Origin of the sequence: Thiohalocapsa halophila (genome assembly GCF_016583825.1) — a bacterium.
Taxonomy (GTDB): domain Bacteria; phylum Pseudomonadota; class Gammaproteobacteria; order Chromatiales; family Chromatiaceae; genus Thiohalocapsa; species Thiohalocapsa halophila.
The window spans coordinates 1-57,272 of the sequence record NZ_NRRV01000016.1; the positions used below are offsets into that span (position 1 = coordinate 1).

Annotated in this window: 50 protein-coding genes and 1 tRNA gene; 31 read left to right on the forward strand and 20 right to left on the reverse strand. The window is 69.0% G+C overall.

Going from position 1 to position 57,272, the window contains the following annotated elements; all coding sequences use genetic code 11:
* Positions 1-73: 73 nt before the first annotated feature.
* From CKO31_RS08585 to CKO31_RS08595, 3 genes are all read left to right on the forward strand, one after another.
* Complete coding sequence (locus CKO31_RS08585) at positions 74-1,492, forward strand: PhoH family protein (RefSeq protein WP_200235950.1); 1,419 nt, start codon at positions 74-76, stop codon at positions 1,490-1,492.
* Between the two features lie 127 nt (positions 1,493-1,619).
* Complete coding sequence (locus tag CKO31_RS08590) at positions 1,620-2,039, forward strand: DsrE family protein (protein WP_242475245.1); 420 nt, start codon at positions 1,620-1,622, stop codon at positions 2,037-2,039.
* Positions 2,040-2,191: 152 nt separating this feature from the next.
* Positions 2,192-3,508, forward strand: a complete 1,317-nt coding sequence (locus CKO31_RS08595) for an MFS transporter (protein WP_200235952.1) — start codon at positions 2,192-2,194, stop codon at positions 3,506-3,508.
* Here the strand turns inward: CKO31_RS08595 and CKO31_RS08600 are convergent.
* The 9 genes from CKO31_RS08600 to CKO31_RS08640 form a co-directional block, all read right to left on the reverse strand.
* On the reverse strand, positions 3,505-4,998 hold the full coding sequence (locus tag CKO31_RS08600) for a sigma-54-dependent transcriptional regulator (protein ID WP_200235954.1): 1,494 nt from the start codon (positions 4,996-4,998) through the stop codon (positions 3,505-3,507). The two genes, CKO31_RS08595 and CKO31_RS08600, sit on opposite strands and share 4 nt — an antisense overlap.
* 48 nt (positions 4,999-5,046) lie before the next feature.
* Positions 5,047-5,595, reverse strand: coding sequence for a [NiFe]-hydrogenase assembly chaperone HybE (gene hybE / locus CKO31_RS08605; RefSeq protein WP_200235956.1), 549 nt, complete (start codon positions 5,593-5,595; stop codon positions 5,047-5,049).
* The gene (locus tag CKO31_RS08610) at positions 5,582-5,764 is read right to left on the reverse strand and encodes a rubredoxin (protein ID WP_200235958.1); all 183 of its coding nucleotides are present in this window, start codon (positions 5,762-5,764) and stop codon (positions 5,582-5,584) included. Before CKO31_RS08610 ends, hybE begins: the two co-directional genes overlap by 14 nt.
* Entirely contained in the window at positions 5,761-6,747 is a 987-nt protein-coding gene (locus tag CKO31_RS08615) for a hydrogenase expression/formation protein (protein ID WP_200235960.1), read from the reverse strand. Before CKO31_RS08615 ends, CKO31_RS08610 begins: the two co-directional genes overlap by 4 nt.
* Positions 6,747-7,193, reverse strand: a complete 447-nt coding sequence (locus CKO31_RS08620; RefSeq protein WP_200235962.1) for a thioredoxin domain-containing protein — start codon at positions 7,191-7,193, stop codon at positions 6,747-6,749. The genes CKO31_RS08615 and CKO31_RS08620 overlap by 1 nt, the downstream gene beginning before the upstream one ends.
* 38 nt (positions 7,194-7,231) lie before the next feature.
* On the reverse strand, positions 7,232-7,909 hold the full coding sequence (locus CKO31_RS08625) for a HyaD/HybD family hydrogenase maturation endopeptidase (RefSeq protein WP_200236084.1): 678 nt from the start codon (positions 7,907-7,909) through the stop codon (positions 7,232-7,234).
* A gap of 47 nt (positions 7,910-7,956) precedes the next feature.
* Positions 7,957-8,685 (reverse strand): Ni/Fe-hydrogenase, b-type cytochrome subunit, encoded by a 729-nt coding sequence (cybH, locus tag CKO31_RS08630; RefSeq protein ID WP_200235963.1) that lies wholly within the window; start codon positions 8,683-8,685, stop codon positions 7,957-7,959.
* A 275-nt stretch (positions 8,686-8,960) separates the two neighbouring features.
* The gene (locus CKO31_RS08635; RefSeq protein WP_200235965.1) at positions 8,961-10,754 is read right to left on the reverse strand and encodes a nickel-dependent hydrogenase large subunit; all 1,794 of its coding nucleotides are present in this window, start codon (positions 10,752-10,754) and stop codon (positions 8,961-8,963) included.
* Positions 10,751-11,866, reverse strand: a complete 1,116-nt coding sequence (locus CKO31_RS08640; protein ID WP_200235966.1) for a hydrogenase small subunit — start codon at positions 11,864-11,866, stop codon at positions 10,751-10,753. Before CKO31_RS08640 ends, CKO31_RS08635 begins: the two co-directional genes overlap by 4 nt.
* 331 nt (positions 11,867-12,197) lie before the next feature.
* Between CKO31_RS08640 and CKO31_RS08645 the strand changes: the two genes are divergently transcribed.
* The 7 genes from CKO31_RS08645 (at position 12,198) to CKO31_RS08670 (ending at position 21,202) form a co-directional block, all read left to right on the forward strand.
* Positions 12,198-12,668: a DUF2919 family protein gene (locus CKO31_RS08645; RefSeq protein ID WP_200235969.1), complete on the forward strand. Its 471-nt coding sequence runs from the start codon at positions 12,198-12,200 to the stop codon at positions 12,666-12,668.
* A gap of 473 nt (positions 12,669-13,141) precedes the next feature.
* Entirely contained in the window at positions 13,142-14,683 is a 1,542-nt protein-coding gene (locus tag CKO31_RS08650; RefSeq protein ID WP_200235970.1) for a multiheme c-type cytochrome, read from the forward strand.
* A gap of 120 nt (positions 14,684-14,803) precedes the next feature.
* Positions 14,804-15,262, forward strand: a complete 459-nt coding sequence (locus CKO31_RS08655) for a tetratricopeptide repeat protein (RefSeq protein ID WP_200235972.1) — start codon at positions 14,804-14,806, stop codon at positions 15,260-15,262.
* 246 nt (positions 15,263-15,508) lie between these two features.
* The gene (locus tag CKO31_RS08660) at positions 15,509-17,479 is read left to right on the forward strand and encodes an AMP-dependent synthetase/ligase (protein ID WP_322789116.1); all 1,971 of its coding nucleotides are present in this window, start codon (positions 15,509-15,511) and stop codon (positions 17,477-17,479) included.
* Positions 17,479-17,778, forward strand: a complete 300-nt coding sequence (locus tag CKO31_RS26770) for an acyl carrier protein (RefSeq protein WP_242475246.1) — start codon at positions 17,479-17,481, stop codon at positions 17,776-17,778. Before CKO31_RS08660 ends, CKO31_RS26770 begins: the two co-directional genes overlap by 1 nt.
* 23 nt (positions 17,779-17,801) lie before the next feature.
* Entirely contained in the window at positions 17,802-20,135 is a 2,334-nt protein-coding gene (locus CKO31_RS08665) for an AMP-binding protein (RefSeq protein ID WP_242475247.1), read from the forward strand.
* 671 nt (positions 20,136-20,806) lie between these two features.
* Complete coding sequence (locus tag CKO31_RS08670; RefSeq protein ID WP_200235974.1) at positions 20,807-21,202, forward strand: hypothetical protein; 396 nt, start codon at positions 20,807-20,809, stop codon at positions 21,200-21,202.
* A gap of 189 nt (positions 21,203-21,391) precedes the next feature.
* On the opposite strand, the gene narL is transcribed toward CKO31_RS08670, so the two are convergent.
* Together narL and CKO31_RS08680 are read right to left on the reverse strand one after the other, a co-directional pair.
* Positions 21,392-22,057 carry a two-component system response regulator NarL gene (narL, locus tag CKO31_RS08675; protein ID WP_200235976.1) on the reverse strand — a complete coding sequence of 222 codons (666 nt, stop codon included), beginning with the start codon at positions 22,055-22,057 and terminating at the stop codon, positions 21,392-21,394.
* A complete protein-coding gene (locus CKO31_RS08680; protein ID WP_200235978.1) occupies positions 22,054-24,132 on the reverse strand; it encodes a type IV pili methyl-accepting chemotaxis transducer N-terminal domain-containing protein in 2,079 nt (692 codons plus the stop codon). Before CKO31_RS08680 ends, narL begins: the two co-directional genes overlap by 4 nt.
* A gap of 352 nt (positions 24,133-24,484) precedes the next feature.
* On the opposite strand from CKO31_RS08680, the gene CKO31_RS08685 reads away from it, so the two are divergent.
* The 9 genes from CKO31_RS08685 to CKO31_RS08725 all read left to right on the forward strand — a co-directional run bounded on the left by CKO31_RS08685 (position 24,485) and on the right by CKO31_RS08725 (position 33,555).
* Positions 24,485-25,234, forward strand: a complete 750-nt coding sequence (locus CKO31_RS08685) for a Crp/Fnr family transcriptional regulator (protein WP_200235980.1) — start codon at positions 24,485-24,487, stop codon at positions 25,232-25,234.
* A 173-nt stretch (positions 25,235-25,407) separates the two neighbouring features.
* Complete coding sequence (locus tag CKO31_RS08690) at positions 25,408-25,659, forward strand: chaperone NapD (RefSeq protein ID WP_200235982.1); 252 nt, start codon at positions 25,408-25,410, stop codon at positions 25,657-25,659.
* Between the two features lie 72 nt (positions 25,660-25,731).
* Positions 25,732-28,320, forward strand: coding sequence for a nitrate reductase catalytic subunit NapA (gene napA, locus CKO31_RS08695; RefSeq protein ID WP_322789117.1), 2,589 nt, complete (start codon positions 25,732-25,734; stop codon positions 28,318-28,320).
* 230 nt (positions 28,321-28,550) lie between these two features.
* A complete protein-coding gene (gene napG, locus CKO31_RS08700) occupies positions 28,551-29,372 on the forward strand; it encodes a ferredoxin-type protein NapG (protein WP_242475249.1) in 822 nt (273 codons plus the stop codon).
* A gap of 188 nt (positions 29,373-29,560) precedes the next feature.
* On the forward strand, positions 29,561-30,475 hold the full coding sequence (napH, locus tag CKO31_RS08705; RefSeq protein WP_200235986.1) for a quinol dehydrogenase ferredoxin subunit NapH: 915 nt from the start codon (positions 29,561-29,563) through the stop codon (positions 30,473-30,475).
* A 164-nt stretch (positions 30,476-30,639) separates the two neighbouring features.
* On the forward strand, positions 30,640-31,065 hold the full coding sequence (locus tag CKO31_RS08710; protein ID WP_200235988.1) for a nitrate reductase cytochrome c-type subunit: 426 nt from the start codon (positions 30,640-30,642) through the stop codon (positions 31,063-31,065).
* A gap of 147 nt (positions 31,066-31,212) precedes the next feature.
* Positions 31,213-31,878: a NapC/NirT family cytochrome c gene (locus CKO31_RS08715; RefSeq protein ID WP_200235990.1), complete on the forward strand. Its 666-nt coding sequence runs from the start codon at positions 31,213-31,215 to the stop codon at positions 31,876-31,878.
* Between the two features lie 305 nt (positions 31,879-32,183).
* Positions 32,184-33,185, forward strand: coding sequence for a GTP 3',8-cyclase MoaA (gene moaA / locus CKO31_RS08720; RefSeq protein ID WP_200235991.1), 1,002 nt, complete (start codon positions 32,184-32,186; stop codon positions 33,183-33,185).
* Positions 33,186-33,288: 103 nt separating this feature from the next.
* A complete protein-coding gene (locus tag CKO31_RS08725) occupies positions 33,289-33,555 on the forward strand; it encodes a CCDC90 family protein (protein ID WP_200235993.1) in 267 nt (88 codons plus the stop codon).
* Between the two features lie 40 nt (positions 33,556-33,595).
* Here the strand turns inward: CKO31_RS08725 and CKO31_RS08730 are convergent, their stop codons facing one another.
* The 5 genes from CKO31_RS08730 to hcp form a co-directional block, all read right to left on the reverse strand.
* The gene (locus tag CKO31_RS08730) at positions 33,596-34,144 is read right to left on the reverse strand and encodes a Uma2 family endonuclease (RefSeq protein ID WP_200235995.1); all 549 of its coding nucleotides are present in this window, start codon (positions 34,142-34,144) and stop codon (positions 33,596-33,598) included.
* A gap of 209 nt (positions 34,145-34,353) precedes the next feature.
* A complete protein-coding gene (locus tag CKO31_RS08735) occupies positions 34,354-35,040 on the reverse strand; it encodes a Crp/Fnr family transcriptional regulator (RefSeq protein ID WP_200235997.1) in 687 nt (228 codons plus the stop codon).
* Positions 35,037-35,690, reverse strand: coding sequence for a hypothetical protein (locus CKO31_RS08740; protein WP_200235999.1), 654 nt, complete (start codon positions 35,688-35,690; stop codon positions 35,037-35,039). The genes CKO31_RS08735 and CKO31_RS08740 overlap by 4 nt, the downstream gene beginning before the upstream one ends.
* Positions 35,687-37,357, reverse strand: coding sequence for a methyltransferase domain-containing protein (locus CKO31_RS08745; protein ID WP_200236001.1), 1,671 nt, complete (start codon positions 37,355-37,357; stop codon positions 35,687-35,689). Before CKO31_RS08745 ends, CKO31_RS08740 begins: the two co-directional genes overlap by 4 nt.
* 68 nt (positions 37,358-37,425) lie before the next feature.
* On the reverse strand, positions 37,426-38,718 hold the full coding sequence (gene hcp / locus CKO31_RS08750) for a hydroxylamine reductase (protein WP_200236003.1): 1,293 nt from the start codon (positions 38,716-38,718) through the stop codon (positions 37,426-37,428).
* A 291-nt stretch (positions 38,719-39,009) separates the two neighbouring features.
* Here hcp and CKO31_RS08755 point away from each other — a divergent pair, with 291 nt between their 5' ends.
* From CKO31_RS08755 to CKO31_RS08770, 4 genes are all read left to right on the forward strand, one after another.
* Entirely contained in the window at positions 39,010-39,660 is a 651-nt protein-coding gene (locus CKO31_RS08755; protein ID WP_200236005.1) for a c-type cytochrome, read from the forward strand.
* A 26-nt stretch (positions 39,661-39,686) separates the two neighbouring features.
* Positions 39,687-41,072, forward strand: coding sequence for an NAD(P)/FAD-dependent oxidoreductase (locus CKO31_RS08760; RefSeq protein ID WP_200236007.1), 1,386 nt, complete (start codon positions 39,687-39,689; stop codon positions 41,070-41,072).
* Complete coding sequence (locus CKO31_RS08765; protein WP_200236009.1) at positions 41,072-42,025, forward strand: HPP family protein; 954 nt, start codon at positions 41,072-41,074, stop codon at positions 42,023-42,025. Before CKO31_RS08760 ends, CKO31_RS08765 begins: the two co-directional genes overlap by 1 nt.
* 95 nt (positions 42,026-42,120) lie before the next feature.
* A complete protein-coding gene (locus CKO31_RS08770) occupies positions 42,121-43,563 on the forward strand; it encodes a 2Fe-2S iron-sulfur cluster-binding protein (protein WP_200236011.1) in 1,443 nt (480 codons plus the stop codon).
* Between the two features lie 196 nt (positions 43,564-43,759).
* On the opposite strand, the gene CKO31_RS08775 is transcribed toward CKO31_RS08770, so the two are convergent.
* A complete protein-coding gene (locus tag CKO31_RS08775) occupies positions 43,760-43,945 on the reverse strand; it encodes a hypothetical protein (RefSeq protein ID WP_200236013.1) in 186 nt (61 codons plus the stop codon).
* A 392-nt stretch (positions 43,946-44,337) separates the two neighbouring features.
* Between CKO31_RS08775 and CKO31_RS08780 the strand changes: the two genes are divergently transcribed.
* Together CKO31_RS08780 and CKO31_RS08785 are read left to right on the forward strand one after the other, a co-directional pair.
* A complete protein-coding gene (locus tag CKO31_RS08780; RefSeq protein ID WP_200236014.1) occupies positions 44,338-45,864 on the forward strand; it encodes an FAD-binding domain-containing protein in 1,527 nt (508 codons plus the stop codon).
* A 145-nt stretch (positions 45,865-46,009) separates the two neighbouring features.
* Positions 46,010-46,372 (forward strand): SpoIIAA family protein, encoded by a 363-nt coding sequence (locus CKO31_RS08785; protein ID WP_200236019.1) that lies wholly within the window; start codon positions 46,010-46,012, stop codon positions 46,370-46,372.
* 26 nt (positions 46,373-46,398) lie between these two features.
* Here the strand turns inward: CKO31_RS08785 and CKO31_RS08790 are convergent, their stop codons facing one another.
* Positions 46,399-47,280, reverse strand: a complete 882-nt coding sequence (locus CKO31_RS08790; protein ID WP_200236021.1) for an SDR family NAD(P)-dependent oxidoreductase — start codon at positions 47,278-47,280, stop codon at positions 46,399-46,401.
* A gap of 212 nt (positions 47,281-47,492) precedes the next feature.
* Here CKO31_RS08790 and CKO31_RS08795 point away from each other — a divergent pair, with 212 nt between their 5' ends.
* Positions 47,493-48,803 (forward strand): coiled-coil domain-containing protein, encoded by a 1,311-nt coding sequence (locus CKO31_RS08795; protein WP_200236023.1) that lies wholly within the window; start codon positions 47,493-47,495, stop codon positions 48,801-48,803.
* Between the two features lie 118 nt (positions 48,804-48,921).
* On the opposite strand, the gene CKO31_RS08800 is transcribed toward CKO31_RS08795, so the two are convergent.
* Entirely contained in the window at positions 48,922-49,632 is a 711-nt protein-coding gene (locus CKO31_RS08800; RefSeq protein WP_200236025.1) for a hypothetical protein, read from the reverse strand.
* 170 nt (positions 49,633-49,802) lie between these two features.
* On the opposite strand from CKO31_RS08800, the gene CKO31_RS08805 reads away from it, so the two are divergent.
* Positions 49,803-49,887: transfer RNA gene (locus CKO31_RS08805), tRNA-Leu, on the forward strand.
* Between the two features lie 162 nt (positions 49,888-50,049).
* Here CKO31_RS08805 and CKO31_RS08810 read toward each other — a convergent pair.
* Entirely contained in the window at positions 50,050-50,274 is a 225-nt protein-coding gene (locus CKO31_RS08810; RefSeq protein ID WP_200236027.1) for a DUF2061 domain-containing protein, read from the reverse strand.
* A gap of 298 nt (positions 50,275-50,572) precedes the next feature.
* Between CKO31_RS08810 and CKO31_RS08815 the strand changes: the two genes are divergently transcribed.
* The 4 genes from CKO31_RS08815 (at position 50,573) to CKO31_RS08830 (ending at position 57,074) form a co-directional block, all read left to right on the forward strand.
* The gene (locus CKO31_RS08815) at positions 50,573-51,040 is read left to right on the forward strand and encodes a (2Fe-2S)-binding protein (RefSeq protein WP_200236029.1); all 468 of its coding nucleotides are present in this window, start codon (positions 50,573-50,575) and stop codon (positions 51,038-51,040) included.
* A gap of 30 nt (positions 51,041-51,070) precedes the next feature.
* Positions 51,071-53,287 (forward strand): xanthine dehydrogenase family protein molybdopterin-binding subunit, encoded by a 2,217-nt coding sequence (locus tag CKO31_RS08820; RefSeq protein ID WP_200236031.1) that lies wholly within the window; start codon positions 51,071-51,073, stop codon positions 53,285-53,287.
* Positions 53,288-53,575: 288 nt separating this feature from the next.
* Positions 53,576-55,756: a tRNA(Met) cytidine acetyltransferase TmcA gene (locus tag CKO31_RS08825; protein WP_498370612.1), complete on the forward strand. Its 2,181-nt coding sequence runs from the start codon at positions 53,576-53,578 to the stop codon at positions 55,754-55,756.
* 103 nt (positions 55,757-55,859) lie between these two features.
* Positions 55,860-57,074: a class I SAM-dependent rRNA methyltransferase gene (locus CKO31_RS08830; RefSeq protein WP_200236035.1), complete on the forward strand. Its 1,215-nt coding sequence runs from the start codon at positions 55,860-55,862 to the stop codon at positions 57,072-57,074.
* Positions 57,075-57,272: the final 198 nt, after the last annotated feature.

Below are 57,272 nucleotides of genomic sequence, written 5' to 3' on the forward strand. Positions count from 1 at the left end.
CTCCCCACCGAGGCCGGCGCCGCAATGGTGCCGGCCCCCGCAACCCGCCGCAGCCACGGTGCCGCCGCCGCTCATGATCAAGCGCGAGAACGACAAGCCCTGTCTCTTCGTCCTGGACACCAACGTGCTGATGCACGACCCGACCTCGATCTTCCGCTTCAAGGAGCACGACATCTTCCTCCCCATGGTGGTGCTCGAGGAGTTGGACGCAGCGAAGAAGGGCGTCTCCGAGGTCGCCCGCAACGTACGTCAAGTGAGCCGCTTCCTGGACCAGCTGATGCAGGACGCGGACAAGGCCGAGATCGACGCCGGCCTGCCGATCCAGCCCTTCGGCGATTACGGCACCGGCTTCACGGAGCCGCCGGCGGGGCGGCTCTTCTTCCAGACCGAGCCCCTTTCCGAGCATGTCGACACGGTGCTGCCTGGCACCACCGCCGACAACGAGATCCTGGCCACCGCCCTGTCGCTGCAGGCGCGTCGCGCCGAGCACACCGTCGTCATCGTCTCCAAGGACATCAACCTGCGCATCAAGGCGGCGGTGCTGGGGCTGCCGGCTGAGGACTACTCCAACGACCGGGTGCTGGACGACGTCGACCTGCTGTATACGGGCATGGCAGCACTGTCGGACGACTTCTGGGAGCACCATGCCAAGGAAGTCGATGCCTGGCAGGAAGCGGGGCGCACCTACTACCGGGTCAAAGGCCCGGACGTGGCCGAGTGGTACGTCAGCCAATGCCTGTACATGGAGCAGGACGAGAGCTTCGAGGCCATGGTGCGCGAGCGCCGCGGCGAGACCGAGGCCATCATCGAGCTGGTGGACGACTACCGTGTGCAGCGCCACAACGTCTGGGGCATCTCGGCACGCAATCGCGAGCAGAACTTCGCACTCAACATGCTCATGGACCCAGAGCTCGACTTCGTCACCCTGCTCGGCACCGCCGGCACCGGCAAGACCCTGCTGGCGCTCGCCGCCGGCTTGGCGCAGGTGCTGGATCGCAACATCTACCGCGAGATCATCATGACCCGGGTGACGGTGCCCGTAGGCGAGGACATCGGTTTTTTGCCCGGCACCGAGGAAGAGAAGATGACCCCCTGGATGGGCGCGCTGATGGACAACATGGAGGTGCTGACCCAAACCGAAGGCGGCGACTGGGGCCGCGCGGCCACCAATGACCTGCTGCGCTCGCGGGTGCGCATCCAGTCGCTCAACTTCATGCGCGGGCGCACCTTCCTGCACAAGTACATCATCCTGGACGAGGCGCAGAATCTGACCGCCAAGCAGATGAAGACGCTCATCACCCGCGCCGGCCCGGGGACCAAGATCGTCTGCCTCGGCAACATCGCCCAAATCGATACGCCCTACCTCACCGAAACCACGTCCGGGCTCACCTACGTGGTGGACCGCTTCAAGGACTGGCAGCACAGCGGCCACATTACGCTGGTCCGCGGCGAGCGCTCGCGACTCGCGGATTTCGCCTCGGACAGTCTCTGAGCCCGCGGATGCTGCGCTTGCGCACGGCAAGCCCCATAATCCACGACCAGGGCCGCGGCACCGCCGCCGCGGGCACCCTCCGGACCCTGCGGGTCCGGGTCACCACCAACACTCGAGGATGATGCACATGCGCATTCTGCTGCTCAGCCTGCTGCTGGCCTTTACCCTAGGACCGGTCGCCGCCCTGGCCGGCGACAAGCCCAAGGTCGTCTACCACGTCGCCGACGAGGACAAAGTCAGCTTCGCGCTCAACAACATCAAGAACCACCTCGCTGGCGTCGGCGGCGGCGACAACATCGAGATCGTCCTGGTCTCCCACGGCCCGGCGGTGAAGCGCTTCAACGACATCGAGGCCGTGGATCGGGTGCGCAACGGCATCGCCGAGCTGCAGGAGCAGGGTGTCACTTTCGAGGCCTGCGCCAACACCTTGGAAGCCCTGGGCTTGGCCCCGGATGAGCTGCTGCCCGGCTTCAAGATCGCCGAGGAAGGCGGCGTCACCCGCATCACCGAGCTCCAGGGCCAAGGCTACGCCTATATTCGCCCCTGACGACGCAAGCGCCCGGGCCGCAAGCGCCGGCACAAGCTGCCCCATCCAGCGCGGTCGACCAGCTCGCTGCAAGGCGGTCCGCGCCAACCTTTCGGCTCCCCGGGCTCGGCATGCGCCGCAGCCACGTCATCCGCCCCACAGCAAGGTCACCCATGCACGATGCGACCCAGTACAGAATCGGCCCTGTCGTGCTCGCGGCCGGTGTCAGCCGGCGCAACGGCTACACCTTTCTGTTGTCGGCCTTCCTGTCCATCGGCCTGATGACCTTCATCACCGCTGGTCAGACATACATCCTCAACGCCCATCTGGGCGTCGCCGAGTCGGTCCAGGGCACCATCACCGGTGACTTGGTCCTGTTGACGGAGATCATCACGCTGCTGCTGTTCATACCGGCCGGCGTCCTGATCGACCGCATCAGCCGCCGCGGCGTGTTCGCCGTCGGCTTTCTGATGCTCGGCGCGACCTACCTGGTCTATCCGCTGGCCCCATCCGTGGAATGGCTGTTCGCCTTTCGCGTGATCTATGCCCTCGGCGTGGTCGCGGTCGCTGGCGCCTTGTCAACGGTATTGGTGGACTACCCCATCGAGCGCTGCCGCGGCAAGCTGGTGGCCATGGTCGGCGTGCTGAGCGGCCTCGGCGTGGTGGTGATGAACCAAGGCTTCGGCTCCCTGCCGGAGGCCCTAACCATGCAGGGCGTGGAGCCCGTGGATGCCGGCCGACTGACCCACTTTGCGGTGGCCGGCCTCTGCGTGCTGGGGGCGCTGGCGGTCCGCGTCGGGCTTCGGGCCGGGGTACCAGTGCATCGCGAGGAGCGCCCGACGGTTCGAACCCTGTTCCTCAGCGGCTTTGCGCAGGCCCGTAACCCGCGCGTGCTGCTCGCCTATGCTGCGGCATTCGTCGCCCGCGGCGACCAATCCATCAACGCCGCCTTCCTGATCCTCTGGGGCACGCTGGCCGGGCGCGCCGCCGGCATGAGCAACGCGGAGGCGGTGATGAACGGCACCTTCATCTTCGTCATCGCGCAGATCGCGGCGCTGCTCTGGGCACCGGTGATGGGGCCGATCCTCGATCGCATGGACCGCGTAACCGGACTCGCCATCTGCATGGTGCTGGCGGCCGTCGGCAACCTTGCCCTGATGCTGCTCGAGGATCCCTATGGCGACTATCGGCTGGTCTTCTTCATCCTGCAGGGCATCGGCCAGATCAGCGTATTCCTGGCCGCGCAGTCGCTGATTGGCCAGGAGGCGCCTGAAAATCAACGCGGCTCCGTGCTCGGCGCCTTCAACATTTCCGGCGCCGTCGGCATCCTGCTCATTACCGCAGTGGGCGGGCGATTGTTTGACGCCGTCGACCCGCGTGCGCCCTTCGTCGTGGTGGGCGGCATCAACATCCTGCTCTTCTTCGCGAGCCTCTACGTGCGCCTGCGGGCCGCACCCAGGCCGATAGCAGCGGCGGCACCGGCCGGCTAGCTGTCGCCGCTGACGGGCGGCTTGGCGACGTCACCGTCGGCGAGGTCCAGCCCGTAGCGCGCCAGCTTGTTGCGCAACCCGACGCGGGAGAGCCCCAGCTCCGTTGCCGCACGGCTCTTGTTCCAGCCGCAGCGAGTCAGCGTCTCGGACAGAATCCCCGCCTCCAGCGCTTCCACACGCTCTTTCAAGGTCGCATCGCCGGCGGGCAGCGCATCCGCCACCGAGGCCCGCGCCAGCACCCGCGCACTCAACAACTGCGGGCCGAGCTCCGGGCCGCCGTCGCTCAGCACCACCATGCGCTGAAGCTCGCTGCGCAGCTCGCGGACGTTGCCAGGCCAGTGGTAGCGGTTGAGCAGGGCCAGGGCCTCCGTCGACAGCCGCTGCAGCGGCGTGCCGAAGGCGCGGGCGGCCTCGCGCAGCAGGCGCTCGCAGATGGGTCCTAAATCCCCGGGACGGCGGCGCAGCGGCGGCAGGTGCAGGGTCACGCCAGCCAAGCGATAATAAAGATCGTGGCGGAAGCTGCCGGCGAGCATGGCCGCTTCCAGGTCTTTGTTGGTGGCGGCGACCACGCGCACGTCCACCCGCTTGCGCTGCTCGCTGCCGATGGGCCGGATCTCGCCCTCCTGCAGCACCCGCAGCAGCTTCACCTGGAAGGCCGCCGAGACATCGCCGATCTCGTCCAGGAAGACCGTGCCGCCGTCGGCCTGCTCGAACAGCCCGACGTGGTCGGCGATGGCACCGGTGAAGGCGCCCTTGCGGTGGCCGAACAGCTCGCTCTCCAGGAGCTGATCCGGCAGCGCCCCGCAGTTTTCGGCGACAAAGGGCTGGAGTGCGCGCAGGCTGCTCTCGTGCAGGGCGCGGGCGAATAGCTCCTTGCCGGTGCCGGACTCGCCGGTGAGCAGCACCGGGATGTCATAGGGTGCGATGCGCGCCAGCTGATCGCAGATGGGCTCCAGCGGGCTGTCCGGCCCGCGCACGACGGCATCCAGACACCAGTTGCGCTGGCGCCGATCCCAGGGGTCCGGCGTCAGATCGCCTGTATGCACCGCGCCGGGATGGCGCTGGGCGAGCACACGCGCGTGCTCGCGGCGCAGACGCGAGAACCGGCAGGCGTTGGTGACCGTCAGCAGCAGGTTGTCCGGGTGGAAGGGCCGAGGCAGGTACTGAAAGAGGCCGGCGCGGCCGATGCCGGCGGCGACGGCGTCCACGTCGGCGTTGGGCGTCACCAGGACCCGCAGCAGGTCCGGCCAGCGCTCGCGCACCGCGGCCAGCAGCTCCAGACCGCTGCGGTCCGGCAGGCGCTGCTCGGCCACTACCACCTGCACCCCGCCGGCGGCGAGCATATCCTCGGCCGCGGCGGCGCTGGCGGCGCGGCGCAGCGGGAAATGGCGCTCCAGCGGGGTGGTCAGCGATGCAGTGGCGGCCGTGTGCGGCTCCACCACCAGCACGGTGGAGGGGGTCTCGGTGAGGGGTGTCGGCGCGGCAGGCATGATCAAAGAGACCACACCGCCTGTGGTGGGTTCAAGCGCAACAGTGCCTCAGCGCCGCCGAAAGGTCCCGCGCAGGAGATCGCGCCGGCTCATGCCGCCATCGCGCTGGACCTCCGCAGCGGCGCTGCCCGCCCCCGGGCTCGGTGCGGCGCCGGGCGCGGAGGGCTCGAAGAGCTCGGTCATGACCTCCAGCCCCGTGGCCTCCGCGGCCGCTTGATCGGCGAAGGCGTGCATCGGCGAAAACAGCGAGCAGGTAGCCATGGCGCCGACACCGTCAACGTCGGAGGCGGTGAGCTCGAAGCGCCCGGCCGGGAAGTCCAGCAGTCGGGTGGTGCCCCCGGCGTCCTGGGCCAGCGCCGAGCCCGCCGCAGGCACCAGCACCAGGTTCATGCACCAGGGCGTCACCAGCACGCCGAGCCAATGCCCCTGCCACCGGCGCCCGCCCACCACGGCCACCTCCAGATCCGGATGCAGGATGGGCAGGCCCGCCATGCGCTCGCGGTGGATGCGCCGGAAGGCCTCGGCGAGCCGCTCTGCGGTGTGCGCGGCGTCCCCGCCCGGCGTCGCGTCCCGGGCTGCCGGCTCAGTCGAGGACAAGAAACAGCTCCTTGGCCGCGTCGCATTGCGGGCAGCGCCAGTCCGCCGGCAGGTCGCTGAAGGGCGTGCCCGGCGGCACTTGGCCCAGCTCGTCGCCCTCGGCGGGGTCGTAGACGTGCCAGCAGATGCGGCACTCCAGGCGCGTGCCGGCAGTCACGTCCTCATTCATGCCGCCGCCTCCGTCAGGGCCGTCAGGATCTCGCGCAGGCGCTCGGCGCTGTCGTCGAGGTCTTCCTGGGCGGCGAGCACCGCCGCGGGCACAGGCGTGACTTCCAGGGTATTGAGGATCAGCTTGTCGTCGCTGTTGAAATACTGCACCCACCAGACGTCGCGCAGTCCGGTGGCCGTGACCCGGCAGTTGCCGTAGCCGCGGGAGAGCATGCTCACCGGGCCGCGGCCGAGGCTGTCGCCGAGGCACTCGAGGTCCTGCTCGCTCTGGGGCAGCAGGGTGAGATTAACCACATGGGCCGGCAGCCGGGGCGCGGGACCATCGAAGCCAGGCGTGCCGTCGGTCGCCGCCGAGCCGTCCGCAGGCTCGCCGAGACCGGCGCGCAGCTCCACCTGCTCCAGCAGCTCCGCCAAGACGCCGGGGGCGTTCATCACTCCCGCCGGCAGTGGCTCCGGCAGGCTCACGTCGTCCGCAGCGGCGGCGAACGCGTGTGCACTCACGAAGCCCGGCACGGCGGCGACCTCCAGCACGTCGCGCCAACGGCCGCCGGTGGCATCAGGGGCGCCGCGCACCCGCCAGACACCGGCGAGTCGGGTCTCCTGCGCCTCCATGTCAGCGGCGGCGTCGAGTCCGGGTGTGGTGGCGTCCGCAGCCCGGCGGCGGATGCTCACCTCGCCCTCGCCGAGGCTGTCCGTCACCAGCTGCAGATCCAGCGGCGGCAGTGCGCTCAGGTCGATCACCTGCGGCAGCGCGCCGACCCGATAATGGGTCAGGTGCAGCTGCAGGGTGCGCAGGGCGCCCAGGCCGGCGGCGCAGGCGGCGGCGTCCTCCGGCTCCGGCAGCATTGGCTGGCGGTAGGTGTGCATGGCGCCCGGCATGCTGAGGTATTGGAGCTCGGCGCCGTCGGCCTCCTCGGGCTGGCTGCCGGGCCCCACGCCGCCGGCGAGGATGGGTCTCGCGAGCAGGTCGTCCGGCCCGGCCATCAGCGGCAGCCTCCGCCCGGATGTACACCGCTCGTCTCCTCGGCGGCCACAGGGATGCCCACGCCGGGGGCTCGGCTCCGCGCCGCGGCCAGCAGGACATCCAGCTCCCGCAGATAGTCGTCCCAGTCGCGCATACGCTCGATGCTGCCGACATAGGCGTCGCCGCGCAACAGCACCAGCGCCGGCCAGCGCTGGCAGCCGAAGCGCGCATGCACCGCGCGCTCGGCCTCGGGTGCCACCAGGGCCGCGTGCAGTCGCCCCGGAAACGCCCGCAGCAGCTCCGGCAGCACCACGGCGACATCCAGCGCCTCCGGCACCTTCACTGGGTCACCGGCCAGGAACAGCAGGTTGTGCCGGCCGGGCCGCAGGAAGAAGTCCAAATCGTCGGCCTGCAACAGCGGCAGGCGGTGGATCTCGATGAGGGCGGCGATGGGGGGTGCAGTCATGGCGTCGGAACCTCCGTAATGGGCACGGCGATGTACATTCAGCAGCCCTCCCCGCGCCGACCCATGCGGCTCAGCACGCGGGCGTCGCCGCTGCGGCAGGCGCGCTCGGGCGGCGGCCGGCCGGCCTCGTAGGCGCCGAGATCGAGGGCCGGGTGCGGCTGGTGGTCCGCGTCCGTCGCGCTGGGGGCACCGGCGGCGGCTGCCGGCTCGGCCGACGCCACGGGCGCGATGCCCAAGCCGCCGAGATACTCGAGCGCTAGGGCGATGGCGGGCGCTATCTGTGCCTTCACACAGGGCCGGAGGCTGCCGCCGAAGTCCTCCAGGGCCTGCGGCTGCACGCCCACCAGCAGCAGGTGCGCCGGGCTGCCGCCGAGGAGGTCCGCCAGCGCCAGCACCTCCTGGAAGCCCGTCTGGTGCAGGCTCATCTTCTTGGCGCCGAGGAAGCTCGGCACGGCGTCGCCCTCCACCCGTTTCAGGGTGCCGGGCGGCAGGCCGTAGTCGACGGCGTCGAAGACCACCAGCACGTCGGCCGCGCGCACCTGATCCACCAGGTACAGGCCCTGGGTACCGCCGTCGAGCAGCGTCACGTTGTCGGCAAAGCGATGGCGTGCCGCCATGGCCTCCACACAGCGCACGCCGAAGCCCTCATCGGCCCAGAGAATGTTGCCGATCCCCAGGACCAGCACCCGCAGCTCGGCATCCTGCACGGCTCCCATCGTGGCGGCCTCCTCGCCCCTAGCCCCTAGCGCCTCGCCCCGCTCTTTCATGGCCGGTCGTCCTTGAACATGCGCCAACCGCTGATCATGGTGCTGATCAGGCTCTGGCGGGACATGACATCCTCGCGGATGGCCGTATACACATGCAGCATCACAAAGACGACGATGACCCACATGCCCCAGTGGTGCCAGATGCGCACGTCCTGGCTCTGCCCCACCAGCGGAATCAACCAGCCGAACCATTGATCCTGCCAGCTGCCGAGACCGGTCTGCTCGGCATAGAGCGCGAAGCCCGTCACCATCATGACGAGACCGCCGACGGTGATGATGACCACCATGAACAGGTGCGCCAGCGGGTTGTGGCCATAGTACTTGCGCGGCTCGCGCTCCTTGAAGGCGTACCAGCGCACCTCGTGCCACAGCTCTTCCCAGAAGCCCTTGCGCCAGAACGGCAGCGTGAAGAGCTGCTTCGCATAGCTGTTGCCGGCGATGGCCCAGTAGATCCGGAAGATGAAGGCTACGGCGAAGACATAGGCCGCCGCGAAATGGAAGAAGCGGATGTAGCCCATCACGAAGTGATCGCTCGCCTCCCCGGGCAGGCTCGGCAGCGGATTCGCGATAAGCCAGCCGGTGATGGCGAGGATGGTAATGGACAGGGCATTGACCCAGTGCCAGACACGCAGCGGCGCCTGATAGACATAGACCGCAGTGCGCCGCCGCACCGGGATATCCCGGCGGCGCTTTTCGCGGAGGAGGTCTTCGGTGGTGGTACTCATGAGTTGTCGGTTTTCGCATTCATCGGCGTTGGAGCGACCGGAAGTAGAGACTGGTTAGGCATGCTTTCTTGAAAAGTGCGAAGTGCGCGGTGCGCAGTGCGGTGGAGCGCGACGCCAGGCGCGATATGCCAAGTGCCGCCGCGCGCGGGGGCGCTTCAAGGTGCGGGATGCATACGAGCAGTGCGCATCCGCACTTCGCACCCTCTTCCCGCACCGCGCACTGCGCACCCTCCTCCCGCACTGCGCACTTCCCCACCCGCACTGCGCACCTTCCCCTACCTCACCTTCACCCGCGCCATCTCCCCCCCATCCGGCCCCATCACATGCGTCGAGCAGGCGAGACAGGGATCGAAGCTGTGCAGGGTGCGCAGGATCTCCAGCGGCTCGTCGGCCTTGGCCACAGGCGTGTTCATCAGCGCCGCCTCGAAGGCGCCGATGTTGCCGGCCGGGTCCCTTGGGGACCCGTTCCAGGTGGTGGGCACCACGGCCTGATAGTTCTCGATCTTGCCCTTCTCGATGACGATCCAATGCCCCAGCGCACCGCGGGGCGCCTCGCAAAAGCCGACGCCCTTGGCGCGCTTGGGCCAGGTGCGCGGCTCCCATTTGTCGATGTTGGCGGTGGCCGTGTCGCCGGCCTTGATTCTCGCGACCAGCTTGTCCTGGAAGTAGCGCATCTTGTGCGCGGCCCAGCTCGCCTCGAGCCCGCGGGCGGCGGTGCGCCCGAGGGTCGAGAAGAGCGCCTCGACGGGCAGGTCTAGGTCCTTGAGCAGCTTGTCCACCGGCTCCTTGAACTCCGGATTGCCTTGGGCATAGCCGATGATGTAGCGGGCCAGCGGACCGACCTCCATGGCATGGCCCCGCCAGCGCGGCGCCTTGATCCAAGAGTACTTGGCCGCCTCGTCCAGGGCCTCGATGTGGGTGGAGCTGCCCTTGGCGTTCGGTCCGAGGACGTAGTTTGGTTCCGTGACGCCGTCCCAAGGGTGCAGGCCCTTGGACTCGTCCTTGTAGCGGAACCAGGCGTGGTCGACGAATTCCTGAATCTCCTCGGGGTCGCGCAGGTCCACGTCGTGGATGGTGGTCAGGTCGCCGTTGACGATGGCGCCCCGCGGCAGCAGCAGATTGTCCGCGGCATTGTCGTTGGCGTGGTCCGGGATGTCGCCGTAGGACAGCACCGACTGACCGCTCAAGCCCCCGCCGTAGGTCCAGTCCTTGTAGAAGGCGGCAATGGTGAGGAGGTCGGGGATGTAGACTCGGTCGATGAAATCGATGGTGCGGTCGATGATGGAGCTGACCAGATTCAGGCGCTCCATGTTCACGGCGCCCACCGCCCCGACACCGTCGACGTTGATGGCACAGGGCATGCCGCCCACGAGCCAGTTCGGGTGCGGGTTCTTGCCGCCGTAGACGGTGTGGATCTTGACGATCTCCTTCTGGAAGTCCAGTGCCTCCAGGTAATGCGCCACCGCCATCAGGTTGGCCTCCGGCGGCAGCTTGTAGGCCGGGTTGCCCCAGTAGCCGTTCATAAAAGGCCCGAGCTGGCCAGACTCCACGAAGCGCTTGATGCGGGTTTGGATGTCCCGGAAATACCCCGGGGACGACATGGGCCAGCTACTGATGGACTGCGCCAGCGTCGAGGTGATCTTGGGGTCCGCCTTGAGCGAGGCGATCACGTCCACCCAGTCCAGGGCGTGCAAGTGGTAGAAGTGCACCAGGTGGTCGTGCGCCTGCAGCGTGAGCTGCATGATGTTGCGGATGGAATTGGCGTTCTCCGGGATCTCGATACCCACCGCGTCCTCCACCGCGCGCACGCTGGCCAGCGCATGGGTGCCGGTGCAAACACCGCAGATCCGCTCGGTAAAGGCCCAGGCATCGCGCGGGTCGCGGCCGTGCAGGATCACCTCCAGCCCGCGCCACATGGTGCCGGTGGATACCGCATTGCGGATGACATTGTTGTCGTCCAGATTCACCTCGCAGCGCATGTGCCCCTCGATGCGGGTGACGGGGTCGACGACGACGCGCTTACCACCGTTGTCGAGCTGAAAGCCGTTGGGGGTCGTGGACACGGTCATTGCTGCTCACCTGCGCTGTCATGGGCCTCGGCGGACTCGGGCCGCTTCTGCTTGATCTTGTGCACCGCGCTGTAGGCGGCATGGGCGCCGATGGCGGCGCCGACGGCGCCGACCGCGGCGAGCCCGACCTTGTCGGCATTCGCCTCGACGCCGAACACGTGCGTGTCCGTGGTGTGCTGGTAGAAGCTGCCCTTGTCCCAGAAGCCGTCCTCGGAGCAGCCGATGCAGCCGTGGCCGGACTGGATCGGAAAGGAGACCCCGTTGTTCCAGCGCACCGTGGAGCAGGCGTTGTAGGTGGTCGGGCCCTTGCAGCCGACCTTGTAGAGGCAGTAGCCCTTGCGCGCGGCCTCGTCGTCCCAGGACTCCACGAACTGGCCGGCATCGAAGTGCGGCCGGCGGTAACACTTGTCGTGGATGCGCTGGCCGTAGAACATGGTCGGGCGGCCCTGGCGGTCCAGCTCCGGGATGCGCTCGAAGGTGAGCATGTAGGTCAGCACGCCGGTCATCACCTCGGCGATGGGCGGGCAGCCCGGCACCTTGATGATGGGCTTGTCGTGGATGACCTGGTGGATGGGCGTCGCGCGGGTGGGATTGGGCCGCGCCGCCTGCACGCAGCCCCAGGAGGCACAGCTGCCCCAGGAGATGATGGCCTTGCAGTCCTTGGCCACCTCCCGCAGCTGATCGACGAAGGGCCGGCCGCCGATGATGCAGCTCATGCCCTCCTGGTTGAGCGGCGGGTTGCCCTCCACCGCCAGGATATAGTTGCCCTTGTACTTGTGCGTGATCTCTTCCAGGATCGCCTCCGCCTGATGGCCGGCGGAGGCCATGATCAGGTCGTCGTAGTCCAGCGAGATCATGGACAGCACCACGTCCGACACCAACGGGTGGGCGCTGCGGATGAAGGACTCGGAGCAGCAGGTGCACTCCAGTCCATGCAGCCAGAGCACCGGCGTGCGCGGCTTGGTCTCCATGGCATGGGCAATCTTGCCGGCAAAGCTCGGCGCGAGCCCCAGCGCCGTCGCCGTCAGCGAGCAGAATTTGACAAAGCTGCGCCGGGAGATGCCTTGGCGGCGCATGACATCGTAGAAGGTCTCGGGTGTGGATCTGGGCATGGGTCTGGTGATCCCCGGTTGGCGGTCATGCGCACCGGCGCCCGCCCGACAGCCCGGCGACGGGATGGATGCGCGCATTGTTGTTCCGCCAAGTGCAGCACAGACCGGGCCAGGTTTTGCATCATGAGCCTGACCAACGCCTTAGGATTGCATTGTTGCGCTGCATCAATCTCAGGGTGCAAAGTGCCTTTGCAGTGCCCACCGGATATCGGAAAGACAATGCCCACCCGCAAAGCCCGCAATGGGCACCAGCCAATCCTTGCCCCAACTAGGGAAACGCCGGCGGGAGCACCCGCGGGCGCAACCGCCGTCGGATAGGCCGTAACCAGCCGTGCAGCTCCGTCACGACCCAAGCCGCTACGACGAGCACCTGACCCTGAAGGTGCCGCTCGCGCTCTGGCTGGTGCTCGCCTTCCTGCTCCGGCACATCCTGTTGCTCGGCATCACCTTCATGCCCACCACCGGCGAAGAGATCACGGCCCTGCGAGACCTGATCCGCCCCGCCTACCTCGCCGCCGACCTGCTGGCACTCCCCGTCGCCGTCGCCGCCGCCCGCCGCCGGCCTCGGGCGCCGGAGTGGATGCGCCGGCTCTGGCCCCACGGCCGAGCGCTGCTGACGGCATCCGCCCTGCTCTACTTGACGCTGCTGGCGACACAGGTGGCCACATCCGGCCGGTCGCTGATCAACGCCGTGGACGAGGCGGTACTGATCTCGGCGCTGCTCAATGTCGCGGTCGTCACCTACCTGTGGCGCTCGGTGCTGGTGCGGGACGTGTTTCGAGAGTTTCCGGCGCGGGCCTAACGGTGCTGGACAGATGCGCGAGGTACCTGGGGCGCCGATGCCCTCGTGAACCCGGTGCTGGACCCGGTCTCCGGCCAGCTCGAGCTCAAGCTTACGGGCCTCTTCCAGCAGCCGCAGCTCGACGCCGCATCGTCCAGCAGCGCGTGCTGAGCCGGCTCCTCACCGCCAACCGCCGCGCGGAATGAGCGTTGCCCCAATTTCGTATACCGTCACCGTATCTCGGCGCTCCTGGGGGGCGCTGCATCGGCCGCCGACTTCAGCGACGGCGGTTCCCGCCGGATTATTGATACTTGTCAATGCGTGGTGCGTTTAGGGGCACCGCGGTGGCGGTCTTGAGGCGGCTCAAGGTTGACGGGCTGTCCCCGTTCGAGACTCGCAGGCCCCGATGGGACGGCCAGCGCCGGCGGCGCTACCGGCCGGCCGCCTGCCGCCCATTGCAGGGGTCAGTGTCACCAACGTCCGAGGATAGCGAGATGAAGAATTCCAGCCGCGGTGCGCTTGCGCTGCCGCCCCCGGTCCTGCGCAAGACCCTGCACGCACTCCGCACGCTGCCGGTGCTGGCGCTGCTGCTCCTGTTCGCCGCCCAGGTGCATGCGGTGCGCCCGGCGGGCCAGCCCGGCGTGGACTGGGGCGACCCGAAAGGCCAGGAGTGCGTCGACTGCCACATGAGCGAGAACCCGGGCCTGTACTGGGAGTGGAACCACAGCCAGCACGGCCAGAACGGCGTCACCTGTCTGGACTGCCACGAGGCGAAGGAAGGCGAGATCGACGCTTGGCGCCACGAGGACACCTATGTGTCCATCGTCGTCACGCCCAAGGACTGCTCCAAGTGCCACGAGAAGGAGTTCGAGGAGATGGACGGCTCCCACCACGCCAAGGGCGGGCAGATCTTGGGATCGCTGGACAACCTGCTGGGCGAGGTGGTCGGCGGCCCGGCGGCGGTCAACGCCGGCTGCAAGCAGTGCCACGGCAGCAAGCTGGAATTCGTCACCGAGGGCAGCCGCAGGGACAAGGGCCGCCCCAAGCCCGGCACTTGGCCGAATACGGGCATCGGGCGCATCAACCCGGACGGGTCCTTGGGCTCCTGCACGGCCTGCCACGGGCGCCATCGCTTCAGCAAGGCCCAGGCGCGCACGCCGGACACCTGCGGCAAGTGCCACGTCGGCCCGGACCATCCGCAGATCGAGGTCTACAACGAGTCCAAGCACGGCATCATTTACCGCGCCAAGGTGGACGAGATGAACATGGAGTCGGACAAGTGGGTCGCCGGGATCGACTACACCGCCGCCCCCACCTGCGCCACCTGCCACATGAGCGCCGCCCCCAACGAGTCCAGCACACACAACGTCGGCGAGCGGATTTCGTGGACGCTCAGGCCGCCCATTTCCACCAAGATCAACCTGGTCAAGCTCGAAGACGGCAACGAGTTCGACGTGCCGGAAGGCGAGGAGATCCCGGCCGTCGGCGACGAGGCTCGCGGCTCCACGGTGGTCGAAGTGCTCACCTGGGAGGACCGCCGCAAGAAGATGGAGGACGTCTGCTACGCCTGCCACGAGCAGAGCGTCATCGACGGCCACTACAAGCAGTTCGACGACGTGGTGGTGCTCTACAACGAGAAGTTCGCCAAGCCCATCGCGGCCATCATGGGCAAGCTCAAGGACGGCGGCTACATCACCAGCTCGCCCTTCGACGACAAGATCGAGTGGACCTGGTGGGAGATCTGGCACCACGAGGGCCGGCGTGCCCGCCACGGCGCCAGCATGAGCGGCCCGGACTACACCTGGTGGCACGGCATCTACGACGTCGCCAAGCACACCTATTTCAAGTGGATCCCGGAGCTGAAGGAGACCGTCATGAAGAAGGACGGCAACGAGGAATATGCCGTCGCCCTGCTCGAGGAGCACTTCAAGCCCATCGAAGGCCACGATTGGTACTTCAGCGGCATGGGCAAGGAGCAGATCGAGAAGGTGCGCGCGGCCTTCGAGAAGCGCTATGGTGAAGGGGCGCTGAAGTAGGGGGTGCACGTGGGAGCGGCGTCCTCGCCGCGACGGGCAGTTGCCAGCGCCCTGGAAGTCTTCGCGGCAGGGATGCCGCTCCCACGGGCAAGCCCCAATCCTCGCCATCCGGAGGACAAGATGCTAAGTACACTGAGAATCGTCACGGCCCTCACCGTCGCCTTGCTCACGGCGGCCTTGGCCGCAGAGGCCGAGGCCGCCACCACAGCCGAGCTCATCAGCCGCGGTGAGAGCCAGCTCGCCGAGCAGGATGTCGACGCCGCCATCGCCACACTGCATCAGGCCGTCGCGGCCGACCCGAGCTCCACCGTCGCCCATACCCGCCTCGGCGGCGCCTATCTGCTGGGTCAGCGCTATACCGAAGCCATCGACCAATTCCAGCAGGCCATCGCCATCGACGACGAGAACGCCGCCGCCTTCATCGGCATCGGCATGGCCTACCTGCACGGCGGCCAGAGCGGTCCGGCCAAGGCCGCCTTCGCCGAAGCCAAGCGTCTAAACCCAGCCAAGGCGCAGGAGCTGGACGCCCTGATGCGCCGCATCGAGCAGACCGGCGCGCCCGCCAATCCCCATCATTGACCGCCCGACGACCGGTCCGTCCCCGCGGACTGCGCCCGCCGCCACCGGCTCGCCCCGAGACCGCGGCCGACCGACCATTCCGCCGCTCACAGTGACCGCGCGTCGAGCGCCGGCTGCGACCCGCTCGGCAAGACCCGCCGCCGGCCCGTCGCCGCCGGGCCGCGTCCTATACTCCAATCAGGTGTGAATCCTGCCGCGCAGCTCGGGTGGCCCGCCCGATCCGCGGCGCGGCACGCGGAGGTCGCGGTGAAGACGACGGTCCTGGAAGTCCGGTTCGGTGCAGCGGACGACGCCCCGGCGGTCGGGGATGCGGGTGCGGCCGCCGCGCTTCGGCCGGCGACGACGAGCCCACCCCACCGGCCCATCCCGGCGGATACCGCGCGCACCCTCGCCGGCCTCTTCGCGCAGCGCGTCGACCGCACCCCCAACGCCACGGCCTATCGCGAGTTTGCAGATGGTGCCTGGCGCGATCACAGTTGGGCGGCCATGGCGCGGGCGGTGTCGCGCTGGCGCACCGGCCTTGCCGGCGAGCATCTGGCGCCCGGAGAGCGCGTCGCCCTGAGCATCCCGAACGGCGTCGACTGGGTGTGCTTCGATCAGGCGGCGCTGGCGCTGGGGCTGGTGACCGTCCCCCTCTACACCACCGACAGCCCGGGCAATATGGCGCACATCCTCGCCGACTCCGGCGCGCGGCTGCTGTTGCTTGACCGCGACGAGCAATGGACGGCCCTGCTGGAGCACGGCACCCCGCTGCCGGCGCTGAAGCGCGTGTTGTGCCGCCAACGCGCGGGGTCCTGCCAGGAGCCTCGCTTGCAGGCCGTCCATGACTGGCTGCCGGAGCGCTCCGACGGCGACGCGGCACCCTATGCCGCCACCGCCGTGGACGCCGCCGACGGCCCGCCCGACCATGCCGACGCGGACCCCGACGCCACGGCCACGCTGGTCTACACCTCCGGCACCACGGGTCCGCCCAAGGGCGTGATGCTTTCGCACCGCAACATCCTCACCAATGCCGAGGCCGTCCTCCAGCGCATCCCCGCGCGGCCGACGGATGTCTTTTTGTCCTTCCTACCCCTGGCCCATGCCTTCGAGCGGACCGTGGGCTACTACCTGCCCATGATGTCCGGCTGCGCCGTGGCCTATGCCCGCTCCATCGAGCAGTTGCGCGAGGACCTGCTCAGCGTGCAGCCGACCGTGCTGCTCTCGGTGCCGCGGGTGTACGACAAGATCTACCTCGCCATCCAGGACAAGCTCGGTCGCTTCGGCATCAAGCGCCTGCTCTTCGACGCTACCGTGGCGCTTGGCTGGCGGCGCTTCCAGGCGGCGCAGGGCCGCCGGCGGCCCCCGGGTCCGCTCGGGCGGCTGCTCTGGGCGCTCCTGCGTCCGCTGGTGGCGGCGCCGGTATTGAACCGCCTCGGCGGGCGCCTGCGGGTGGCCGTGAGCGGCGGTGCGCCCCTGTCCGCGACCGTGGCCAGGTTCTTCGTCGGCCTCGGCCTGCCGCTCACCGAGGGCTACGGCCTCACGGAGGCGGGCCCCGTGGTGACCAACGTGGAGCTGGAGCGCTTCCGCCCCGGCTGCGTCGGCCTGCCGCTGCCCGGCGTGGCGCTGCGGCTCGGCCCGCAGCAGGAGATCTTCGTGCGCGGGCCCAATGTCACCAAGGGCTACTGGGGCCAGCCCGAGGCCACGGCGGCGGCCATCGATGCCGACGGCTGGCTGCACACCGGCGACGTCGGCGAGATCGACGCCGAAGGCTATGTGCGTATCCGCGGGCGGCTCAAGGAGATCATCGTCACCTCCACGGGCGAGAAGGTGCCGCCGACGGACATGGAGGCGGCGCTCACCATGGAGCCGCTGTTCGACCAAGCCATGGTCGTGGGCGAAGGCCGCCCGTATCTCACCGCCGTGCTGGTGCTGGCCGACAAGCCCTGGCGGCAGCTCGCGGCCAAGCTGGGGCACGACGCCGATGATCCGGCGGCCCTCGCAGACCCCTTCGTGCTCTCCGCCGCGCAGGCGAAAGTGGACGACCGGCTGCGGGACTTTCCGCATCACGCCCAGGTGCACGGCCTGCACCTGACCCGCACACCCTGGACCATCGACAACGGCCTCCTCACGCCCACCATGAAGCTCAAGCGTGACGCCCTCATGGGCAGGCTCGGCACCGCCATCGAGGCGCTCTACCGCCACCCGCGGCCCGAGCGCGCCAAGCCCGCCCACTGATGCCCGCACCGACCCGGCCCCGGACGGCAGCCCGCGCCCCGCAACGCGCGGAATCAGACGGGACGCCGCCGGCGACGCCGGCGCAGGACACCGGCCAACTGCTGGACATCCTCCGGCAGCTGGCCCGGGACTCCGGCCTCGACCTGCCGGCGGACGCCGTCACCCTGGACACCCGGCTGGAGGCGGACCTGGGGCTCGACAGCCTCGGGCGCTCGGAGCTCATCGCCCGCGTCGAGCGTGGCCTGGGCCGACGGCTGCCGGACGAGGCCCTGCTGGCGCCGACCCGGCGGCGGGCCTGACGCCCGGCCAGCGCGTCGCGCTGATGCTGCCCACGGGCATCGACTACTTCACCGGCTTCTTCGGCGTGCTGCTGGCCGGGGGCGTGCCCGTGCCCATCTACCCGCCGGCGCGAGCAGAGCAGTTGGAGGATCATCTCCGCCGCCACGCCGGCATCCTCGCCAACGCTAGGGCCGTGCTGCTGCTGACGGTGCCCGCCGCGCGCATGGTCGCGCGGCTGCTGCGGGCCTGGGTGCCGTCGCTGCGGGCGGTGCTGACGCCGGCGGACCTGGCCGATGCCGCGCCCATCGCCGCGCCGGTCCCACGGCGCCCCGAGGACATCGCCTTCCTGCAATACACCTCCGGCAGCACCGGGCAACCGAAGGGCGTGGTGCTGACCCATGCCGATCTGCTGGCCAACATCCGCGCCATGTGCGAGGCCATTGCCGCGAGCCCGGACGACGTCTTCGTGAGCTGGCTGCCCCTGTACCACGACATGGGGCTCATCGGCGCCTGGCTCGGCAGCCTCTACTTCGGCGTGCCCCTGGTCTCCCTGTCACCGCTCGCCTTCCTGGCGCGGCCGCTGCGGTGGCTCCAGGCGATTCACCGCCACGGCGGCACCCTGTCGGCCGCGCCCAACTTCGCCTACGAGCTGTGCCTGAAGCGCATCCATGACGACGAGCTCAAAGGCCTGGACTTGAGCTGCTGGCGCCGCGCCCTGAACGGCGCCGAGCCCGTGAGCCCCGAGACCCTGACGCGCTTCGCCGAGCGCTTCGGCCACTGCGGGCTGAGGCGCGACGCCCTGGCGCCGGTCTATGGCCTCGCCGAGGCCGCCGTCGGCCTCACCTTTCCGCCCGCCACCCGCGGGCCCGCCATCGACTGCATCGACCGCGAGCGCTTCGCCACGGCCGGCCGCGCGCTGCCGGTGCCCTGCGACGCTCCGGCCGCCAAGCCCGTGGTGAGCTGCGGGCGGGCGCTGCCGGGCTATCGGCTGCGCATCGTCGACGGCCAGGGCCGCGCATTACCGGAGCGCCGGGAGGGCCGAGTCTGGTTCCAGGGGCCGTCCGCCACCCAGGGCTACTTCCACAACCCCGAAGCCACCGCGAGCCTGATTCACGTGGTCGATGCCGAGCAGGGGCGCGGGCAAGGAAGTGGCCAGGAGGTCGAGCGCTGGCACGACACCGGCGACCGCGGCTACATCGCAGACGGCGAGCTGCACCTCACCGGCCGGGTCAAGGACATGATCATCCGCGGCGGCCGCAATCTCTACCCCTACGAGCTGGAGCAGGCCATCGGCGAGCTGCCCGGCGTGCGCAAGGGCTGCGTCGTCGCCTTCGCAGCGCCCGATCCGCAGCGCGGCAGCGAGCGGCTAGTGCTGGTGGCTGAGACCCGCGAGCGCGACCCGACCAAGCGCGCCGCGCTGCAGCGCCGGGTGCGCGAGCGCGCCAGCGAGGTGCTCGGCCTGCCGCCGGAGGAGATCCTGCTCGCCCCGCCGCGGGCCATCCCCAAGACCTCCAGCGGCAAGCTCCGCCGCGGCAGCGCCCGGGAGCGCTGGGTCGCCGGCACGCTCACCGCGGGTACACCCAGGCCCGCCTGGCAGCTGCTCCGGGTGGGCGCCGCCGGCCTCCGTAACCAGGCCCTGCGCTTCGCCCGGCGGCTGCCGGACCTGGCTTTTGCGGGCTACGCCTGGTTGCTCTTCGCCCTCCTCGCACCGCCCTGCTGGCTCGGCATGGTCGCAGCACCGACCTTGGCGATGCGGTGGTGGCTCGCGCGCACCGGCGTGAGCCTGCTGCGCCGGCTCTGCCTGGTGCCCATCGCCATGCGGGGCCGCGAGCACATTCCGCCGCCGGGCCAGCCCTTCGTGCTGGTCTCCAACCACCAGAGCTATCTGGACGTGGGCCTGCTGATCCAGGCGATAGATCCGATCCGCCACCCCGTCGTCTTCATCGCCGCCGAGCGCCTGCGCAAGAACCCCGCCATCCGCTGGCCTATGCAGCGCCTGGACAGCCTGTTCGTCGAGCGTTTCGATCTGCTGCGCGGGGCCGACGAGATGCGCCGCTTCCAAGCCATCCTGGCCCGCGGCCGCCCCCTCGGCTTCTTCGCCGAGGGAACCTTCCGCGCCCAGCCGGGCCTGCTCCCGTTCCGCATGGGCGCCTTCATCGCCGCCGCCGGCGCCGGTGTACCCGTGCTGCCGGTGGCCATCGCCGGCAGCCGCCCCCTCTACCCCGGCGAGACCTTCTTCCCGCACTGGGGGCGGGTCGCGGTGACCATCGGCCCACCGCTGGAGCCGGCCGGCGACGACTGGCAGGCGGCGGTGCAGCTGCGCGATGCAGCCCGGGACTTCATCGGCGAGCACGCCGGCGAGCCGCCTGTGGGCTGACCATCGTGTCGCAATGCTCGCGCAGGAGCTTCGCAGCGTCTAACATCGCGCGCATCTTCACCATCCAGCTCATCGCGATTTAGCCGTCGCAGATTGCCCATCCATTGAAGCACGTCGCCCCCAATAGCGCACGCCGAGCTGGGCTATACTCTTCAGCGCCCAAATAAGCGCACTCTTTGCGCGAGCTAACTCACAACGGTTACCCCAAGACCGATCATTCCGTAAACCACTCGCACACAAGATGACACGGGAGGCAGAGTGACTGACGATACGATTACGCTTCAGATCAAGCATCCATGGACAATGATGCCACTAAAGAACGCTGGCGAATGGATTGATGCGATCTCACGATCCTTGCAGCCCACAGACCCATTCTACGGGAAACAGCTCTTCGTATCTGCGTTGCATGAGCTAGAGCCACTGCTATTGGTGGATAACGATACAGACGGCACCAATCTCTAAGGCGTCGGAGTCCACTCCGACGTGCTGGTTAGAGCTGTGATCAGCGCCTACTCAGGGTTTCCCCCCCTGCTCGTCTCAGGCCAGCATGGCTTGATCAAGCAGCCAGCAGCCCAGGTGGTCGGCATCGGGATGAACGCCGTCCGGTTTTTCATATTGGTGCTGATATGTATTGCAAGCGCCAAATTTCGCTCTCATAGCAGGTGCATACTGTGCTTCACCCAGATCAATTTCGGGTTAATGAAACCTGGATCGTCTTCAAATTGAATGACGCACCCCTCATCACTGATCGGGATGGCGACTTTAATGCCTTAGCATTAATGGACGCGGCAAGCGGCTTTATTCTGGATAGCAGCTTTGTCCCTTCAGAGCCGAACGAATTATCCCCGGCAGAAGCCGAGAGTCTATTGAGCAACGGCTATAGCCATAAGAAGCAGTTCCCCAAGGAGCTCATCGTCCCAGAAGAGCAGACCGCGAACAATCTGGCACTCGAGGCGGAGCGTTGGGGTATCAGCGTACGCCGTGCTCCGGATGCGCAGCTTCGCTTATTGATCTCTGACGCACGCGAAGCTTTTCAGGAGCATTTTGCCAGCGGTAGAGCTCAGTAGGGGCGTTGATCGTAACTCCGACCATGCGGATACCCGCAGCCTGGAGGGTGGACTGATCTGGGCCCGGCCCACGGCGGCGTCCAGCGTAGGTCGGCGCTGAGCGCCAGCGAAGCCCGACATCGGCCGCGGGCGCGGCTTCATCGCCTGAACGTCGGGCCTACGCCGGACCCTGGCTGTTTTGACGGTCCCTCAGCGATCCCTATCAGCGGCATTCACCGCCCACACCGCCGCCTCCACCCGGGTCTTGAGCCCGAGCTTCTTGAGCAGATGCTTGACGTGGACCTTGACCGTGCCGACGGCGACGTCGAGCTCGCGGGCGATGAGCTTGTTGCTGAAGCCGCGGGCGATGAGGTTCAGGATCTCGCGCTCGCGCGGCGTCAGGCCCGCCTGGTCCGGATGCAGGGGCTGGTCGGCCGGTGACTCGCGCAGGGCGCGGGCGATGAGCTCCGTCAGCTGCGGGCTGATGACCAGGCGTCCGTGCATGGCGTCCTGCAGCAGTGCCAGCATGTCCTCGGGCTCGGTGTCCTTGAGCAAATACCCGTCGGCGCCGGTGCGCAGGGCGGCCACCACGTCCGCTTCCAGGTCCGACACCGTGAGCATGACGATGCGCGCCTCCAGGGCGTCATCGCCCCGCAGCCGGCGCAGGGTCTCGATGCCGTCCATGCCCTTCATGTTCAGATCGAGCAGGATCAGGTCCGGCGTCAGCTCCCTGGCCAGACGCAGGCCCGTAGCGCCGTCGGCGGCCTCCCCCACCAGTGTCAGCGCCGGCTCCATGTCCAGCAGGTCGGCCACGCCCTTGCGGAACAGCGGGTGGTCGTCGATGACCAGCACACGGGTGTCCAGGGCGTCGGTCACGCGGGCTCTCCGGTCTTCGCAGCAGGCTGCTCGGTAGCGCCGTCGGATGCGGCCCCGGCGGACAGCGCCGGCGTGGGCTCGCCGCCACTGCTCAGCGCCCGCGGCCGAAAGCACAGCACGACGCGGGTGCCGCCGCCGGCACGGACCTGGATGTCAAGCGCACCGTCGAGGCTTTGCGCACGCTCGCGCATGATGGTGGTCCCGTGATGCAGCGCGGCGGTCCGCAGTGCCTCGGATGGCGGCGCGTGGGACGCCGGATAGCCGACGCCGTCGTCCCCGACGACGACCTGCACGCTCCCGCCGGCCTGGCCGATGATCACCCAGCAATCCCCGGCGCCGGCGTGGCGCACGACATTGGACAGGGCCTCGCGCACGATCTGCAGCACGTGCACCTCCTCGTTGGCGCCAAGCAGCCCGGGCGGCAGCCGATCCCGTAGCCGCATGCGTAAACTCCCGCGGTGCTCGAACTCCCGCACCGTGTCCGCCAGCGCGCTGCCGAGGCCGGCGCCGTCCATGCGCAGCCGGAAGGTCGTCAACAGCTCCCGCAACTGCCGGTAGGCGCTGGCGATGCCGGTGCGCATCTCCGCCAGGATGTCCGCCGGCGTGGCCTTGGCGCGGCGCTGCCCCGTCGCGGCGGCGCCGCGCTCGCCGGGCGCTGACGGCTGGGCCGGTGTGGCAGACGCCTCTGCGGCGCGCAGCGCGGCATCTAGTCGCGCCGCCTGAATCTTGAGGTAGGAGAGCGACTGCGCCAAGGAGTCGTGCAGCTCCCGGGCGAGGATGCTGCGCTCCTCGTGCAACACCAGCCGGCGGCTCTCGCGCATGCGCGCCCGCAGCGCCAGCGCCGTGGCCAGGTGTGCGGCGAGGGACTCCAGCAGCGGCTGCTGCCAGGACTCCAGCCGCCGCCCCGGCGACGGTAGTACCCGCAGCAAGCCCAAGCGCTGCTCGGCGTCGCCCACCGGGAGCTCCAGCAGCCGGTGCCGGCGACCCTCCGCCGTTGCCGGCGACGGTGGTCGGACGTTTGCGGCCAGCGCACCGCCGCAGAGCCGGCAATCCGCAGGGCCCAGGGTGGCGATCGCCGGTGCGCCCGCGCCGAGGGCCCCGGTACCGATGCAACCGCAATCGAGGCCTTCGGGGACATGGCGCAGGCAGAGTACCACCTCGGCGAGGCCGAGCTGGGCGCGCACGTCCAGCAGCACCCGGCGCAGCAGCTCCTCGGAGATCGGCGCCTCGTCCAGGGTGCGGCTGGTGCGATAGAGCAGCTCCAGGGAGTGGTTGGTGCGCGCCAGGTCGCGGGTCTTGGCGGCGACGCGCTCTTCCAGCTCCTCGTAGATGCGCGAGAGCCCGTCGGTCATCAGATTCATGGCCGCGCCGAGCCGGCCGAGCTCGTCGGTGCCGGTGACGCTGACCTGCGCCGAGAAGTCGCCCCGGCGCACCCGATCGGCGCAGCGCAGCAGCTCGCCGAGCGGGGTCACGACACGACGTTGGACGATCACCAGGGTCACCAGCACGGCGATGACGGTGAGCGCCAACGCGACGATCTGCATCCAGCGCAGCAGCTCGATGCGCCGCTCGGCGCGCTCCTCCAGCACTCGCACCAGGCCGTGGATGTCTGCGACGAAGTCGTCCACCTGCGCCAGGTAGTCCGCCCGGCCCGACGCCGCCGCGGCTGCGCCGTTGGCCGCCGCGAAGCTCGCCACGGCGCGGCGCATGTCGTGGACCCAGCGCCAGCGCACCCGCTCATAGGCCAGGCGCACCGAGTCGTTGGCGGCACCCGGCAGGGCATCGGTGAGCCGATGGCTGGTGAGGCGCTGCTCGTACTCGTCCGCCAAGCGCGCCGCCCGCTGCTGGCGCTCGGCCAGGGGTACGCTGGTATCCGTCAGCGCCGTGGCGATGCGGTAGGACTGCATGCGCAGCGTGCCGGATTGGTTCACCGCCGCCGCCATGCCACGGTTGATCTGGGCGATGACCATGGAGCCCACCATGCTGGTGACGCCGAGCCCCACCACGGCCGTCATCAACAGGCCGACGACGACGACGATGGAGCGGCGCTGGGGCACGGCAAGACTCTTGGGCATGGCGGTGGACGCCGCCTGGACGCGGACGGTGGCGAGCCAAAGCTCCGGTGACCATAGCACCGATCCGCAATCGCATCGCTGCGACCGGGCCCCGACCGCTGGAAACTGGGAGCTACCCCCAAATACCCCCGCCATACCTGCGAACCGGACACGGCTCGCCGCCCGGCCAAGAAAGCTCTTTTTGCACAGCTGCTTATGTGCTTACTCCGGCTACCACCAAGGGGGTAATCCAGGGTGTGCCGCTCGGGCTTTTGACGCCTTGCCGGCAGCGCGCGGGGGCCTAGGCTTGCGCAATATCAAGCAATCACCCGCGGATGGCGGGGTGATATCGGCGACGCCACTGAGCCTGCACGTGAACACCGAAGACCGCGAGAAGACCTGCCTCGGCCTGCTGACCCAGGCGCCCGGCTTTCCCGATCTGCCTACGGAGGCCGCCCGCTTCATCGCCGGCGGCTGCCACCGCCGCACTGCGGCCCGAGACCAGCTGCTGTACGAGAAGGGCGAGACCCTGACCGGATTCTTCGTACTGCTGGATGGCCGGGTGAAGCTCGCGGTGCTGTCGGCGGACGGCGCGGAGCGGGTCCTGGACATCGTGCTGCCCGGGCGGACCTTCGCCGAGTCCGCGGCGCTGCTGGGCCGCCCCTGCCCGCTCTATGCCCAGGCGCTCACCAACAGCCGGCTGCTGTTCGTCGAGCTGGCGCGGGTGCGCGAGGCCATGGAGCGCTGGCCCGCGGTCGGCTTGGCCATGCTGACGCTGGTGGCCGAGCGCAACCAGCGCCTCACCCATGACCTGGAGGCCTGTTGCCTGCACTCGGCCACGCAGCGGCTGGCCGGCTATCTGCTGCGTGAGGCAGTGACCGACGCCGACGCGCCGGACGCCGCCACCGTCACCCTGCCGGCGGCCAAGACCGTCGTCGCCTCCAGCCTGAATCTGTCCGCGGAGACCTTCTCCCGAGAGCTGCACGGCCTGGCGCACCGCGGGCTGGTGAGCGTGGACCGCCGTCAGATCCGCATCCCTTCTCTGAAACGACTGCGTGTGCTCGCCGGGGAAGGACCGAGGGCGACAGCGCCCCTGGCGCACCGAATCGCGAGCAATGGGTAGGCGCCAGGCAAGTACAACGACCAAACCGGGCATCAATGCCCATTGATATTAGTCAAGCAAGTGTATGCCCGGCAACGAATCTTGAGACGGCTCAAGAACAATCGCGGCCGCATGGGCGTAGCGTACGCAGCCAGCCAACGCGCCCCGCATCCACCCGAGCCCGGAGTCCGCCCATGAACATCTGCAGCTGCGTGGTCCATACCCACCCGGACACCGGTGCCGAGGTGGCACCGCGGCTGGCGGCGCTGCCGGGGGTGGAGGTGCACGCCGGTATGGAGGCGGACAAGCTGGTGGTCACCATCGAGGACGCCGGCGACAGCCTGGCCGCGGACACCCTGGGCGCCCTGACCCGGGTGCCCGGCGTCATCAACGCCGTGCTCATCTACCACTACGGCGGTGACGACGCCGCCCACCCGGCCGCCTGACGGGCGACCCGCCTGGCCATCTGCGCGAACAACGCCATCACCACTCGCGACCCCCTTCCGGAGGAGACCGCCGTGACCGACACCCGGGACATTTCCCGCCGCGACTTCATCAAGTCCCAGGCCGCCATCGCCGCCGCCTCCGTGGCCGGTGTCACGCTGCCGACGAGCCTACTCGCGCAAGCACAGGACCAAGCCGCCGACCCGAACATCCGCTGGGACAAGGCACCCTGCCGCTTCTGCGGCACCGGCTGCTCGGTGCTGGTGGGCAGCAAGGACGGCAAGGTCATCGCCAGCCAGGGCGACCCGGACGCGCCGGTGAACCGCGGCCTCAACTGCATCAAGGGCTACTTCCTGCCGAAGATCCTCTACGGGCGGGACCGGCTCACCCGCCCGCTGCTGCGCAAATGGAACGGCCGGTACGACAAGGACGGCGACTTCGAGGCCGTCTCCTGGGACGAGGCCTTCGACGTCATGGCCGAGCACTGGAAGAAGGCCCTGAAGCAGAGCATGGACGAGAACAAGGGCAAGTCCGTGGACGAGATGACCTCCCGCGTCGGCCTGTTCGGCTCGGGCCAATGGACGGTCTGGGAGGGCTATGCGGCGAGCAAGCTGCTCAAGGCGGGCATGCGCTCCAACAACCTGGACCCGAATGCGCGGCACTGCATGGCGAGCGCCGTGGGCGCCTTCATCCGCGCCTTCGGCATCGACGAGCCCATGGGCTGCTATGACGACCTGGAGCACGCCGATGTCTTCGTGCTCTGGGGCGCGAACATGGCGGAGATGCACCCGATTCTGTGGTCGCGGCTCACGGACACCAGGCTCTCCAAGCCCGGCTGCGAGGTGCATGTGCTGAGCACCTTCCAGCACCGCTGCTACGAGCTGGCCGACAACCCGATCATCTTCGCGCCGCAGACGGACCTCGCGATTCTCAATTACATCGCGAACTACATCATTCAGACCGAGGCCTACGATAAGGCCTTCATCGACAAGCATGTCCAGTTCGAGACGGCCACCACGGACATCGGCTATGGCCTGCGCCCGGAGCATCCGCTGGAGCAGCAGGCGGCCAACGCCGGCGTCGGCGCCAAAAAGCCCTCGAGCTTCGAGGCATTCGCCAAGCAGGTGGCGCCCTACACGCTTGAGTACGTGTCCGAGCTCTCCGGCGTGCCGAAAGATAACCTGCTGCGCCTGGCCAAGGCCTACGCGGACCCGAACAAGAAGGTCTCAAGCTTTTGGACCATGGGCTTCAACCAGCACACCCGCGGCGTCTGGGTGAACGGCAGCTGCTACAACGTGCACCTGCTGATGGGCAAGATCAGCGAGCCCGGCAACAGCCCCTTCTCGCTCACCGGGCAGCCGTCCGCCTGCGGCACGGCGCGGGAGGTGGGCACCTTCGCCCACCGGCTGCCGGCGGACCTGGTCGTCAAGAAGCCCGAGCACCGCGCCTTCTCGGAGCAGGTCTGGCAGCTGCCCGAGGGCACGCTGAACGGCAAGGTGGGCTATCACGCGGTGCTGATGCACCGGATGATGAAAGACGGCCTGATGAACTGTTACTGGCAGATGTGCAACAACAACATGCAGGCCGCCGCCAACCTCAACGAGGAATCCTATCCCGGCTGGCGCAATCCGGACGTGTTCGTCACCGTCTCGGACCCCTATCCGACGGTCTCCGCCCAGGCGGCGGACCTGGTGCTGCCGACGTCCATGTGGGTAGAGAAGGAAGGCGCCTACGGCAACGCCGAGCGCCGCACCCAGTTCTGGCGCGAGCAGACCGACGCCCCCGGCGAGTCCAAGTCCGATCTCTGGCAGATCATGGAATTCAGCAAGCGCTTCAAAGTGGAGGACGTCTGGCCGCCGGAATTGATCGAAAAGGCCCCCGAGTACGCCGGCAAGAGCCTCTACGAGATCCTCTTCACCAATGGTGAGGTGGACAAGTATCCCTTCGAGGGCAAGATTACCGACGCGCGCGGCAACGAATACCGCAATCACGAGAGCCGGGACTTCGGCTATTACGTGCAGAAAGGCCTGTTCGAGGAGTACCGGAAGTTCAATTCGGGCCCCGATATCATCAAAAAGGGCCATGAGATGGCCGAGTTTCAGGCGTACCACGAGTCCCGCGGCCTGCGCTGGCCGGTCATCGACGGCAAGGAGACGCTGTGGCGCTTCCGCGAAGGCTATGACCCGCACGTGGCCGCCTTCAACCCGGATGTCGAGAAGGGTGATGTCTACTTCTACGGCAACGCCAACGGCCGCGCCAACATCATCTTCGCGCCCTACGAGCCCGCCGCGGAGAGTCCGGACGAGGAATTCGACCTCTGGCTCTGCACCGGCCGCGTTCTGGAGCACTGGCACTCGGGCTCCATGACCCGCCGGGTGCCGGAGCTCTACCGCGCCGTGCCGGACGCCGTGATCTACATGAGCAAGGACGACGCCAAGTCTCGGCGCCTGCGCGACGGCCAGATGGCGCTCATCAAGACCCGGCGCGGGCAGATCAAGGCCCGCGTCGAGACCCGCGGGCGCAATCGGCCCCCGAACGGCCTGGTCTTCGTGCCCTGGTTCGACGCCAACCGGCTGGTGAACAAGCTGACGCTGGATGCGACCGATCCGCTCTCGAAAGAGACGGACTATAAGAAGTGTGCTTGTCGGGTGGAGCGGGTGTGACGGAAGTACGGAGTACGGAGTACGGAGTACGGAGTACGGCGTACGGAGTACGGAGTACGGAGTACGATTGCGCTCGTCAGTACATCAGGTGCTGTCGCCAATCTGGAGGCCACATGCAAGGCACCTCCCATTCGAGATGCGAGACCAATTGGCACCCCGTACTTCGTACTTCGTACTTGGTACCCCGTACTCAATGACGCACCCGCATGCCAGCTAAACCATCGAAACCCATGCACCGCCGCGACTTCCTAACGGGCCTCGCCCGCACCGCCGCCGGCGTGGGCCTCATGGGCCTCGGGCTGGGACTCTACAGCCGGCGCGCGGCGAGTCTGCCGGCCTGGGCGCTGCGCCCGCCGGGGGCCTTGCCGGAGGCCGACTTCGACGGTGCCTGCATCCGCTGCGGGCTGTGCGTGCGCGATTGCCCCTTCGACATGCTGCACCTCGCCCGGCTCGGGCAGGACATCCCCACGGGCACGCCCTATTTCGTCGCCCGCGAGGCCGGCTGCGAGATGTGCGAGGACATCCCCTGCGTCAAGGCCTGCCCGACGCAGGCGCTGGACCATGGCCTCACGGACATCAACGATGCCGACATGGGCCTGGCGGTGGTCAGCGATCAGGAGGCCTGCATCGCCTTCCAGGGCCTGCGCTGCGAGGTCTGCTTCAACATCTGCCCCATCCGCGGCGAGGCCATCACGCTGGAGTACCGGCGCAACACCCGCTCCGGCAAGCATGCACTGTTCATTCCGGTGGTGCACTCGGACCGCTGCACCGGCTGCGGCAAGTGCGAGGAGGCCTGCATCCTGGAGGAGGCCGCCATCAAGGTGCTGCCGCGGCATCTGATCCAGGGCAAGCTCGGCGAGCACTACCGACTCGGCTGGGACGAGCAACAGCGCGCCGGCGGCGCCCTGGTCACCCCGGACGCCGAGCACCGCTACAACCTGCCCGAAGGCATGCGCTATGACCACGGCGGAGAGGGGTTGATCGAGGCGCCGGACGACGCGCCCTTCTCGGACAACCCGTTGGATACGCTGAATGGCGGAGGGGCTTTATGACGAAGTTTGAAGTGAGAAGTTTGAAGTGTGAAAGGGGCGCGAGTTCTCGGGATGAACTTGGGCAGCGCTTCTCTCAGGTCTTCTGTAACACACTGGCAATGTTGATTAGGTAAGGGCAGCAGCGCGCTGATGGACATGCGGATTCTTTCAAACTTCAAACTTCAAACTTCAAACTTCTCATCCCGCTCATGAGCGAGCAAGGCACCAAAGCAAGCAGTCCATCCCGGCCCTGGCTCCACCGCCACCGCTGGCTCGTGCTGCGGCGCTTCAACCAGCTGGGCATCCTGGCCATGTTCATGCTGCCGCCGCTGTTCGGCGGGATGTTCGCCGCGGGGAATCTGTCCTCCAGCATGACGCTGGACATCCTGCCGCTGACGGACCCGCTGCTGCTTGTGCAGTCCATGCTCACAGGTGCCTGGCCGGCGCTGACGGGCTTCGTCGGTGCCGCTCTGGTGCTGGTGTTCTATGCCGTGCTCGGCGGGCGGGTGTTCTGCTCCTGGGTCTGCCCGGTGAACCTGGTGACGGACTTTGCGGCCTGGCTCAGGCGCCGGCTCGGCATCCGCGCCGGCGGGCGTATCTCCCGGAATCTGCGCTGGTGGCTGCTGGGGCTGGTGCTGCTGCTGCCGCTGGTGACCGGCGCCATGGTCTGGGAGTACGTGAACCCCGTGTCCATGCTGCACCGGGGCCTGATCTTCGGGCTCGGCTACGCCTGGCTGATCCTCGCGGCCGTGTTTCTCTACGACCTGCTCGTCGTCCCCCGCGGCTGGTGCGGGCACCTGTGCCCGATGGGCGCCTGCTATGCCGCCATCGGCGCCGCCGCGCCGGTGCACATCGCCGCTCCGCGCCGGGCCCGATGCGACGACTGCATGGACTGCTTCACGGTCTGCCCGGAGCCCCAGGTCATCAAGCCGGCGCTCAAGGCCGCGGCGGGCCACGGCCCGGTCATCGACAGCATCGACTGCACCAAGTGCGGGCGTTGCGTGGAGGTCTGCGACCGCGAGGTGTTCGGGCTGGCGCTCGGGTGGGTCGGCCCGGATGGCCATCTGCGCCGCGAGGCCGAGGCTCGGCAGACGCCGGCCGGCTTGCAGGAGGGCTCGGCATGACGACCGCCGTAGGGTGGATGAGCGCAGCGAAATCCACCCACTCGCGGTGGACTGCGCTTCGCTTGTCCACCCTGCGCGACGGCATTAGGGGCACGGCAGCGCCTGACACGGCCGGCGCGCCACAGCATGGGCGCGCGCAAGATCAACGAAGAGAGGGTGGAGCAATGAATCGATCAATCACCGCCGCACTGCTCGGCGCCGTCGCCTTGGCCGCGAGCACGCTCTGTGCGGCAGAAGAGGTGTCCTCGCTGCGCGGCCATGCCGTCACCGACGACTCGGACGCGGTGCTGAACAAGCAGACCCTGTCGGTGCCCGGCGGCTTCGACGTGGCCTGGGAGGAGCAGCCGCCGATGATCCCCCACCCCATCGACAACTACAGCATCGACCTGCGCCAGAACGGCTGCCTCAAATGCCACAGCCCGGCCACCTTCGAGGCCAACAACGCCCCGGTCATCGCCGACAGCCACTTCTTCGACCGCGACGGCAAGCGTACCGAGAAGGTGGCCCCCAGGCGCTATTTCTGCACCCAGTGCCACGCGCCGCAGGCCGGCGCGATGCCGCTGGTGGAGAACATCTTACCGAGCCGCTGACGACACGCGGTCGCTCAGGCTGAGCGCCGGCGAAGCCCGACATGCGCGTCGGTCGCGGGCGCGGCGTCGGACCTTCCGGCGTCGACCCCGACCTCCGCGCGGCATCCGCGTCCGCTCGCCGCCACCTAATCACGAATGGGGCACGCCATGTCCGACACCACCAAAGCCAAGACCTCCCGCACCCGCTCGTCCTATGCGCGCAAGGCAACCTTCTGGACCCTGCTCGTCGGCGTCACCATCGGCATCATCTTCTGGGGCGGCTTCAACACCGCCATGGAGGCGACGAACACCGAAGAGTTCTGCATCTCCTGCCACGAGATGGAGGTGAACGTCTACGAGGAGTACACGGACACCATCCACTACACCAACCGCACCGGTGTGCGTGCCACCTGCCCGGACTGCCATGTGCCGAAGGACTGGGTGCACAAGGTCGTGCGCAAGGTGCATGCCACCAAGGAGCTCTACCACCATTTCAAGGGCAGTGTGGACACGCCGGAGAAGTTCGAGGCCGAGCGCTTCCGGCTCGCGCAGAACGTCTGGAGCCAGATGAAGAAGACCGACTCCCGCGAATGCCGCAACTGCCACGACTTCGACTCCATGGACTACACCAAGCAGGAGCACCGCTCCAGCCAGGGCCACCAGGACGCCGAGGACGCGGGGCTCACCTGCATCGACTGCCACAAGGGCATCGCCCACAAGCTGCCCATGCAGTACGACCCGGAGAAGGACGCCCCCGGCAAGAGCGCGTTCTACACGCGGCTGGAGGAGCCCCACACCGGCACCCAGTCGCCGGGCCCCGGCGAGCAGGACTAGGCGACGGCCCCGGCGGATCGGGCTCGCGCAACGGCGGGCGGGGCCGGATACCGACCCGAGCGGGGCACGCAGGGCGAAGCGTGCGCTCCATCCCGGCGCTGCGCGTCGATCATCGGGCCTCCCAGCGTCGGCCCGATCTACGCCGGGGCACCGGGCAGCAAACCCCCAAAAATGCCAGGTTTGTGGGAACGCGAAGGCAGCCAGCGCACCGTTGTCCGAAACGGTTACCATTCATACCTGCGTCACACTTCCAGCTGGGCGCAGCGCAATGCCGAGCCCACTCAAACTTCAGTCCTCATCAGGCCATGTCGGAACAACAATCCCAGCTCATCGACCGCTTCGGCCGGCACATCACCTATGTGCGCCTCTCCGTCACCGACCGCTGCGATCTGCGCTGCGTCTACTGCATGGCCGAGGACATGACCTTCCTGCCGCGAGCGCAGGTGCTCACCCTGGAGGAGATCGCCCGGCTCGGCCGGTGCTTCAGCGAGCTGGGCGTCACCAAGCTCCGCGTCACCGGCGGCGAGCCCCTGGTGCGGCGCAACGTCGTCTGGCTGTTCGAGCAGCTGGGCGCCCTGCCCGGCATCCGGGACCTGACGCTTACCACCAACGGCACCCAGCTGCCCAAGTACGCCCGGGCACTCAAGGATGCCGGCGTCACCCGCATCAATATCAGCTTGGACTCGCTGAAGCCCGAGCGCTTCCAAGCCATCACCCGCAAGGGCGAGCTGGACAAGGTCCTGGCCGGTATCGACGCGGCATTGGCGGCCGGCTTCCAGCGCGTCAAGCTCAACAGCGTCGTGCTCAAGCACCGCAACCACGACGAGGTCTGCGACCTGGTGCAGTTCGCGCTCGACCGCGGCATGGACCTGAGCTTTATCGAAGAGATGCCGCTCGGGGTCATCGGCGACCACGACCGTGCCGAGGCCTTCTACTCCAGCGACGAGATCCGCCGGGACCTCGCCGAGCGCTTTGAGCTGCTCCCCACCACCGAGACCACCGGCGGCCCGTCGCGCTACTGGCGCATCGCCGGCAGCGACAACCGCGTCGGCTTCATCTCGCCGCACAGCCACAACTTCTGCGGCGACTGCAACCGCGTACGCGTCACCGCCGAGGGCCGGCTGCTGCTCTGCCTGGGCCAGGAATTCTCCACCGACCTGCGCCGGGCGCTGCGGGCCAACCCCACCGACGACGAGCGGGTGAAGCAGTCCATCCGCCAGGCCATGTCCATCAAGCCCCGCGGCCACGACTTCGAGCTGACGGAGCAGCCAATCATCTTTCGGCACATGAACGCCACGGGGGGGTGAAGCCGCCGCCCGACCTGGATTTCGAGGGCTGCCCCGGGGCGTGGCATCGCCGGGCAGCGACCCATGCTTGACGAGCCAGACGCCGGAACCCAGCCTCCATGCCATGAGCGCAATCACCTTCGACACCCACAAGTTCATCCGCAAGCTGGAGGAGGCCGGATTCGACCCACGGCAGGCGGAAGCCGTCGCCGCCGCCTGCAGAGAAGCGCAAGGAGAGGCCGAGCTCGCGACCAAACGCGACATCGAACGGCTCGAGGCCAAGCTCGAGACCCGTTTCGAGCGTCAGGAGGGTGAGCTGCGCCTCAACCGTTGGAGGCTTGGGCTGATGCTCGCCGGTGTGGTTTCCCTCATCCTCAAAGCGTTCTCCTGACTTGCTGCGGCGGCCCCTGGACTTGCGCTGACCAGCGCACCTACTCGCCCCCGAGCATGTCGGCCAGGTCCAGCTCCACCGCCTCGAACGGCGGCACGCGTGCCCGCTCGGCGTCCTTCAGCGTCGCAATGACACGCCATTCCCCGCCCTCCAGCGCATGGGCGACGAGCGCGTTGTCCTCCGGCCAGATGAGCCAGTAGAAGGGCACGCGGTGCCGGCGCAGCAAGAGCGGCATGGCCAGCGTGTCCTTCTTCTCGTGGCCGGGGGAGACGATCTCGCAGACCCAGTCCGGCGGCAGGTCGATGATGCCGTCCGGGAGCCGCGGCAGGCGCTCGCGGCGCCAGCCGGCAAGGTCGTGGCGCGGGCACTCGTGCGGCTCGTAGGCGACGCTGACGTCGGTGAGAATCCACCAGCCGCCCGGGTCTGCGCCGCCGGCAAAGGGGCCCAGGTGCCGGCTTGCCTGACTCTGCGCCTGCGCATGCCGCGCGCGCGTCATCGGCCGCCGCACGATCTCGCCGCCGATCAGCTCCACGTCTTCCTCCGGATGCGACAGCAGGTCGTCCAGGGTCTTCAGCTTCAGGGCTTCCATCGGTCACCTCCGCGCTCGGGCTGCCTCAACGCCGGCCATCATCGCGCAAGCCCGCCCGCGGCTCCAACCCGACGACGACGACCGTTGCTGCAGTTGCGAGCGGCTACGCCCGACAAGAGACTAAGACGCCCCCTGCAAGGGACCGAACATGCCCTGCTGCGCGTTCCCGGCTCCACGTGCGGCCCGCACTCCCGCCTGTGGCTGCTCCCTCAGCCGCCCTCACCCGCCCGCCGCAGCGCATCCAGGTCCAGGATCTCGATCAGATCGCCGGAGACCTGCACAATCCCCTGCTCCGAGAGCCTGCGTGTCACCCGCGACCAGGTCTCCGGCTTGATGGACAGCCGGGAGGCGAGCACGGCCTTGGAGACCCGCAGCCGGATGGACGGCTGCGTGCCGGCGTCCTGACCACCCACCTCACCCAGCAGCCAGCGCGCCACCCGCCCCTGAGCCGAGAGCAGGGTCAGGCTGTCGATCTCCGCGATCATCGCATGCAGCCGCCGGCTCAGGTCCCCGAGCAGCGCAAAGCAGGTCTCCGGGGACTCCCGCAGCATGGCCTTGAAGTCCGCGCCGTCGATGGCCAGCAGCCGCGTCGGCTCCAGCGCCGCGGCACACACCGGATAGCGCTCCGTGCCCATGAACAAGAGCGCCTCCGCGAAGATCTGCCCCGGCCCAATCAGCTCGATGACCTTCTCGCCGCCGTCGGCCCCGAGCCGAAACAGCCGCATGCGCCCGTCGCGCACGAAATAGAAGCGTGCAGCCGGATCGTCCTGGTGGAACAACATCTGCCCCGATGCCAGGCGCACCGGCGCCGCGCGCTGCCGCACCCGCTCCAGCCGCGCGTCGTCGAGGGCCGCGAACAGGGGTGCCTGGCGAAGCTCTTCGTGCTGGGCGCTCAATAGAAGGGATTGCGTCGGTTGAAGGCGTCCACCAGCCGGTGTGGATAGGTTGCTGCCTGGAGCGACTCTGGTATGCCGGCGGGCGCGAGATCCAGTGAGTCAGGATCACCCGGGTCGAACAGCAATATCCCGATTTCCTCATAAAGCTCAGGCGCGTCCGTCGGCAGCCGGCGTTGGGCGATGCCGGACATCAGCACCGCGGCCTCGCCGAGTACGGTCCCAAATTTCTTCGATGACAGTGCAGACTCGGCTTTGCCAAGGAAGAAAAGATGCCCGCAAATGGCGTAGGGAAAGCGACGATGCAGCTCGAGCGCCTCCATCACCATGTCCCGATAGCGGTTCTTCAGATTCTTCCGCGGATCGAACACCAAGCCCTTCACGCCAGAAGTCAATAATAGGCCGTGGCGCTCATCTGACAGGTAGACATCGACACCCTTGGTGCCGTAGCCGCCCATGAAAGATTTGTCGCGATTGCCGCTCGGCGCCCGTGCATGCTCCAAGCCGAGATCGTTCAGGGTGGCGGCGAGGATGCGAGAGATCTCGTGGCTCAATGCCTCCGTATAATTCTTCTTCAGAGCACCGGATGCGTCCGGAACAGGCCTCTCCCGCCCGCGGATCAGCTCCGCCAGAGATGCAGCAAAATCTGTCATTGCTTGGTACGCCGTGACCGCGCCAGACGACGCTCGACCAGCGCCGCCCGCGCTTGTCGCAGGCATTCGACGTCTTGCGTGGACAAACCCAATTGGTCTGTCAGTATGAGCCTGTCGGCCGTCTGCACGACGGTTTTGAAATCCCCATCCCGCAACGATGCGTCTGCCTGCCCAAACGCCGCGCTCAATTCCTGCTCGCCACAGATCGGCAGCACGAGCCGGACGCGCTGCATTTCCGTGGGCTCCAGCTTGAGGATGCCACCGCCGTAGCTGCGGCCCACCAGCTCCATGCTGAGCAGCGACAGGCTGCTCGCGAGCCCGAGCACGACACGCACCGCGAGCATCGGATTGGCGAGCCGAAGACCATGCAGGCTGTTTGGATAGAGTGCATTCCCGCAGTTGACACTGGCACGAGGCTCGCTGCCGATCATGTAGGGCAGCAGCACATCCGCCCGAATCAGTCCCGGAACGCGCCACCAGGGTTTACGCGTACGGCACTTGTAGCGGGCTGGGATACCTGCACGCTCGCCGGCGCGCTGAAAGGCTTCGAGCGCAACGCTGTCGGCAGCGAAGAGGTCGTCCTCGCGCGGCAGAATGAGGTGGTGCGGCACGCCACGCGCCTCGGCACACGCAATATCCCGCTGCGTAAACGTCAAGCCCACAAGTGACCGGCTGTTGCGCGCAATCGGCAGCAGCCACTCCTGCGGCAGCTCGCGCTGGGCACCATCTGCGGCGGTACAGTGAAAAAACTCGTTGGCGCCGGACACATAGCCGTTGGCCACCTCCCCCAGGGAGCACAGCTCCACCACATCAGCGCGGTCAATCAGCCGAAGGTACAGGTCACGGGCCGCGGGCGCGACAAAAGCAAGCCCCAGACGGCCACCACGGGCGGTATCCAGACTGAACCCATCCTGCCCGGCCGCAGACACGGCGAATCCAGCAAGATCCTGGATGCGGTCCAAGGGCACCAGCTCGGCGGATGCCGTTGCGCCGCCCCGATCTTCCGCCAGCAGCAGAAAAGTCTCTTGCTGCGCATCGTCGAACCAGTTCCGACGAAACGTCAGCAGGCGAACGCGCGCAAACCCAGCGCACAGTGCGCGCAGCGTCTCGGTACCGTAAGCCGTCTGGGCCAATTCGGCCGGCACCACCATGCCCATGGCACCGCCGGGGCGCAGGAACTGCATCGCGTGCAGCAGGAACGGCGCCCAAGAGGCCGACAAGCGGCTGAGCCGCGCACCGACGCGCAGCGCCGAGGCCAAGGCCCGGGCGCGAGTCTCGCCGGAGAAGTGCTGATAGCGGATGAAAGGCGGATTGCCGACCACCAGATCGACGTGGGCCTCCCGCTCCGGTGCCAGCAGGAAGAAATCGCCCTGGTGCCAATCAGCCCCGGACCCGGCATCGCTCAGACTGGCTTTGGCTGTGCGCAGCGCGACGGGGTCCAGATCACAGCCGACCAGACGCGTCGCGCCTTGGCGAGCTGCGGCGACGAGGAAGCGCCCATCGCCGCAGGACGGATCCATCACCGCCCCACCACCGAGCCCCAAGCCCCAGGTCACCAGGAAGTCGACCACGGGCGCAGCCGTGTAGTAAGCGCCGAGGGCCTTGCGGCAGCTCGCACTCGACGCCGTGGGCGCGCTGTGAGTACTGGCGGCCGGTGCTTTGGACATGCCCTAAGTATGCCAGGAGAGTATGCCAGGGACAGCACCGGCCGCGTAGCCGGTCCGATCGCTGCCCGTCAGGCGCCCACGGCCACCCGCAGATCCGCCTGCGCATCCTGCCCGGTGAGCCGCAGGTCGTAGCGCTCCTGGAGGATCTTGAAGACTTTCGGCGACACGAAAGCCGGCGGGTTCGGGCCCAGGGTGATGCCGGTGACGCCGAGGTGCAGCAGGGTCAGCAATACGGCGACGGCCTTTTGCTCGAACCAGCTGATGACCAACGTCAGCGGCAGGTCGTTGACGCCGCAGTCGAAGGCGTCGGCGAGCGCCTGCGCGACGGCGATGGCACCGTAAGCGTCGTTGCACTGACCCATATCCATCAGGCGCGGCAGGCCCAGGTGCTCGCCGTACTCGTGGTCGCGGATGCGGTACTTGCCGCAGCCGAGGGTCAAGATGAAGGAGTCGTCCGGCGTCGCTTGCGCATAGTCGGTGAAGTAGTTGCGGCCCTTCTCGGCGCCGTCGCAGCCGCCGATGACGAAGAACCGGCTGATCTGCCCCGCCTTGACCGCGTCGACGATGGTCTGTGCCTTGTCCAGCAAGACGCTGCGGTGGAAGCCGATGGTGGACTCGCCGACGATGCGCTCCGCGCAGGGCTCGGCGGCCAGCGCGGCGGCGATGACGGGCTGAAAGTCACCGGACTCCAGGCAGGTACCACCGGGCACGGCGACGGCATTGGTGGTGAACAGCCGGCCCTTATAGCTGTCCGGGGGGATCAGCACACAGTTGGTGGTGCCCACCACCGGCCCGGGAAAGGCCGCGAATTCCTTTTTCTGCTCCTGCCAGGCACCGCCGTAGTGGCCGGCGAGGTTCGGATGCTCGCGGAAGTGCTGGTACATGTGCGCCGGCAGCATCTCGCCATGGGTGTAGACCTTGATCTCGGTGCCTTCCACCTGCTGCAAGAGCTGCCACAGGTCCATCAGGTCGTGGCCGGTGATGAGGATGCCGGGGCCCGCCTGGGTGCCTTCCTTGACCTTGGTGGGCGCCGGCTTGCCGAAGGTCTCCACGTGCCCCTGATCCAGCATCTGCATCACGCGCAGATTCATCTCCCCGCACTTCAGGCAATAGCCGAGCAGGGTGTCGAGGTCGAAGTTGACGTTGGTCATGGTGGCGAACAGGGCCTCCTCGATGAAGGCCGAGACGGCCTCATCGCTCTGGCCGAGCCGGCGGGCATGGTGGGCATAGGCGGCCATGCCTTTCAGACCAAAGAGCAGCGTCTCCTGGAGGGACTGGATGTCTTCGTCTTTGCCGCAGGTACCGGGGGAATTGACGCAGGCGGATTGGCGGAAGGTCTGTTCGCACTGGTTGCAATACATGAAGCGGACTCGCTATTGGGTTGGCGCGCGGCGCGCGTTGTATAGGCCACGGCTCGAATTGGGCCTAGGGCCTGGGGCGAGTCTCGGTGCGCTCCGGGGCTTGGGCCTTGACTCGAATCAAGCCCCATTTCGCGGTGTTGACCAGCGTCAGGCCGGGTGGGAAATCGCCCGCCGCGGAGACAGCCTTGAGGCGCATCAAGGCCGGGCGGGGACTGCGGCGGCAACTTGATGCCGCGTTCTCAACGAGCGCGCGGCCAGCGACCGCGCGCCTGCCGCACCAAAGGAGCCCCCATGCATGCACTGCACAACCGCCGGCCCGGACTTGCCGCGCGCATCGATCCGCCCAAACCCCACCCGCCTGCAGGCGTCGGGCTACTCGCCCTGCTAGCGCTCGCCTTGGTCCTCTCAAGCCCCGTCGCAGGCGCCGGCGACGTCCGCTCCGCGGACATGCTGGCCCACACCTGCGCCGGCTGCCACGGCACCGACGGCGCCAGCGCCGGCGCGGCCATGCCCACCATCGCCGGCATGAACAAGAGCTACCTCCTCACCGTGCTCACGGACTACAAGACGGGGCTGCGCCAGTCCACCATCATGGGCCGCATCATGCGCGGCTATACGGACCAGGAGATCGCCGCCATGGCCGGATGGTTCGCAGCCCGCCCCTGGGTCTCCACCGAGCGCCCGGTGGACGGGCAGGTCGCGCACCGCGGCGAGCAAATCCACCTGTCGCGCTGCGAGACCTGCCATGCAGACGGCGGCCGCGGACAGGACGCGACCTCGCCGCGCCTCGCCGGACAATGGGCACCCTACATCCGCCACGTGCTCAAGGCCTGCCGCGATACCGGCCTGCGCTGCAAGACCAGACAGGGCGCCGAGCGGGTCATGGCGTTGGATGACGCCGAGATCGACGCCCTCGCCCACTACTACGAGAGCCAGAAGTGAGCCCGCTTGAACATGAGGACCCGCGCATGAGCACGAGCGACCGAGCAACGACCAAGCCACGCAACACCACCATCTCCAGTGCATCCGCCCGGAGCAAGGCAGCCGATACCAGCCGTCGACGCTTCCTCGGCACCGGCGCCGCGGTACTGACCACTGCGACCCTCGGCGCTGGTGGCTGGCTCGGGGCCGCCAGCCGCGCGGCGGCCCAAGCCGCACCGTCGGCGCCCAAGGCGCGGGTCGTCGTCGTCGGCGGCGGCTACGGCGGTGCCATCGCCGCCAAATACCTGAAGCTGGCGGACCCGGACATCCGCGTCACCCTCATCGAGCGCAGCCCGTACTACGTCTCCTGCCCCCTCAGCAACGAGGTAATCTCCGGCGAGCGGGACATCGACAGCCTCACCTTCGACTACCGTGGCCTCACCCGCCGCGGCGTCGCCGTGATGCAGGACGAGATCGTCGCCGTCGACCCGGAAGCGCACTATGTCCGCGGTGCCGGCGGCGCCCGCTACAACTACGACAAGCTGATCCTCGCCCCGGGCGTCTCCTTCGACTACGACCCCATCGACGGCATGAGCGAGGCGGTCGCCGAGTCGACCATCCCCCACGCCTGGAAGGCCGGGGCGCAGACACTGCTGCTGCGCCGCCAGCTTCAGGCCATGCCGGACGGCGGCGTGGTGGCCATCGTCGCCCCGCCCAACCCCTTCCGCTGCCCGCCGGGCCCCTACGAGCGGGCCGCGCAGATGGCGCTCTACTTCAAGCACCACAAGCCGAAGGCCAAAATCCTGATCCTGGACGCCAAGGACGCCTTCTCCAAACAGGCCCTGTTCCAGGCCGGCTGGCAGGAGCACTACGGCGACATGATCGAGTGGGTGCCGGGCGCGGCCGGCGGCATCATCGAGGCCGTCGACCCCAAGACCCGCACCCTGACCGGCCTGGTGGAGGACTTTCAGGCGGACGTAGTGAACCTGATCCCGCACCAGCGCGCCGCCAAGCTCGCCGTGGACGCCGGCCTCACCGACGCCGCCGGCTGGTGCCCGGTCGACCAGCAGACCTTCGCATCCGAGCAGGCGCCGGACATTCACGTGATCGGCGACGCCGCCATCGCCGGCGCCATGCCCAAGTCCGGCTATGCCGCCAACTCCCAGGGCAAGGTCTGCGCCGCGGCGGTGGCCGCCGCCATCAACGGCGAGCCGCCGCCGGCACCAAGCTACGTGAATACCTGCTACAGCATCCTGGCCCACGACCACGGCATCTCCGTCGCCGGCGTCTACGAGCTCAAGGATGGCAACATCGTCTCGGTGCCCGGCGCGGGCGGCCTCTCGCCTGTGGATGCCGATGCCCGCACCCGCGCCATGGAGGTGGAATACGCCATCGGCTGGTTCCGCAACATCACCGCGGACATGTTCACCTGATGCGATTCCCCCGGCTGGGCATCGAGCAGCACCCGGCCAGCCACCTGGAGCGCTGGCTGTCGATGGCCGGCGGCGGGCTCGGCATCGCGCTGGTGCTCGCGCTCGCCGCCTGGCTGGCGCCGCCTGGTGCCGAGCCCCTAGTGGTGGCGTCCATGGGCGCGTCGGCGGTGCTGGTGTTCGCGGTGCCCCACGGGGCGCTGTCGCAGCCCTGGCCGGTGCTCGGCGGGCACCTCGTCTCCGCCGCCGTCGGCGTCAGCATCGCGCAATGGATCGCGGACCCCCTGCTGGCCGGGCCGCTCGCGGTGGGGCTCGCCATCCTGGCCATGCACTATGCCCGTTGCATCCATCCGCCAGGCGGTGCGACGGCGCTGGCGGCGGTGATCGGCGGTGCCGCCGTCAGGGACCTCGGCTACGGCTTCCTGCTGGTGCCGGTGCTCGTCAACCTGCTGGCGCTGCTCGCCGTCGGCGTGCTATTCAATTATTCCTTCCGCTGGCGGCGTTATCCCGCGGCGCTGGTGGCAGCCGGACCGGCCACCGCGGCAGAGCCGCCGGCGCTGGATCGCGACGACCTCGCCTATGCCCTGCGCCAAATCGGCTCTTTCATCGACGTCTCCGATGAAGACCTGCTGCGCATCTACGCCCTCGCCAGCCGCCATGCCGACGAGCAGGGCCTGGCGGCGGCGGACATCCAGCCCGGGCGTTGCTATAGCAACGGTCGCTTCGGCCCGGAGTGGTCGGTGCGCTGCGTCGTGGACGCCGCGGACACGGCGGACAACGATCTGCTTATCTACCGCGCCGTCGCCGGCGCCGGCGCATCGCGCAGCCGCCGCGAGACGGGCACCGTCAGCCGCGCCGAGCTGGCGCGCTGGGCGCGCTACGAAGTGGTGCGCGACGAGACCACCTGGCGACCGGTGCCGCGCACGGCGGACAGCGGGGCCGAATCCGCGGCCTGACAGGGCCCCGGCGGCTTGTGCCCCGGGCGCCGCGGCCCACCGTCTTTGGTTAGACTGGCGGGATCGGCCTTGCCAGCACGACCCGCATCCCCACCATGACCCAACGCGTCTCCCTGTCCCGCGCCGCGCGCCTCGCCGGCGTCACCCGTGCCGAGCTCCAGCGGCGCATCCGCAAGGGCGAGCTCACCACCTTCGAGGGGGAGCTCGACATCGCGGATCTGCTGCGCGTCTACCCCAGCGTGACGTTCGAGAAGACCGGCAAGCTGGAGCAGGTGGAGCAGATCAAGGCCGACGCCGTGCCCCGCAGCCATGACGCTGACACGGCGCTGCCGAGTCCCGAGGTGCTGGTGGCACGCATCCGCTCCCTTGGGGAAGCGCTGGCGCAGAAGGCGGCGCAGGCGGATGCGCAGGGCACGCTGCTGGATGAGCTGCGCCAGCACCTCATCGACGACCCGGTGCCCGCCGGCCTGGTCCCTTGGCTCGACGAGCGCCGCCAGGAGATCGACGCCCTGTCGCCGGAGGACGGGCGCGCCAAGCTGTTCGCAAAAGACACCTTCCTACGCCTCATGTCCGCCAGCATCAAGATCATCCCCAGCGGCCACGAATTCTTCGTCGACGGCACCGAATCCATCCTGGAGGCCGCCGTGCGCGCCGGTGTGCGCCTGGGCTACGGCTGCGCCAGCGGCAATTGCGGCGAGTGCAAGGCGCGGGTGGTCTCGGGGGAGGTGTCGCGCATCGCCGATCACGACTATGTGCTCTCCGAGCGCGAGAAGCACATGGGCTACATGCTCACCTGCTGCAACACGGCCGTCACCGACGTGGTGCTGGAGGCTTCGGAGGCGCGCACCACCGCGGACCTGCCGGAGCAGGACATCCGCGCCCAGATCCGCAAGCTGGAGGCCGAAGGCGACGATCTGCTGGTGCTACATGTGCAGACCCCGCGCACCCACACGCTGCGCTTCATGGCGGGCCAGCGTGCCCTGCTCGCGCTGGAGAACGGCGCCGAGCGCGAGCTGCCCATCGCGTCCTGCCCCTGTAACGGCCGCAATCTGCAATTCTCGGTGCGCCGCGGGGACGATGCCTTCGGCGCTTACCTGTTCGAGCGCAGGCCGTCGCGGGAGATGGTGCGAGTGCGGGGCCCGGCGGGGCATTTCGTGCTCGACGAGGACTCCACCGAGCCTGCGGTGTTCATCGCCCTCGGCGACGGCATCGCGCCCATCAAGAGCCTCATCGAGCACGCCATCTCCATCGACCGGATCGAGTCCTTCCACCTCTATTGGAGCGTGGAGCAGCCGGACGGCCATTACCACCAACGCTGGTGCCGGGCCCTGAAAGAGACCCTAGACAACTTCGCCTTCACGCCGTTGGTGGATGCGGGCACGGACGATCTGCTGGCGATGCTGCGCTCGGATCTGGCGGAGCCCGAGGCACTGCGGTACTACATCGCCGGGCCGACGGCGGCGGTGAATGCGCTCGCCGAGGCGTTGACCGCCGCCGGCATTCCGGCGGCGCGTGTCAGCGGCGAAGGGCTGGATTGAGCATGGGCCGGCGCCCGGCCCGAGCCGGCTGTCGGGCTTCGCTGCGCTCAGCCCGACCTACGACGCGCCGCTGCGGCCGATTTCGTTGCCAGCCCGGCGTAGGTCGGGCCGACGCTGGGAGGCCCGACGCTGGAAGGCCCGACGCTCAGGCGGCGTCGAGTGTGCAGCATCGGGCGTTTCGCGTCCGGGCCGACACTCAGGCAGCAACCGCCGGCGGTCGATTCTGCCGCGGCGGCAAGAATACGGTGCCCTTGCCGAAGCGATTGATCGCCTCGTTGCGCACCCAGGTCGGGGCGTCGCCGTAGAGTCGCAGATAGGTGAAGCCGCAGTCGCCGCGCTCGATGCTCGCGACCCAGTGGGTGAAGTTGTCGTTGTCTTGCATGCTCACTCCTCCGCCGCCCTGGCGGGTTGCTCGTTGTAATGGGCGGTTTTTGTCGAACGCCGACGACGCCGGCGGCGATCCCCTGCCGCCAACACTACCTTAACTCTATCCGACAATGACCGCGATGGCTTGATCCCTTGCGCTCGGGTGCCGACTTTCCTCACATGGCGGGGTCGGAGCGCATCGGCCCGCCACTTGCTGGAGCCAGAGGCACGGAATCTGCGTCGATCACAACGACCCTCGCCCACCTGGGCGTACTGGCCTGTGCGGGGGGCTGCCCGTCGCGGCGGGGACGCCGCTCCCACCAAGCAATCGACCGGCCAGGGTTATGATCGAGGCGGCGGCGTCTTGGTCACCAACCGGCTCCTCCCCCAACTCCCGGCGAGCCCCGCATGGCCACACAACACAACCCCGAGCGCCCCATGGAGCTGGTCTGGCTAAAGCGCGACCTGCGCCTGCGCGACCACGCACCGCTGCTGGAGGCCGCCGCCCGCGGCCCCGTGCTCTGCCTCTATGTCTACGAGCCGGAGCTCATGGCGCACGAGACCACGCATGCCGCGCACCTCGCATTCATCCATGCATCGCTAGGCGAGCTGGACGCGGCCCTGCGCGAGCGCGGCGGCGGGCTCGTCACCCGCGTCGGCAACCTGCCCGAGGTCTTCGACCGGCTCCATGCCGAGCGCCCCATCGCCCGGCTCTGGAGCCACGAGGAGACCGGACTCGGCATCACCTACGAGCGCGACAAGCGCGTCAAGCGCTGGACGCGGGAGCAGGGCATCGAGTGGATCGAGCTGCCGAATCACGGCGTCTTCCGCCCGCTCGCGGACCGTGATGGCTGGTCCGCGCGCTGGCGCCGGCGCATGGCCGAGCCGGTGCGCCCGGCGCCCGAGCGCATCCACGGTGTCCTGAACCTGCCGAGCGCCGGCATCCGCAGCCCGGCGGACCTCGGCGTGGCCGGAGAGCTGCGGCCGGAGGCGGTGGCGCCCGGCATCGACGTGGCGCACGGGGTGCTCGCGGACTTCCTCGCCCAACGCTCGCGCAGTTATCAGGGCGACATCTCCAGCCCGGTCACTGCCTGGAGCGGCAGTAGCCGGCTGAGCCCGCACCTGGCCTGGGGCAATCTGTCGGTCCGCGAGGTCTACCAGGCCACCACCGGCCGGATCGCCCGGCTCAAGGCCATGCCGGACCGCGACGCCAAGGACTGGGCCAAGTCGCTCGGCTCCTTCGCCAAGCGCCTGCACTGGCATTGCCACTTCATCCAGAAGCTCGAAGACCAGCCGGACATCGAATTCCGCAACCTGAGCCGCGCCTGCGACGGCCTGCGCGACGAGCGCCCCGACGCGGTCCTGCTGGACGCCTGGCGCTTCGGTCAGACCGGCTATCCCATGGTGGATGCCTGCATGCGGGCGCTGGCCGCCGGCGGCTGGATCAACTTTCGCATGCGCGCCATGCTCATGAGCTTCGCGAGCTACCACCTCTGGCAGCATTGGCGCGAGCCGGCACTGCACCTGGCACGGCTGTTCCTGGACTTCGAGCCCGGCATCCATCTCAGCCAGGCGCAGATGCAATCGGGCACCACCGGCATCAACGCCGTGCGCATCTACTCCCCGGTGAAGCAGGTGCGCGACCACGACCCGGAGGGCGTGTTCATCCGCCGCTGGTGCCCGGAGCTTAAGCTGGTGCCGAACGCCTACCTGCCACGCCCCGAGACCATGCCGGCGCACGTCCAGCACGCCGCCGGCTGCGTCATCGGCCGCGACTACCCGGCGCCCATCGTCGACAACGGCAAGGCCTGGTTCCGCGCCCGCCAGCGCATGGGGGCGCTGCGTGCCCGCGGCGAAGCCCGCAGCGAGGCCCGACAGATCCACCGCCGCCACGGCAGCCGTAAGCGCCCGGACGCCTCCCGGACGGCGCGCTGAGGACCTTCGCCGCCGACTATGCTGTAGACAGGCGCAGCGCGCGCGGGGCGGCAACCCTCCGCGGGCGAATCATGGCATGCCGTCCCCGCGGCGCGCTGCGCCGAACAGGCGATAGGTCTGCGTCATACGCTCAGGAGGTCATGCGATGATCCAGCGACTCACCGGACTCCCGGACAATGTCATCGGCTTCAGCGCCCACGGCCAGGTCACGGCGGCCGACTACGAGGACCACGTCATGCCCGCCGTGGAGGAGGCGTTCATGCGTCATGAGAGGATCCGGCTCTTGTACCACCTCGGCGAGGACTTCGACGGCTTCGACGCCGGCGCCCTGTGGGACGACAGCAAAGTGGGCCTGAGCCACCTCGCCGCCTGGGAGCGAATCGCGCTGGTGACGGACATCGGCTGGCTGCGCGGTGCGACCAAGGCCATGGGCTTCATGATGCCGGGGCAGGTGCGCGTGTTCACCAACACCGAGCTGGAGACCGCCCGCAACTGGCTCGTCAGCTGACGCGCCGGGGGTCGCCTATCGCCGGCTCAGTCCGAGCGCTCGGGCGCCGTCAGCCCGGTCAGCTCGGCGCTGAGGCGCCAGAGCTCGGCGTTCGCGGCCGGGTCGTCGGCCTGCTCTGGTGCGGTGATGGGCTTGCGCCCGCCGAAGTACTCGCCGCTGAGGTCGGCCACGTCGTCGGAGGTGAGCAGGTAGAGCACGCGCTCGGCGGCGCGCTCGGGCTTCGGCAGGGCCCAGCCGAAGGTCTTCGCGAACAGCTTGAGCGCCCAGTTCTGCGCACCATCGGTGCCGCCCAGGTTGGACAGGAAGACGCCCGGGAAGACGCAGTTCACCGTCACCCCCGTCCCAGCCAGCCGGCGCGCTAGCTCGCGGGTGAAGTGGATGTTGCCGAGCTTGGCCTGCCCGTAGGCGGCCATCATCCGATACGGACGGTGCTCCCAATTGAGGTCCGAGAAGTCCATGGCCGTGTCGATCTTGGTGCCGACGTTGACGATGCGCGCACCGCCATCCGCCTGCGCCGCCGCCTTCAGCAGGTCCAGCAGCAGATTGGTCAGCAGGAAGGGGCCCAAATGATCCACCGCCAGGGTGCGCTCGATGCCGTCCGCCGTCAGGCCAAGCTCGGCGAAGGCGCTGCCGGCGTTGTTCACCAGCAGGTGCAGCGCGCCAACACGCTGGTGCACCTCCGCCGCGGTGGCCCGGATGTCCGCCTGCGAGGCGAGATTGCAGACCAGCAGCTCCAGCTGCTCATTGCCGGTGGCCGTTATGATCTCGTCCCGGGCGGCGGCGCCCCGCTCGGCACTGCGGCAGAGCATCAGCACCCGCGCGCCGCGAGCCGCCAAAGCCATCACCACGGCCTTGCCGAGTCCGGAATTGGCGCCGGTCACCAGCGCCGTCTTGCCTGCCACCTGCATGCGCCTTGCCTCCACGATGAATCGATCGCGGCGCTTTCCGCCGCTACGAGGGATATGGCGGCCGGCACCGGTCCATGGCAATGGCGAGCGCGCTTTTCCGGTAGGGTACCCCTATCTGCGTGCGCCTCCGCCCGCTTGGCAAGCGGAGCACGCTCACGGATCATGCAGGGGCTGAACGGTATTCATCCACCAGGACGACGGATCACGCAGGTATGACCGATTCCCCGGACCCAGACGCACCCGACCATAAAGAGGACGACAATCCCGACCTCGCCGGCTTCCTGCACAGCGAATCGCCGCGTCGTCGTAGCGAGCCGGACCCGACGGAGTCCCTGCGTCGGCCGCCGCCGCCGCCCGGCGACCCAGGCGACGACGCTGCCGCGGGCCCGGCCACCGAGGATGTGCGCGACCTCCAGAAGTCGCTGGTGGAGCGCATCGCCGACGTCGACGACGACCGCCGCCGCACGTCGGTGCAGCTGCGCAAGGCCCTGGAGACCCATCGCGACGAGATCCGCGCTCAGCGCCAGCGCGACCACACCGCACTGCTGGTGCTCATGGGTATCGGCATCATCCTGCTCGCGGCGGTGCTGCTGCTGTTCAACCAGCTCATCCAGACCCGCAGCAGTCTGGAGGAGCGCCTGGCACAGCTGGAGGGGGCGGCCGCGGCGCCTCAGAGCAGTGCACCGGCCGCGCCGGGCGCCGTCAGCGACATGCAGCAGCGCATCGACCGGCTGGAGCAGCGCCTGAGTGGGGCCTCCGACACCGAGGACCTCCGGACACGGCTCGCCCGGCTCGAAGCCCAAGCCCAGCCCGCGGGCACCATGGGCAAGCTCGACGAGCGCCTGAGCCGGCTGGAGCAGCGCGCTCCCAGCACGGGCGTCGACGCGGCCCCCATCGAAGACATCGACGAGCTCGCCGACGCCATCGAGGCCATCGGTGACCGCCTGACAGCACTGGAGGGCCGGCTCGGGCAGCTCGCGGAGGGCCGGGCCACAGCAGCTTCCGCGGAGCCGGGGTCGGCAGCCGAAGCGGCGCCGGACGCCGCGGACCTGACAGCGGCCGTCGCTGCCGCCGAGCAGCGCCTGGACGACCGACTGGCGCAGCGGCTGGCGGCGCTGTCCACACAGATCGGCGCACTGCGCGAGCGGTTCGCCGCGCTGCCGACCGGCACGGACACCACAGCGGCGGCCGAGACCGCGGCCGAGCCCACTGAGGCAGAAGCGGGCGCGGACGGCAGCTTGACCACGGCCGCCGGCACCATTGCGCTACAGCTCGCAGGCTTTCCGAGCCGCGCCGCCATCGACCGCTTCATCGCCCGGCAGCCGCTGCCGGAGCGGGTGTACCTGACCGTCGACAGCTGGCGCGGGCGCTCCTGGTACGGCTTGGTGCACAGCTTGCACCCGGACATGGCCGCCGCGGAAGACGCGCGGGCGCAGCTGCCGTCCGAGCTGACGCGCCTGGATATCTGGCTGCGGGAGCTGCCGGCGGGCTCGCGGCTACAGATCTTGGACGGGAGACCCTGAGGGCGCCGTCCCAATCTACGGCGCCCTCGGCTCCGGCGATTCATCGCGGCCTTGAGGCCACTGCCACAGGCAGTTGCGCCCGTGGGAGCGGCATCCTTGCCGCGACGCAACGGCGCTTTCAGGGCGCTATCGTCGGCAGCTCCACACCGTCGCCGTCGAAAACCAGCTCCAGATTCGTCTGCGCCAGGGTGCTGATGACGTTTGGATCATCGGCAATGTCGAACACCCAGGTCGCCCGCCGGCCGTTGACGGCATCGGCATTGCTCTCGATGATCTCCCCCGGCGCGACGATGGTCTGGGCGATGCGGAAGCCGGCGAGCATCGCCGACATCTGCTGCATCAGCTGTTGCTCGGAGGCGCCGGGTGCGCTCATCTCGTCGCCGCCACCCCGCTGGGTGAGCCGGTAATCGCCCCCGCCCATGCGCGTAACCGTCAGTGCGCTGTCCTCGAACAGCTCGGTGCGCTTGAGCGCCCGAAGGTCGTCAAAGGCCACAGTGAGGTCGATATACTTCCAGCCGTCTACCACCTCGGACGACAGCGCCGTCAGCTCCACGCCGCTGGGCTTGTCCGCCTCGAACGCCTCGCGCACCTCCGCTTCGTCGAAGCGAAACGGCTGCTCGGGCTGCACCGACATCCCCTGGCCACCCTGGGCCGACATCTGCTCCATGGCCTGAAGCTGCGCGAGCGTCTGCTCGGACATGCCATAGCGCATCTCGAGCGTGCCGGACCCGTCGGGGCTCAGCGTCAATGTCTGGTCGACCTTGATGCAGCCGGCCAGCGCCAGCAGCGCGCCGAGCACCAGGACGGTCGCCATGCGTCGCATCGTCATGATCTGCACTCTCTGTTGTCGTCTCCAATGCCGCAACAGCGCGGGCGAGCCGCCAATCGCGGCGCGCCGCCCCGGCCGTCGGCTCCGGCACAGAGTATGCGCCGCGCAAGCGGGTTGACGCGACGCCGGATTCCGTCACATCCGCCAACCCGCTAGACTAGCGCCCCTGCGCGCGGGTGGCGGAATTGGTAGACGCGCTGGATTTAGGTTCCAGTGGAGCAATCCGTGGGGGTTCGAGTCCCCCCTCGCGCACCAATCAGCTCCAAGGGTTGCGCCATCGCTCTCGCCCGGCTGCGGAATCGCCCGAAGCAACGTGACGCGCTGCCACTCGGGCTGGCGCGATTTGCGCACCCTGCGGCCCACCTCCCCAAAAGTCGCTGCGGCGGTCTCTCCCATCGCCGCCTAGGCGGACTCCCCTCAAGCCGCCATCGGCATGGCCGTGCCGCTGCCGCGCCCGCCCCGCGCTGCCCGGTAGCGCCGGATGCGCTCCCACACGCGCTCATGGAGGTAGTAGGCGACGGTGTTGACGGCGGGCTCGACGAGGGCCACGGCGCTGCCGACGACGATGTCGCCGGTGAGGGCATAGGTCACGCCGAAGGCGACGCTGAAGTGCATGATCGCGAAGGTGATGGTCTTGGTCATGGGTCTGCTCCAAGGCTGTATGCGATTTATGAGAATGATAGCGCTTCTCATTTGCATATATAGACGATTGTGTCGACCGAATCCATCGGCATAACCAATCGCAAGATTGTCAACCACGAGACAAGAGATCGCAGAGGTCGGCCGCCGGGGGAGCAAGCCGCGCCGGATCAGCGAATGACGCCACCTTGGCATCGCGGCCGGCGCGCCGACATTGGCGTTACCATGACAGCGTGCCGGCGCTGCCGGCAGACCGCTCTCCCCCCACCGCCCCGCGTCCATCCGTACGGAGGTCACCGCGATGATCGAGCTTCGCGTCAACGGCGAGACACACCAGTTGGACATCGACCCGCAGATGCCCCTGCTCTGGGCGCTCCGGGAGCACGTCGGCCTCACCGGCACCAAGTACGGCTGCGGTATCGGCCAGTGCGGCGCCTGCACCGTGCATCTGGGCGGTGCGGCGGTGCGCTCGTGCTCGGTGCCCGTCAGCGCGGCGGCGGACCAGGACATCACCACCATCGAGGGGCTCGCCGACGGCCCGCGGGGCGCCGTGGGCAGTGCGGTGCAGCAGGCGTGGCAGGACCTGGACGTGGTGCAGTGCGGCTTCTGCCAGTCGGGCCAGATCATGCAGGCGACAGCGCTGCTCGCCACCGACCCGGCCCCGGACGACGCCGCCATCGACACCAACATGACCGGCAACATCTGCCGCTGCGCCACCTATGCGCGCATCCGCAGGGCCATCCACAAGGCCGCGCAGGCGCTGGGCTGAGTCAGGCACACAGAGCCCAAGGAGACGAGCATGAGCAACCCAAAAATCGTCAACCTGAGCCGCCGCCGGTTCCTGAAGAGCTCCACCGGCGCCGCCGCGGGCCTGACGCTCGGCGTCTGGCTGCCGGCCCGGGGCCAGATGGCGGGCCCGGAGCGCGTCGCCGGTCCCGGCATGGCCGGCGGCGGGGCGGCAGCCGCGGGCGATTTCGCCCCCAACGCCTTCGTGCGCATCGCCACGGACGACAATGTCACGGTCGTCTGCAAGCACCTTGAGATGGGCCAGGGCACCTTCACCGGCCTGCCGACCCTGGTGGCCGAAGAGCTGGACGCCCGCTGGGCGCAGATCCAGCCCGAAGGCGCACCGGTAGACGCCGAGCGCTACAACAATCTGTTTTGGGGCAGCGTGCAGGGCACCGGCGGCAGCACGGCCATCGCCAACGCCTTCGAGCAGATGCGCAAGGCCGGCGCCGCCGCCCGCGCCATGCTGGTGGGCGCGGCCGCCGCGCGCTGGCAGGTGCCGGCGGCGGAGATCACCGTCGTCGACGGCGTGGTCAGCCACCCCAAGAGCGGCAACAGCGCCACCTTCGGCGAGCTGGCGGTCGCCGCCGCCGAGCAGCCGGTCCCCGACGAGCCCAAGCTCAAGGCCCCGTCCGAATTCAAGCTCATCGGCAAGGCCTTCCTGCCGCGCAAGGACAGCAAGGCCAAGTGCACCGGGGTCGCCCAGTTCACCCAGGACGTGCGGCTGCCGAACATGCTCACCGCCTGTGTCGCCCACCCGCCGCGCTTCGGCGCCAAAGTGCGGGGCTTCGACGCAAGCGCGGCCGAGGCCGTGCCCGGGGTCGTGGAGGCGGTGGCAATCCCGAGCGGCGTCGCCGTGCTGGCCTACGACTTCTGGTCCGCACAGCAGGGCCGCAATGCCCTGACGGTGGACTGGGACGAGTCCGACGCCTTCAAGCAAGGCTCCAAGGAGATCCTCGCCGACTACCGCCGGCGCGCCAAAGAGCCCGGCAAGACCGTCACCCGCGTCGGCGATGCCGAGGCCGCGCTGGCGGCTGCCGCCACCGTCGTCGAGGCCGAGTACAGCGTGCCCTTCCTGGCGCATGCGGCCATGGAGACCATGGACTGCGTCATCACGCCGGACGCCGACGGCGGCGTGCGGGTGGTCAACGGCGAGCAGTTCCAGACCATCGACCAGCAGGCGGTCGCCGAGGTGCTGGGCCTTGAGCCCGAGCAGGTGCGCATCGAGATGCTCTACGCCGGCGGCTCCTTCGGCCGGCGCGCGAACCCACAGTCGGACTACCTCGTCGAGGCGGCGCACATCTTCAAGGCGGCCGGCGGCAAGACATCCGTCAAGCTCATCTGGACCCGCGAGGACGACACCCGCGCCGGCTTCTACCGGCCGCTGTATCTGCACAAGGTCCGCGCCGGGCTCGACGCCGACGGCAAGCCCGTCGCCTGGCAGCACCGCATCGTCGGCCAATCCATCATCACCGGCACCGCCTTCGAGCCGGCGCTGGTGGTGGACGGCATCGACCAGACCTCCGTGGAGGGCGCCAAGGAGCTCCCCTACGCCATCCCCAACCGGCATCTGGACCTGCACTCCCCGGAACTGCCCGTGCCGGTGCAGTGGTGGCGCGCCGTGGGCTCCACCCACACGGCCTTCGCGGTGGAATGCATGATGGACGAGCTCGCCGCCGCCGCCGGCACGGACCCGGTGGACTTCCGCGTGGCGCTGATGGGCGAGCACCCGCGCGAGCGCGACGTGCTCAAGCTCGCCGCCCAGCAGGGGGGCTGGTACGACCCGCCGCTGGCCGAGGGCCGCGGGCGCGGCATCGCCGTGCACAAGTCCTTCGGCAGCCATGTCGGCATGGTGGCCGAGGTGACGCTGGACGACGACAACGGCTTCAGCGTGGACCGGGTGGTTATCGCCGTGGACTGCGGCACCGTGGTGAACCCCGACGTGGTGGTGGCGCAGATGGAAGGCGGCATGGGCTTCGGTCTGTCCGCGGCGCTGATGTCCGAGATCACCCTGGTGGACGGCGCCGTGCAGCAATCCAACTTCCACGACTACCTGGTGCTGCGCATGGACAAGATGCCCGAGGTGGAGGTGCACATCGTGCCGTCGAATGAGGCGCCCACCGGCGTCGGCGAGCCGGCGACCCCGGTCATCGCCCCGGCCGTGGCCAACGCCCTGGCGGCGGCCACCGGCAAGCGCTACCACCAGCTGCCGCTGGAGCGCGCCGCCTGAGACCCGCCGCATCCAGTTGCCGGCAAGTTATGGTTACCATCGGTTGCGGGGACGGTAACCTGAATTGCAGGGTGGGACAGCCCCTGAGCTATCCCCGACGTTTTGGGACAGTATACGGGATTGCCTCGTCACTGACCTTCACCGAGTCTTGAGTAACGGGGACGAGTAACGGGGACAGTACACTCAATTGCCCTGTATCCGATACCATGCAGACTGACTGACCGCCGAGATCGGTATACCGTCCCCGCTTTCGGGCCTGTTGCGAGCGCCAGCCCCCTGACTTCACCCATCCTCTCCAGCCTCAGCGAGCTCCTGGCCGCCGTCGCCGCAAGCGGCGAGCGCCGCCTGCTGTGGCTCGCGGGCTCTGCGGATTGGACGCTGGCGGCGGCAGAGGCCGTCGCGGCCGCGCTGGCGCTGCCGGACACCCGCTGGCTCGGCAGCCGCGGCCGCGTTGCCGATCCGAATCGGCGCACGTCGGGGCTGGGCGGCGAGTGCGGCCTGCTGGTGGTGGATGCTTGGGCGGGGCTGGATCTGGACGCGCTGGGCGCCGCCGCCGGCACACTGCGCGGCGGCGGGCTGCTGGTGCTGCTGACACCGCCGCCGGCGGACTGGCCCAGGTGGACCGACCCCGCCCCCGAGCGCTGCGCGAGCTTCCCCCATGGCGCCGCCGCCGTCACCGGGCGTCTGATTCGGCGTCTCTGCGGCCTTTTGGATGCGAGCCTGGCGGTGCGGCGAGTCGACGGGCCCGCGGTGTCCGCGGACGCGCCATCCCCGGCCGCGGACACCGCAGGTCATGGCTTGAGCCTTTCGGTGCTCCGCTCGGCTCCGAGAGCCACGCCCACGGCCACCGGACCCACATCGGACCATGCGCAGACCGAGGCCGCGACACCCGACCAAGCAGAAGCCGTCGCGGCCATCCTCGCCACCGCCAACGGCCGCTCGCAGCGCCCGTTGGTGATCACCGCCGACCGCGGCCGCGGCAAGTCCGGCGCCATGGGCCTGGCGGCTGCGCGGCTCCAGGCCGACGGCGGCAAAACCATCCTGCTGACCGCCCCCAGACGCGCGGCAGCCGAGGCGGTGCTGCGCCACGCCGGCGATGCCGCGCCGCGCTTTCTGCCACCGGATGCGCTGCTCGCCGAGACGCCGCCGGCGGACCTGCTGTTGGTGGACGAGGCGGCCGCCATCCCGGCCCCGCTGCTGTCGCGAATGCTGGAGCGCTACCCGCGCGTCGTCTTCGCCACCACGGTGCACGGCTACGAGGGCACCGGGCGCGGCTTCGAGGTGCGCTTCCGCGCCGTACTGGCCCGGCTCAGGCCCGGCTGGCGGGCGCTGCGCCTGAGCCAGCCCATCCGCTGGGCGCCGGGCGACCCGCTGGAGGCGCTGCTGGATCGGGCCCTGCTGCTGGACGCCGAGCCGGCGGCGGATGCGGATGCCGAGGCAGCGCTCGCCACCGCCGGCCCCGCCGACATCCGCTTCGAGACGCCGGAGCGCGACGCCCTCGCCGCCGACGAGCCGCGGCTGCGCCAGGCCTTCGGGCTGCTGGTGCTCGGGCACTACCAGACCCGCCCCTCGGACCTGCGCCAGCTCCTGGACGCACCGGGCATCGCCGTGCACTGGCTGCGCGCCGGCGAGACCCTGCTCGCGGTGGCCGTCAGCGGCCGCGAGGGGCGGCTGCCGGCAGACCTGCATGAGCCCATCTTCACCGGCCGCCGCCGTCCCCGCGGGCATCTGCTGCCGCAGACGCTCAGCGCCCACGCCGGGCTGCTCGACGCCCCCGGGCTCGACTGCCGGCGCATCCTGCGCATCGCCGTGCATCCGGCGGTGCAGCGTCGGGGTCTCGGCCGCCGCCTGCTGGCGGACCTCGCGAGCGCCGGCGCCGACGAGGGCGCGGACCTGCTCGGGGCCAGCTTCGGCGCGACACCCGAGCTGATCGGCTTCTGGCGCGGCTGCGACCTGGTACCCGTGCACATCGGCAGCCGCCGCAATGCCGCCAGCGGTGCCCACGCCGCCGTGGTGCTGCGCGCGCTGACGGCCGCCGGCGGAGCCGTGCTGCAGCTCGGCCGGCAACGGCTGGTCCCGCGGCTGGCGGTGCTGCTCGCTGGCCCCCTGCGGGACCTGGAGCCGGCCGTGGTCGCCGAGCTGCTGGCCGCCGCGCCGAGCGCCAGCGTGCAACTGGATGACCTGGAGCTGCGGGAGCTGCACGCCTTCGCCAACGCCGACCGCGGGCTGGATGCGACGCGCCCGGCGCTGCACCGGCTGCTTCAGGCCGTCCTCCCGGGAGAGCCGGCGGCGGACATCATCTCGCGAGCCCAGCGTCACGCCCTCATTGCCTGCGTGCTCCAGCACGCGGACCCCAGCGATTGCGCCGCCCGGCTCGGCTGCAGCGGCGCCGCCGCCGTCGTGGCCGAGCTGCGTACCGCCACCGCGGCGCTGCTGGCCGCCGGGGGACGCCAGCCATCGCCCGACTGACACCGCGCGATCGGTGAGGGAGCACCGGCCGGCGTCGGCGTAGGACATGACCCGGTGTTTGCCGTTAAGCTGAGCGGTTACCCACAGCGCCGAGGTCCCAGCCATGCACTCCGTCCCGCTGCGTCTCAAAAAGGACCAGGAACGCCGCCTGCTGGCGGGCCATGCCTGGGTCTACAGCAACGAGGTGGACACCGCGGCCACGCCGCTTGCGGACCTGGAGCCCGGCCAGGCGGTGGAGATCATCGCCCAGCGCGGGCGCTGGCTCGGCCACGGTTATGCGAACCCGCATTCCCTGATTTGTGCGCGGCTGGTGAGCCGGCGGCGCAGTCAGCCCATCGGCGCCGCCCTCCTGGTGCAGCGGGTGCGTGCGGCGCTGGCGCTGCGGGAGCAGCTTTTCGAGGCCCCCTTCTATCGCCTGGTGCACGGCGAAGGCGACGGCCTGCCCGGCCTGGTGGTGGACCGCTACGGCGATCTGCTCGCGGTGCAGATCACCACCGCCGGCATGGACCGCCTCCAGCCCCTGGTGCTGGCCGCCCTGGAGCAGGTGCTGCGGCCCACGCACATCGTGCTGCGCAACGACAATCCGATGCGCGAGGTGGAGGGGCTGGCCCAGGGGATTCACTGGGTGCTCGGCGACGACCCCGGCGCCATCACGCTCACCGAAGGCGAGCTGCGCTTCGCCGTGGCGCCGGCGGGCGGGCAGAAGACCGGCTGGTTCTTCGACCAGGCGGACAACCGCCGCGCGCAGCACCGCTTCGGCCCGGCCCGGCGGGTGCTGGACGTCTGCTGCTATTTGGGTGCCTGGGGCCTTGGGGCCGCCGCCGACGGCGCCGAATCGGTCGCATTCGTCGACAGTGCCGACAGCGCCTTGGCCGGGGTCACCGCCAACGCGGAGCGCAACGAGCTCGCCGCGCGCATCGACACCCTGCACGGCGATGCCTTCGAGGTCCTGCGGGCGCTGCGCGACGACGGCGCCCGCTTCGACCGGGTCATTCTGGACCCGCCCGCCTTCATCAAGCGCCGCAAGGACGAGCGCGAGGGCACCCGCGCCTACGAGCGCCTGAACCGCCTCGGGCTCGGGCTGCTCGCGCCGGGCGGGCTGCTCATCACCTCCTCCTGCTCATTCCACCTGAGCCGCGAGGCCTTCCTGCGCACCGTCCAGTCCGCGGCGCGCCGCACCGAGCACGAGCTGCAGCTGCTGCTGGCGGGCGCCCAGGGGCCGGATCATCCGGTGCACCCGGCCATCCCGGAGACCGCTTACCTCAAGACCTTTTTCCTGCGGGCGCTGCCGGGCGCCCGGGCCAACGATGCTGATTGATTGCGACGGCCCGGACCCGCGGCAGGCACTGCGCCTGACGTCCGGACCCACAGGATGCCAAAGGGAAACGGTGACAGTTTCTTCAATTCCCTAACGTCGTCGTACCGAACCCAATTACGTATACCGTCACCTTTTTTGGTGAACCCGCTCAATTGCGTACACCGTCCCCGTTTCTGGGTCATTCAGTATACTGTCACC

Coding starts and splice junctions, on each gene's coding strand:
- CKO31_RS08770 (WP_200236011.1), top strand. CDS start 42,121: ATGACCCAACGCGTCTCCCTGTCCCGCGCCGCGCGCCTCGCCGGCGTC.
- CKO31_RS08655 (WP_200235972.1), top strand. CDS start 14,804: ATGCTAAGTACACTGAGAATCGTCACGGCCCTCACCGTCGCCTTGCTC.
- CKO31_RS08680 (WP_200235978.1), bottom strand. CDS start 24,132: ATGCCCAAGAGTCTTGCCGTGCCCCAGCGCCGCTCCATCGTCGTCGTC.
- CKO31_RS08830 (WP_200236035.1), top strand. CDS start 55,860: ATGCACTCCGTCCCGCTGCGTCTCAAAAAGGACCAGGAACGCCGCCTG.
- CKO31_RS08780 (WP_200236014.1), top strand. CDS start 44,338: ATGGCCACACAACACAACCCCGAGCGCCCCATGGAGCTGGTCTGGCTA.
- CKO31_RS08690 (WP_200235982.1), top strand. CDS start 25,408: ATGAACATCTGCAGCTGCGTGGTCCATACCCACCCGGACACCGGTGCC.
- CKO31_RS08765 (WP_200236009.1), top strand. CDS start 41,072: ATGCGATTCCCCCGGCTGGGCATCGAGCAGCACCCGGCCAGCCACCTG.
- CKO31_RS26770 (WP_242475246.1), top strand. CDS start 17,479: ATGCCCGCACCGACCCGGCCCCGGACGGCAGCCCGCGCCCCGCAACGC.
- CKO31_RS08745 (WP_200236001.1), bottom strand. CDS start 37,357: ATGTCCAAAGCACCGGCCGCCAGTACTCACAGCGCGCCCACGGCGTCG.
- CKO31_RS08710 (WP_200235988.1), top strand. CDS start 30,640: ATGAATCGATCAATCACCGCCGCACTGCTCGGCGCCGTCGCCTTGGCC.
- CKO31_RS08715 (WP_200235990.1), top strand. CDS start 31,213: ATGTCCGACACCACCAAAGCCAAGACCTCCCGCACCCGCTCGTCCTAT.
- napG (WP_242475249.1), top strand. CDS start 28,551: ATGCACCGCCGCGACTTCCTAACGGGCCTCGCCCGCACCGCCGCCGGC.
- CKO31_RS08665 (WP_242475247.1), top strand. CDS start 17,802: ATGCTGCCCACGGGCATCGACTACTTCACCGGCTTCTTCGGCGTGCTG.
- CKO31_RS08740 (WP_200235999.1), bottom strand. CDS start 35,690: ATGACAGATTTTGCTGCATCTCTGGCGGAGCTGATCCGCGGGCGGGAG.
- CKO31_RS08800 (WP_200236025.1), bottom strand. CDS start 49,632: ATGACGATGCGACGCATGGCGACCGTCCTGGTGCTCGGCGCGCTGCTG.
- CKO31_RS08785 (WP_200236019.1), top strand. CDS start 46,010: ATGATCCAGCGACTCACCGGACTCCCGGACAATGTCATCGGCTTCAGC.
- CKO31_RS08795 (WP_200236023.1), top strand. CDS start 47,493: ATGACCGATTCCCCGGACCCAGACGCACCCGACCATAAAGAGGACGAC.
- CKO31_RS08600 (WP_200235954.1), bottom strand. CDS start 4,998: ATGCCTGCCGCGCCGACACCCCTCACCGAGACCCCCTCCACCGTGCTG.
- CKO31_RS08610 (WP_200235958.1), bottom strand. CDS start 5,764: ATGAATGAGGACGTGACTGCCGGCACGCGCCTGGAGTGCCGCATCTGC.
- CKO31_RS08595 (WP_200235952.1), top strand. CDS start 2,192: ATGCACGATGCGACCCAGTACAGAATCGGCCCTGTCGTGCTCGCGGCC.
- hcp (WP_200236003.1), bottom strand. CDS start 38,718: ATGTATTGCAACCAGTGCGAACAGACCTTCCGCCAATCCGCCTGCGTC.
- cybH (WP_200235963.1), bottom strand. CDS start 8,685: ATGAGTACCACCACCGAAGACCTCCTCCGCGAAAAGCGCCGCCGGGAT.
- CKO31_RS08585 (WP_200235950.1), top strand. CDS start 74: ATGATCAAGCGCGAGAACGACAAGCCCTGTCTCTTCGTCCTGGACACC.
- CKO31_RS08615 (WP_200235960.1), bottom strand. CDS start 6,747: ATGGCCGGGCCGGACGACCTGCTCGCGAGACCCATCCTCGCCGGCGGC.
- CKO31_RS08760 (WP_200236007.1), top strand. CDS start 39,687: ATGAGCACGAGCGACCGAGCAACGACCAAGCCACGCAACACCACCATC.
- CKO31_RS08820 (WP_200236031.1), top strand. CDS start 51,071: ATGAGCAACCCAAAAATCGTCAACCTGAGCCGCCGCCGGTTCCTGAAG.
- CKO31_RS08775 (WP_200236013.1), bottom strand. CDS start 43,945: ATGCAAGACAACGACAACTTCACCCACTGGGTCGCGAGCATCGAGCGC.
- CKO31_RS08810 (WP_200236027.1), bottom strand. CDS start 50,274: ATGACCAAGACCATCACCTTCGCGATCATGCACTTCAGCGTCGCCTTC.
- napH (WP_200235986.1), top strand. CDS start 29,561: ATGAGCGAGCAAGGCACCAAAGCAAGCAGTCCATCCCGGCCCTGGCTC.
- CKO31_RS08650 (WP_200235970.1), top strand. CDS start 13,142: ATGAAGAATTCCAGCCGCGGTGCGCTTGCGCTGCCGCCCCCGGTCCTG.
- CKO31_RS08640 (WP_200235966.1), bottom strand. CDS start 11,866: ATGCCCAGATCCACACCCGAGACCTTCTACGATGTCATGCGCCGCCAA.
- CKO31_RS08620 (WP_200235962.1), bottom strand. CDS start 7,193: ATGACTGCACCCCCCATCGCCGCCCTCATCGAGATCCACCGCCTGCCG.
- CKO31_RS08790 (WP_200236021.1), bottom strand. CDS start 47,280: ATGCAGGTGGCAGGCAAGACGGCGCTGGTGACCGGCGCCAATTCCGGA.
- CKO31_RS08625 (WP_200236084.1), bottom strand. CDS start 7,909: ATGGGAGCCGTGCAGGATGCCGAGCTGCGGGTGCTGGTCCTGGGGATC.
- CKO31_RS08730 (WP_200235995.1), bottom strand. CDS start 34,144: ATGGAAGCCCTGAAGCTGAAGACCCTGGACGACCTGCTGTCGCATCCG.
- CKO31_RS08725 (WP_200235993.1), top strand. CDS start 33,289: ATGAGCGCAATCACCTTCGACACCCACAAGTTCATCCGCAAGCTGGAG.
- CKO31_RS08590 (WP_242475245.1), top strand. CDS start 1,620: ATGCGCATTCTGCTGCTCAGCCTGCTGCTGGCCTTTACCCTAGGACCG.
- CKO31_RS08755 (WP_200236005.1), top strand. CDS start 39,010: ATGCATGCACTGCACAACCGCCGGCCCGGACTTGCCGCGCGCATCGAT.
- moaA (WP_200235991.1), top strand. CDS start 32,184: ATGTCGGAACAACAATCCCAGCTCATCGACCGCTTCGGCCGGCACATC.
- CKO31_RS08815 (WP_200236029.1), top strand. CDS start 50,573: ATGATCGAGCTTCGCGTCAACGGCGAGACACACCAGTTGGACATCGAC.
- CKO31_RS08635 (WP_200235965.1), bottom strand. CDS start 10,754: ATGACCGTGTCCACGACCCCCAACGGCTTTCAGCTCGACAACGGTGGT.